Source organism: Massilia sp. Leaf139 (assembly GCF_001424165.1).
Classification (GTDB): Bacteria; Pseudomonadota; Gammaproteobacteria; order Burkholderiales; family Burkholderiaceae_D; genus Telluria.
This window is the reverse complement of the sequence record NZ_LMOJ01000024.1, coordinates 288,358-345,516: the sequence shown is the minus strand read 5'-3', so window position 1 is coordinate 345,516 and position 57,159 is coordinate 288,358. Positions and strand designations below refer to the sequence as shown.

General features: G+C 64.5%; 50 protein-coding genes and 1 tRNA gene (2 of these 51 cut by a window edge). 28 read left to right on the top strand and 23 right to left on the bottom strand.

Annotated features, from left to right (window positions below; translation table 11 throughout):
• The 4 genes from flhA to ASF77_RS17290 form a co-directional block, all read right to left on the bottom strand.
• Positions 1 to 643, bottom strand: the start of a protein-coding gene (gene flhA, locus ASF77_RS17305; protein ID WP_056341972.1) for a flagellar biosynthesis protein FlhA. It extends 1,466 nt beyond the left edge of the window; 643 of the gene's 2,109 nt are visible here — the first part of the coding sequence; the start codon lies at positions 641 to 643; its stop codon lies off the left edge, out of view.
• A 12-nt stretch (positions 644 to 655) separates the two neighbouring features.
• A complete protein-coding gene (gene flhB / locus ASF77_RS17300) occupies positions 656 to 1,831 on the bottom strand; it encodes a flagellar biosynthesis protein FlhB (RefSeq protein WP_056341970.1) in 1,176 nt (391 codons plus the stop codon).
• 99 nt (positions 1,832 to 1,930) lie between these two features.
• Positions 1,931 to 2,476 (bottom strand): dTDP-4-dehydrorhamnose 3,5-epimerase, encoded by a 546-nt coding sequence (gene rfbC / locus ASF77_RS17295; protein WP_056341967.1) that lies wholly within the window; start codon positions 2,474 to 2,476, stop codon positions 1,931 to 1,933.
• A gap of 25 nt (positions 2,477 to 2,501) precedes the next feature.
• Positions 2,502 to 3,650: a glycosyltransferase gene (locus ASF77_RS17290; RefSeq protein WP_082493850.1), complete on the bottom strand. Its 1,149-nt coding sequence runs from the start codon at positions 3,648 to 3,650 to the stop codon at positions 2,502 to 2,504.
• Between the two features lie 419 nt (positions 3,651 to 4,069).
• Here ASF77_RS17290 and ASF77_RS17285 point away from each other — a divergent pair, with 419 nt between their 5' ends.
• A complete protein-coding gene (locus ASF77_RS17285) occupies positions 4,070 to 5,158 on the top strand; it encodes a hypothetical protein (RefSeq protein WP_056341964.1) in 1,089 nt (362 codons plus the stop codon).
• Positions 5,159 to 5,241: 83 nt separating this feature from the next.
• On the opposite strand, the gene ASF77_RS17280 is transcribed toward ASF77_RS17285, so the two are convergent.
• From ASF77_RS17280 to ASF77_RS17270, 3 genes are all read right to left on the bottom strand, one after another.
• Positions 5,242 to 6,189: a fumarylacetoacetate hydrolase family protein gene (locus ASF77_RS17280; RefSeq protein WP_056341961.1), complete on the bottom strand. Its 948-nt coding sequence runs from the start codon at positions 6,187 to 6,189 to the stop codon at positions 5,242 to 5,244.
• Positions 6,190 to 6,232: 43 nt separating this feature from the next.
• Positions 6,233 to 7,309, bottom strand: coding sequence for a phospholipase A (locus ASF77_RS17275; protein ID WP_056341958.1), 1,077 nt, complete (start codon positions 7,307 to 7,309; stop codon positions 6,233 to 6,235).
• 165 nt (positions 7,310 to 7,474) lie between these two features.
• Positions 7,475 to 8,194 (bottom strand): pseudouridine synthase, encoded by a 720-nt coding sequence (locus tag ASF77_RS17270; protein WP_056341955.1) that lies wholly within the window; start codon positions 8,192 to 8,194, stop codon positions 7,475 to 7,477.
• Positions 8,195 to 8,435: 241 nt separating this feature from the next.
• Between ASF77_RS17270 and ASF77_RS17265 the strand changes: the two genes are divergently transcribed.
• Positions 8,436 to 8,726 (top strand): hypothetical protein, encoded by a 291-nt coding sequence (locus ASF77_RS17265; RefSeq protein ID WP_056341953.1) that lies wholly within the window; start codon positions 8,436 to 8,438, stop codon positions 8,724 to 8,726.
• A 457-nt stretch (positions 8,727 to 9,183) separates the two neighbouring features.
• Here the strand turns inward: ASF77_RS17265 and ASF77_RS17260 are convergent, their stop codons facing one another.
• The 4 genes from ASF77_RS17260 to ASF77_RS17245 form a co-directional block, all read right to left on the bottom strand.
• Positions 9,184 to 10,176, bottom strand: a complete 993-nt coding sequence (locus ASF77_RS17260) for a S49 family peptidase (RefSeq protein WP_056341948.1) — start codon at positions 10,174 to 10,176, stop codon at positions 9,184 to 9,186.
• Between the two features lie 40 nt (positions 10,177 to 10,216).
• Positions 10,217 to 10,621, bottom strand: a complete 405-nt coding sequence (locus tag ASF77_RS17255) for a Rieske (2Fe-2S) protein (protein WP_229445472.1) — start codon at positions 10,619 to 10,621, stop codon at positions 10,217 to 10,219.
• Entirely contained in the window at positions 10,618 to 11,277 is a 660-nt protein-coding gene (locus ASF77_RS17250; RefSeq protein ID WP_056341944.1) for an HAD-IIIA family hydrolase, read from the bottom strand. The genes ASF77_RS17255 and ASF77_RS17250 overlap by 4 nt, the downstream gene beginning before the upstream one ends.
• Positions 11,278 to 11,347: 70 nt before the next feature.
• Complete coding sequence (locus ASF77_RS17245; protein ID WP_056341942.1) at positions 11,348 to 12,328, bottom strand: RluA family pseudouridine synthase; 981 nt, start codon at positions 12,326 to 12,328, stop codon at positions 11,348 to 11,350.
• Positions 12,329 to 12,986: 658 nt separating this feature from the next.
• Here ASF77_RS17245 and ASF77_RS17240 point away from each other — a divergent pair.
• From ASF77_RS17240 to glp, 4 genes are all read left to right on the top strand, one after another.
• On the top strand, positions 12,987 to 16,106 hold the full coding sequence (locus ASF77_RS17240) for an Rne/Rng family ribonuclease (RefSeq protein WP_056341939.1): 3,120 nt from the start codon (positions 12,987 to 12,989) through the stop codon (positions 16,104 to 16,106).
• Between the two features lie 69 nt (positions 16,107 to 16,175).
• Positions 16,176 to 17,507 carry a chromate efflux transporter gene (gene chrA, locus ASF77_RS17235; protein ID WP_056341936.1) on the top strand — a complete coding sequence of 444 codons (1,332 nt, stop codon included), beginning with the start codon at positions 16,176 to 16,178 and terminating at the stop codon, positions 17,505 to 17,507.
• Positions 17,500 to 18,609 carry a GTP 3',8-cyclase MoaA gene (moaA, locus tag ASF77_RS17230; RefSeq protein WP_056341933.1) on the top strand — a complete coding sequence of 370 codons (1,110 nt, stop codon included), beginning with the start codon at positions 17,500 to 17,502 and terminating at the stop codon, positions 18,607 to 18,609. The genes chrA and moaA overlap by 8 nt, the downstream gene beginning before the upstream one ends.
• Before the next feature lie 33 nt (positions 18,610 to 18,642).
• On the top strand, positions 18,643 to 20,520 hold the full coding sequence (gene glp, locus ASF77_RS17225) for a gephyrin-like molybdotransferase Glp (RefSeq protein ID WP_056341930.1): 1,878 nt from the start codon (positions 18,643 to 18,645) through the stop codon (positions 20,518 to 20,520).
• A 36-nt stretch (positions 20,521 to 20,556) separates the two neighbouring features.
• Here the strand turns inward: glp and ASF77_RS17220 are convergent, their stop codons facing one another.
• The 5 genes from ASF77_RS17220 to ASF77_RS17200 all read right to left on the bottom strand — a co-directional run bounded on the left by ASF77_RS17220 (position 20,557) and on the right by ASF77_RS17200 (position 26,598).
• Positions 20,557 to 21,108, bottom strand: a complete 552-nt coding sequence (locus ASF77_RS17220; protein ID WP_229445471.1) for a transposase — start codon at positions 21,106 to 21,108, stop codon at positions 20,557 to 20,559.
• Positions 21,109 to 21,265: 157 nt separating this feature from the next.
• Entirely contained in the window at positions 21,266 to 22,585 is a 1,320-nt protein-coding gene (gene rmuC / locus ASF77_RS17215) for a DNA recombination protein RmuC (protein WP_056341918.1), read from the bottom strand.
• On the bottom strand, positions 22,585 to 22,974 hold the full coding sequence (locus tag ASF77_RS17210; RefSeq protein ID WP_056341916.1) for a group II truncated hemoglobin: 390 nt from the start codon (positions 22,972 to 22,974) through the stop codon (positions 22,585 to 22,587). Before ASF77_RS17210 ends, rmuC begins: the two co-directional genes overlap by 1 nt.
• Before the next feature lie 54 nt (positions 22,975 to 23,028).
• Positions 23,029 to 25,563, bottom strand: a complete 2,535-nt coding sequence (locus ASF77_RS17205; protein WP_056341913.1) for an ABC transporter permease — start codon at positions 25,561 to 25,563, stop codon at positions 23,029 to 23,031.
• A gap of 12 nt (positions 25,564 to 25,575) precedes the next feature.
• A complete protein-coding gene (locus ASF77_RS17200; protein WP_056341911.1) occupies positions 25,576 to 26,598 on the bottom strand; it encodes an adenosine deaminase in 1,023 nt (340 codons plus the stop codon).
• Positions 26,599 to 27,232: 634 nt separating this feature from the next.
• On the opposite strand from ASF77_RS17200, the gene ASF77_RS17195 reads away from it, so the two are divergent.
• From ASF77_RS17195 to ASF77_RS17115, 17 genes are all read left to right on the top strand, one after another.
• Positions 27,233 to 29,155: a PrkA family serine protein kinase gene (locus tag ASF77_RS17195; protein WP_056341908.1), complete on the top strand. Its 1,923-nt coding sequence runs from the start codon at positions 27,233 to 27,235 to the stop codon at positions 29,153 to 29,155.
• A 226-nt stretch (positions 29,156 to 29,381) separates the two neighbouring features.
• Positions 29,382 to 30,653 carry a YeaH/YhbH family protein gene (locus ASF77_RS17190; protein ID WP_056341906.1) on the top strand — a complete coding sequence of 424 codons (1,272 nt, stop codon included), beginning with the start codon at positions 29,382 to 29,384 and terminating at the stop codon, positions 30,651 to 30,653.
• A 28-nt stretch (positions 30,654 to 30,681) separates the two neighbouring features.
• Entirely contained in the window at positions 30,682 to 32,208 is a 1,527-nt protein-coding gene (locus tag ASF77_RS17185; protein ID WP_056341903.1) for a SpoVR family protein, read from the top strand.
• 558 nt (positions 32,209 to 32,766) lie between these two features.
• A complete protein-coding gene (locus ASF77_RS17180; protein ID WP_056341902.1) occupies positions 32,767 to 33,429 on the top strand; it encodes an energy transducer TonB in 663 nt (220 codons plus the stop codon).
• A gap of 84 nt (positions 33,430 to 33,513) precedes the next feature.
• Positions 33,514 to 34,449, top strand: a complete 936-nt coding sequence (locus ASF77_RS17175; protein WP_229445470.1) for a MotA/TolQ/ExbB proton channel family protein — start codon at positions 33,514 to 33,516, stop codon at positions 34,447 to 34,449.
• Positions 34,450 to 34,452: 3 nt separating this feature from the next.
• Positions 34,453 to 34,881 carry a biopolymer transporter ExbD gene (locus tag ASF77_RS17170; RefSeq protein WP_056341889.1) on the top strand — a complete coding sequence of 143 codons (429 nt, stop codon included), beginning with the start codon at positions 34,453 to 34,455 and terminating at the stop codon, positions 34,879 to 34,881.
• Between the two features lie 84 nt (positions 34,882 to 34,965).
• Positions 34,966 to 35,397, top strand: a complete 432-nt coding sequence (locus ASF77_RS17165; protein WP_200934194.1) for a biopolymer transporter ExbD — start codon at positions 34,966 to 34,968, stop codon at positions 35,395 to 35,397.
• 69 nt (positions 35,398 to 35,466) lie between these two features.
• Complete coding sequence (locus ASF77_RS17160; RefSeq protein WP_056341886.1) at positions 35,467 to 36,693, top strand: lipopolysaccharide assembly protein LapB; 1,227 nt, start codon at positions 35,467 to 35,469, stop codon at positions 36,691 to 36,693.
• Between the two features lie 276 nt (positions 36,694 to 36,969).
• A complete protein-coding gene (locus tag ASF77_RS17155; RefSeq protein ID WP_056341884.1) occupies positions 36,970 to 37,974 on the top strand; it encodes a bifunctional riboflavin kinase/FAD synthetase in 1,005 nt (334 codons plus the stop codon).
• A 77-nt stretch (positions 37,975 to 38,051) separates the two neighbouring features.
• Positions 38,052 to 40,961 carry an isoleucine--tRNA ligase gene (ileS, locus tag ASF77_RS17150; RefSeq protein WP_056341882.1) on the top strand — a complete coding sequence of 970 codons (2,910 nt, stop codon included), beginning with the start codon at positions 38,052 to 38,054 and terminating at the stop codon, positions 40,959 to 40,961.
• 68 nt (positions 40,962 to 41,029) lie between these two features.
• On the top strand, positions 41,030 to 41,551 hold the full coding sequence (lspA, locus tag ASF77_RS17145; RefSeq protein WP_056341879.1) for a signal peptidase II: 522 nt from the start codon (positions 41,030 to 41,032) through the stop codon (positions 41,549 to 41,551).
• A 37-nt stretch (positions 41,552 to 41,588) separates the two neighbouring features.
• Complete coding sequence (gene coaBC, locus ASF77_RS17140) at positions 41,589 to 42,809, top strand: bifunctional phosphopantothenoylcysteine decarboxylase/phosphopantothenate--cysteine ligase CoaBC (RefSeq protein ID WP_056341876.1); 1,221 nt, start codon at positions 41,589 to 41,591, stop codon at positions 42,807 to 42,809.
• Between the two features lie 54 nt (positions 42,810 to 42,863).
• A complete protein-coding gene (dut, locus tag ASF77_RS17135) occupies positions 42,864 to 43,313 on the top strand; it encodes a dUTP diphosphatase (protein WP_056341873.1) in 450 nt (149 codons plus the stop codon).
• Positions 43,314 to 43,330: 17 nt separating this feature from the next.
• Complete coding sequence (locus ASF77_RS17130) at positions 43,331 to 44,413, top strand: M48 family metallopeptidase (protein ID WP_056341870.1); 1,083 nt, start codon at positions 43,331 to 43,333, stop codon at positions 44,411 to 44,413.
• A gap of 108 nt (positions 44,414 to 44,521) precedes the next feature.
• Entirely contained in the window at positions 44,522 to 45,532 is a 1,011-nt protein-coding gene (locus ASF77_RS17125) for an XdhC family protein (RefSeq protein ID WP_056341867.1), read from the top strand.
• Between the two features lie 100 nt (positions 45,533 to 45,632).
• Positions 45,633 to 46,526, top strand: coding sequence for a DMT family transporter (locus ASF77_RS17120; RefSeq protein ID WP_056341865.1), 894 nt, complete (start codon positions 45,633 to 45,635; stop codon positions 46,524 to 46,526).
• Positions 46,523 to 47,413, top strand: coding sequence for a DNA-3-methyladenine glycosylase (locus ASF77_RS17115; protein WP_056341863.1), 891 nt, complete (start codon positions 46,523 to 46,525; stop codon positions 47,411 to 47,413). Before ASF77_RS17120 ends, ASF77_RS17115 begins: the two co-directional genes overlap by 4 nt.
• Before the next feature lie 71 nt (positions 47,414 to 47,484).
• Here the strand turns inward: ASF77_RS17115 and ASF77_RS17110 are convergent, their stop codons facing one another.
• Together ASF77_RS17110 and ASF77_RS17105 are read right to left on the bottom strand one after the other, a co-directional pair.
• Entirely contained in the window at positions 47,485 to 47,898 is a 414-nt protein-coding gene (locus tag ASF77_RS17110) for a T6SS immunity protein Tdi1 domain-containing protein (RefSeq protein WP_056341860.1), read from the bottom strand.
• Positions 47,899 to 48,113: 215 nt separating this feature from the next.
• Positions 48,114 to 48,190, bottom strand: a tRNA-Met gene (locus ASF77_RS17105).
• 173 nt (positions 48,191 to 48,363) lie between these two features.
• On the opposite strand from ASF77_RS17105, the gene ASF77_RS17100 reads away from it, so the two are divergent.
• The 5 genes from ASF77_RS17100 to ASF77_RS17080 all read left to right on the top strand — a co-directional run bounded on the left by ASF77_RS17100 (position 48,364) and on the right by ASF77_RS17080 (position 52,668).
• The gene (locus ASF77_RS17100) at positions 48,364 to 48,951 is read left to right on the top strand and encodes an NUDIX hydrolase (protein WP_056341857.1); all 588 of its coding nucleotides are present in this window, start codon (positions 48,364 to 48,366) and stop codon (positions 48,949 to 48,951) included.
• A gap of 12 nt (positions 48,952 to 48,963) precedes the next feature.
• Positions 48,964 to 49,680 (top strand): leucyl/phenylalanyl-tRNA--protein transferase, encoded by a 717-nt coding sequence (gene aat / locus ASF77_RS17095; protein WP_056341853.1) that lies wholly within the window; start codon positions 48,964 to 48,966, stop codon positions 49,678 to 49,680.
• A 115-nt stretch (positions 49,681 to 49,795) separates the two neighbouring features.
• Positions 49,796 to 50,524 carry an arginyltransferase gene (locus tag ASF77_RS17090; RefSeq protein ID WP_056341850.1) on the top strand — a complete coding sequence of 243 codons (729 nt, stop codon included), beginning with the start codon at positions 49,796 to 49,798 and terminating at the stop codon, positions 50,522 to 50,524.
• Positions 50,525 to 50,574: 50 nt separating this feature from the next.
• On the top strand, positions 50,575 to 51,612 hold the full coding sequence (locus ASF77_RS17085) for a quinone-dependent dihydroorotate dehydrogenase (protein ID WP_056341847.1): 1,038 nt from the start codon (positions 50,575 to 50,577) through the stop codon (positions 51,610 to 51,612).
• A gap of 9 nt (positions 51,613 to 51,621) precedes the next feature.
• A complete protein-coding gene (locus tag ASF77_RS17080) occupies positions 51,622 to 52,668 on the top strand; it encodes an aldo/keto reductase (protein WP_056341844.1) in 1,047 nt (348 codons plus the stop codon).
• A gap of 100 nt (positions 52,669 to 52,768) precedes the next feature.
• Here the strand turns inward: ASF77_RS17080 and ASF77_RS17075 are convergent, their stop codons facing one another.
• The 5 genes from ASF77_RS17075 to ASF77_RS17055 form a co-directional block, all read right to left on the bottom strand.
• The gene (locus tag ASF77_RS17075) at positions 52,769 to 53,707 is read right to left on the bottom strand and encodes a CysB family HTH-type transcriptional regulator (protein ID WP_056341842.1); all 939 of its coding nucleotides are present in this window, start codon (positions 53,705 to 53,707) and stop codon (positions 52,769 to 52,771) included.
• A complete protein-coding gene (locus tag ASF77_RS17070) occupies positions 53,704 to 54,777 on the bottom strand; it encodes a sulfate/molybdate ABC transporter ATP-binding protein (RefSeq protein WP_056341839.1) in 1,074 nt (357 codons plus the stop codon). The genes ASF77_RS17075 and ASF77_RS17070 overlap by 4 nt, the downstream gene beginning before the upstream one ends.
• A complete protein-coding gene (cysW, locus tag ASF77_RS17065) occupies positions 54,774 to 55,682 on the bottom strand; it encodes a sulfate ABC transporter permease subunit CysW (protein WP_056341837.1) in 909 nt (302 codons plus the stop codon). Before cysW ends, ASF77_RS17070 begins: the two co-directional genes overlap by 4 nt.
• Positions 55,679 to 56,512 (bottom strand): sulfate ABC transporter permease subunit CysT, encoded by an 834-nt coding sequence (gene cysT, locus ASF77_RS17060; protein ID WP_056341833.1) that lies wholly within the window; start codon positions 56,510 to 56,512, stop codon positions 55,679 to 55,681. The genes cysW and cysT overlap by 4 nt, the downstream gene beginning before the upstream one ends.
• A gap of 136 nt (positions 56,513 to 56,648) precedes the next feature.
• A protein-coding gene (locus ASF77_RS17055) for a sulfite exporter TauE/SafE family protein (RefSeq protein WP_056341831.1) crosses the window boundary here: on the bottom strand, positions 56,649 to 57,159 show its 3' portion. 263 nt of this gene lie beyond the right edge of the window; 511 of the gene's 774 nt are visible here — the last part of the coding sequence; its start codon lies off the right edge, out of view; its stop codon occupies positions 56,649 to 56,651.

Genomic DNA, 57,159 nt, shown 5'->3' with positions numbered 1-57,159 from the left:
GCGTGACCATGATGCCGGCCACGGCGTCGCCCTTGACGTATTTCGAGGCACCGTCCATGGCGCCGTAGAATTCGGCTTCCTGGGCAACCTCGGTACGGCGCTTGCGCGCTTCCGGCTCGGAAATCATGCCGGCGTTCAGGTCGGCGTCGATCGCCATCTGTTTACCGGGCATCGCATCCAGGGCGAAGCGCGCGCCGACTTCGGCGATACGGCCCGCACCCTTGGTGACGACGGTAAAGTTGATGATGGTGAGAATGACGAACACGACGATACCGACCGTGTAGTTGCCGCCGATCAGGAAGTGACCGAAGGCTTCGATGACCTTGCCGGCCGCCGCGCCGCCGGTGTGGCCTTCGGTCAGGACAATGCGAGTAGAAGCTACATTCAGCGACAGGCGCAACATCGTGGACACCAGCAGGATCGCCGGGAAAGCCATGAAGTCGAGCGGCTTGACCGTGTACAACGCGGTCAGCAGCACGATCACCGACAGCGCGATATTAAAGCTGAAGAACAGGTCGAGGATGAAGGCCGGCAGCGGCAGGATCATCATCGCCAGCAGCAGGATGATCAGGATCGGCGCCGCCAGGGCATTGCCCTTGGCACCGATCGCTCCCATCCAGCCCGGCAGTCTCAAACTATTCATTCAGGTGCTCCGTTATTCGTTGTTCGGCTTTGCAGCGGGTTTGACTTGTGAAGCTGGGTTGTGCGGATCCATCTCCGGCGGCACCGGCAGCTTGGTAGGACGATCCGGATAATGGCCGCCGACCTTGCTGTAGTTACGCAGCTGGAAGACGTAGGCCAGCACTTCCGCCACCGCCGAGTACAGCTTTTCCGGGATTTCGTCGTCGATTTCCGTGTGCTTCCAGAGCGCACGGGCCAGGGCCGGTGCTTCCAGCAGCGCGACCTTGTTTTCGCGCGCCAGTTCGCGGATCTTGGCCGCCACCTCGTCGGCGCCCTTGGCGACGACGCGCGGCGCGCCCGACTGGCCGTCGGTGTACTTCAGCGCCACCGCATAGTGGGTCGGGTTGGTCACCACGACGTCGGCAGTGGGCACATTCTGCATCATGCGGTTGCGCGCCATTTGCCGCTGCATCTGGCGAATCTTCCCTTTAATCTGAGGATTGCCGTCCGATTCCTTCGATTCCTGGATCATTTCCTGGCGCGTCATCTTCAGCTTGTTGTTGTAGTGCCAAAGCTGGTAAGGCGCGTCGATCAGGGCGACCACGCCCAGCGAACCGACGATGAAGAGAAAGGCGCGCGCCATCAGGTCAGCCACGTGGCCGGTGCCCGCGCCCAGCGGCTCGACGGCCAGGCCCAGCACGGCGTCCTTCTGGCTCATGATGACGACCCAGGCGACGGCCCCGACCAGTACGGTCTTGGCGATCGCCTTGAGGAGTTCGATCAGGGCATTGGTGGAAAACATGTTGCCGATCCCGCTGATCGGGTTCAGCTTCATGAAGTTCGGCATGAAGGCTTTGGAACTGAAATTGAAGCCGCCGATCAGCAGCGGCGCGGCCAGCGCGACGAGCATGATGGCGAAGGCCAGCGGCAGGCAGGCCAGCATCACGCCGCCGACGTCGTTGGCGATGCGTTCCAGGAGAACGTTCGGGTTGTAGATCTGGTCGCGGTTCAGGCTCAGGCCGGAAGCGAGCGCGCCCGACAGGCGGCCGGCGAGGCTGCCGCCGGTGATCCAGAGGCCGGCGCCGGCGGTCATCAGGACGGCGAAGGTGGCGAGCTCGCGCGACCGGGGAACGTCGCCGTCTTCGCGGGCCTTTTCCAGTCTTCTGGGGCTTGCGTCTTCTGTCTTCTCTGCGTCGCTGTCTTCCGCCATCTTCCGCTCCCCTGGTTACCGTTACACCATGCAAGGAGGGATTATCGCCGCTATTGCACTACGGCTATAGAAGGAACAAGGAGGAAAAGTACCGCCAAATCAGTCGAACAGGTCGGCGTTGCGAAAGGCGCTGCCGCCCAGGTCTTTGGCCGACAGGACAGGCGGCGCGGCCAGCGGCCAGGCGACCGCCAGCTGCGGATCGTCCCAGGCGATGCAGCGCTCGTGCTCCGGCGCCCAGTAGTCGGTGGCTTTGTACAGAAGCTCAGCCTCTTGCGAGAGCACCAGGAAGCCGTGCGCAAACCCTTCCGGAATCCACATCTGGCGGCAATTCTCCGCGCTCAGCTCGGCGCCGACCCATTTCCCGAAATGGGGCGATCGACGGCGCAGGTCGACCGCCACGTCGAACACGCTGCCGGCCACGGCGCGCACCAGCTTGCCTTGCGCTTGTTTTACCTGGTAATGCAGGCCGCGCAGCACGCCGGCGCCGGATTTCGAGTGGTTGTCCTGGACGAAGCGCACGGGGCGTCCGATGGCGGCGTCGAAGCGCTCCTGGTGAAAACTTTCGTAGAGAAAGCCGCGCCCGTCCCCGTGCACCTGGGGCGTGAGCAGCAATACATCGGGGATGGCGAGGGCTTGGACGAACATGATGTGGGCGCCGGGGCGCCCCGGATCAGGACTGCAGCGAGGCGGATTCGGATTCGAGGTCGGCCAGCGAGACGCGCGCCGGTTGCGGACGCATCGCGCGGCGGCGGCGCGCACGGGCCGCGGACGCCATGTACCAGTAGCAGCCCAGGTAGAGGCCGAAGCTGATCAGCGTGCCCTGCACCAGGGTGGTCGAATCCTGCGGGAAGCGCACCGCGAACCAGGCCGGCACGGCGGCCAGCAGCCAGGAGAACGGCGACACGCAGGCATTGCGCACCGGTGCGCGGAACTTGCGGAAATAGCGGCTGGCGACGGCGATCTTGACCAGGCTGTGCAGGTGGCAGCTGTCGGGCTGGCCGGGATGGCGGCGGCACCAGAGGCGGCGCGCGATCGTGAACACGGTTTCGAAGGTCGGGTAAGCGCAGGCCAGCAACGGTGCCCAGCTCGACACCTGCGGATTGCGGTAGACCAGGGTCACCGACAGCCAGGCAAGCAGGAAGCCCAGCAGGTAGGCGCCGCCATCGCCCAGGAACAATTTACCGTACGGGAAATTAACAAGGAAGAAACCGGCCGTCACGGCGCAGATGATGAAGCAGGTTTGCGCCAGTTCGGCGTCGCCGCACTCGAGGGCGATCATGCCGACCGCCACCAGGCCGATCACGACCGTGCCGCTGGCCAGGCCATTGAAACCGTCAATGATGTTGACCGCATTCGCCACGCCGCCCACGGCAAACGCGGTGAACAGCACCGACAGCGGCAGCCAGGTCAGCGCCACGTCGAGCAGGTCGATACCGGTGTGGGTAATGCTGACGCCCGTCAGCGCCCAGCAGGCCACGCCGCTGGCCATGGTCGCGATCAGGCGCGCGCCGATCGAGACGCGGCGCGTCATGTCTTCGGCGATGCCGAACAGGAAAGCGGGCGCGGCGGCGCAGAGCAACGGCGCGAGCAATTGCTGCTGCGATGGCGAGGACACCACGCAGGCGAACACCAGTCCCAGCATGATCGCCAGTCCGCCGATGCGGGGCGTCGGCACGCTGTGGAACTTCTGCACGCCGGCGGTGGCGTCGAGCGTGAACCGGCCATGCCAGCGCGTTGTCGCGACCAGCAGCAGGGAACACACCAGCGAAACTGCCAGGCCGAGTTCAAAAGCAACGATGTTGGTTTCTATTGGTTCCATAAATGGGACTTGATTAGCCGCCGAATTCTAACGCATTTCTCCACAGAAAGCATCAACCGGACGGCAATCGTGCCTTATTCACTTCCGGTTCATCCAGCGCGCATGGCAAAAGCCTAAGTCGCTGATTTTGTGTGGCGTTTTGGGGGTTCGATAACCGAATTGAGGAATGGCAATATTTATTGAAGCAGCTTTTTATAATATTTTCCGACATTTGGTGACAGGTTATGACGTATTTCTGCCACGTTTTAAGCGCCAATATTTACATCCCGTTACACCTTTATTCGGAGCCACGCTTGAAATTCTTTCTCAGTGTTCAATATGGTTGCCTAGCATTATTCATTTTCGTTTTTTCCGTTTCTCCAGGACATGCTCAATCCATTTCCAAAAGCGATCTCGATGCCGCGAAACAGGCGCTCGAATTGCGGATTCTGGAATCGAACGCCGATGCCATCATGGCCCAGCGCGAAGCCGAAACGCGCCAGGCTATGCGCGAGGCCGAGCGCGCGGCCCTGCTCGCCCAGTTGCCGCCGGCAATGAGCCGTCCCCTGGAAGGTAAGCTCGACATGCGCCAGTTCGGCGCTGCCGGCCTGGTGCGCGCGGTCGACCTGGCGCGCGAGCTCGCCGGCGAGGTCTGCACTGCCCTGCCGTCCGATGCGCGCAGCGTCGTCCACGACCCGGCCACCAGCGCCGGGATCGTCGCCGCGCGCGGTGTTAACGATGCACTCCTGCGTTTGGCTGACGAGCTGGCGCGCCGCAACAAGGACATGCAGGCCTATATCGACGCCCACACCCCGCCCGGCGCGCTCGGCGGCACGCTGGCAGTCGCGCTGACCGTGGTGCCAGGCGTCCTACGCGCCGCGGCGGATACCAGCTCCCTGTTCAAGACCGACGTGACCGCGTCCGGCATCGCCTATGGCGACGGCGCCCGCGCCCTGTTCGCGAGCGCCCTGGCGGAGCGCTGCCCCGAGCGCATCGCCGGCCTCGGCGGCGGCTACCTGGGCGAACTCGACGCGGCCCAGCACGAGCGCCTGCTCGGCAAGCTGCGCTCGCTCGCCAGCCACCGCGCCGACTATGCCAACCGCATCGCGATCCTGGACAAGCTGGCCGACGCGGCGAAAGGCGAGGAAAAACGCGACATGGGGGCGGTGGCCAGCGCGGCCGGCGCCGTCCTGAAAGCCATCGACGCCTTTATCGACTCGCTGCGCGCCGGCGAAACGGGCGATAGGAGTCCACTGACGAATGCCGCGCGCTATCTCGGCTATGCCCAGCGCACGGCCGGTGCGCCCGTGCTCGATTTCGACCTGCGCCTGGAAGGGATGAGCATCGTGGAGGACAAGTTATTTACGGGCCAACAGCTGCGCCTCTCGGCGATTGCCCTGCTCTGGTTTCGGGTGCATGCGCCGGATGGCACATTGCGGCTGGCGCGCACCGTCAGAAAAATGGCGCCGCCGGTGGAGGTGGATTTACGCGGGAAGGCGGTGGAGGGCAGTTTCTGGAATGGACGGTGATGCTGTACCGGGCTTCGTAGAGTGGAGTCCCGACTCCACGGCCGTTAAAAGCCGGCAATCGAAATCCCGATAAAACCGGCAACCTACGCCTTCGCGATTTTCTGTTCAATCGCCCCAAACACCGACTTCCCCCTTTCATCCAGCATCTCCACGCGAATCGTATCGCCGAAGCGCAAATACGGCGTACTCGCCTCCCCGTCGGCCAGGGTTTCGATGGCGCGCTGGTCGGCAATACTGGCATATCCCGGCGCCACCGCTCCGCGTTTGGTACTGGTTTTGTTCGCCACCGGCCCGGCGCCGACGATGCTGCCGGCACGCACCCGGCGCGTCTTGCAGAGGTGCGCCACCAGTTGCGGAAAATTGAAGGTCATGTCGACGCCGGCATCCGGCTGCCCCACCAGGTTGCCGTTCAGGGCCGCGCGCAGGCGCAGGTGCAGTTTGCCGCCGCGCCAGGCGTCGCCCAGTTCGTCGGGCGTGATCGCCACCGGCGCAAACCCCGTGGCCGGCTTCGATTGCAGGAGACCGCCGCCCCGAGCCAGCTCGTCCGGCATCAGGGCGCGCAGGCTGATCTCATTGACGAGGGTGAGCAGGCGGATGCGGCCATGGGCCTCGTCGGGCGTCGCGCCCATCGGTACGTCGTCGAGGATGGCCGCGATTCCGGCCCCGAAATCGATGCCCCATTCCTCGTGGGCAAGGACAATCTCCTCATGCGCACCAAGCGGCTCGCCGCCGCCCACCATCACCGGTTCTTCGGCCGTGGGCTGCTGCCAGGCTGCGCCCATCGTCCAGCTGGACGCGCGCGGCAGCGGCGCCATGCAGTGCGCGGGATCGAAATCGAAGGCGCGCCGTGCCTGGCCGCTATTGAGTTGCGCGTACAGGCCGTCGAGTTGGGGCGCCATGAAGGCCCAGTCGTCGAGCGCGGCCTGCAGGGTCGGCGCGATGGCGTCGGCCATGTGGGCAGTTTTCAGGTCGCGCGCGACGACGGCCAGCTGGCCGTCGCGGCTGCCATCCTTGATCGTTGCAAGTTTCATTGGCGGACAGACAAAATCATCGAGCCCGCCATTGTAGTGCAGGTCAGAAAGTGCCGAGCATGCCCAGGCCGATCGAGCGCTGGAAATAGTTGTAGTCGATCAGGCTCTGGCCATAGCCGGCGAAGGCCTGAGCGTAGCCCTTGAGGTTGCCGGCCAGCGGGAAGGCCCAGCCGGCCTGGATCGCGCCGCGGTTGGTGTGCAGGTTGTAGCGCAGCGTCGACGAATAGATGTGGCCGTCGCGGCGGTAGGCCAGCGCCAGGTCGCCGCGGCCCATGTAGTCGACCAGATCCGGGTTGTCGTCCTCGTTGGCGTTTTCGTTCAGGCGCTTCCAGACGCGGCCGGTGGCCGAAAAACCATCCTTCTCGATGCCGAACTGGGCATAGATCCGGTTCCAGCTGCGCGACAGCATGCCCGACTGGCCATTCGACTGGTGGTTCAGGCCGAGGCCGGCATGGGTGATCTTGACGCCACCCAGTTCCAGCTTGAGCGGCACGATCGCCATTACTTCCGGCTGGTAATTAGTCTCGCGGAAAGGGCTGGAAGCCTTGCTGTTGGCGGCCTGCCAGAAGCTATTCTGGGTATAGCCGAACCACAGGTCGACCGGTTTGCCGAAGGCGCCTTCCATCATCTTCAGCTTGAAGCTGAGCTGGTAGGCGAGTTCGCCCTTTGACAGGTTGATGTCCTCGCCGGCCAGTTCGCGGAAGACCTCGTAGGGCTTGTCGTTCGGACGGTAGGTACGGGTCGCGATCAGGTAATTCGCATGGTGCGGACGGAACTTGAAGACGCCGCGGCGATACGGTTGATCGAGTTCCCAATGGTCGAACTGGCTGAACTTGGCGCTGCTCTCGGCCGACGGCTGGGCGGTGACGACCGCGACCGTCGCGGTGGCAGGCGCGGCGCCGGCGGCCGGGTTGGCCGGATCGACCGCCGGGTTGACGACGACGGCGGCCTCGGTACGCGGCGCCGGCGTGGCGGCCAGCTTGTCGAAGCAGGCCAGGCGCAGGGTGTTGTCGCCGATGTTGGCGCAATCGGCCAGCACCTTCGGCGCATCTTGCGCGGCCGCGTTGAAGGAAAACAGCAGGGGCAGGGATAACAGGAGGGGGCGAGTGGAATACGGCATAGTGAACGGGGATCGGTTGCGAAAATACGCCGTCGCGTCCGACTGCACATGCGCGCCGACCACGATCTGACGCGAGTCAATACGTATTGTGACTAAAACCGCAATTTTCCGTCGCACGTATGCGGTCTGCATGCCTGAGGACGGCCCCAGGCATGCAGTACGGGTTCAGGTCGAGGGCACCAGCAGATCCAGCTGCGCCTGCTCCAGGAAGCACCACTCTCCTTCCTTGATCCCCAGCGATTCCAGCGTAAGCCCGCCGATCGCCGAGCGATGCAGGGCGCTGCAATGGTTGCCGGCGGCCGCCAGCATGCGCTTTACCTGATGGTATTTGCCCTGCTCCAGCACGATCTCGATGCCCTTGTCGCCGCGCGCGACGCAGGACACGGCGCGCAGCGGCGCCGGTTCGTCGTGCAGCTGCACGCCGTCCAGCAATTGCGCCACCAGCTCGGGGGTCACCGGCTCGGCGGTCGTGGCCTGGTAGACCTTGGGCACGTGGCGCTTGGGCGAGGACTGGGCGTGGATGAAGGGGCCGTCGTCCGACATCAGCAGCAGACCGGTGGTGTCGTGGTCGAGGCGGCCGACCGGCTGCACGTCGCGCCAGCCGAACTGTTCCGGCAACAGGGTCAGCACGCCCGGATGGTGGCTGGGTTTGCGCGAACACTCGAAATTGGCGGGCTTGTACAGGGCGATGTAGACGCGCTCGCGGTATACCCATTCCTCGTCGAAGACGGTGAGCACCAGGCCGTCGGTTTCGACGCTCAGTTTGTAGTTGTCGACGATGTCGCCGTTGACGGCAACGTCGCCGTCCTCGATCAGGGCGCGGCAGTACTTGCGGGTGCCGAAGCCCTGCGATTGCAGGATGCGATCCAGGGATAATTTACTCATGGGCGAGACTTTAACAGAAGGGGCGCGCCTTCCACAAAAGCGGCCAGCTTTACACAAGGGCCGGGCCAATGGCGGGAACGGACTGTTGCCCTGAGGATCGTAACCATGCGTCCGTTTGCGCTAGATCAATCGTAGCGGGAGATCCATTGATAGACTTCAACTCCATTAGGAATCGACCTACAGCGTGTCCGGAATCGATGAGGAAGCGCTAGGACTAATTACTCAACAAAAAGAGGACAACATGCAAGCATTGAAATTCACGCCACACGATGCCCCCCGCCCTGCCGTCGCTTCCGCGTCGCTCCGGTCGGCGCGTCTCGCGCTGGCGCGTTCGCAGTGCGCCCAGTTTCCCACCCGCCTGGCGCTGGCGCGCTGGACAAGCAGCGGCAACCTGCCGCACCTGAGCGGCCATGGCCGCCCGCCCCTGCGCGCCGCCTGGTTCGCCCGCGCCCAGCGCGACTTCCAGGCCTGGCTCGAGCAGGGGGGATTCGTGCAGCATGACGAAGAGACGACCGAGGATGAGGCGGCGTGAATGCGCGCGGCGGGTCGAGCTTAGGATAGCCGGCTTCACCCGAAACTATATGCTCACGCTGTCGATGCGCCGCCCACGCGTTCAATGCACAGACGCGTACCACAGAAGTTCAGAAGATCGTTGAACGCGTGGGCGGCGCGTCCGCAGCGTCAGCGCATCAGCCTGAGTGGAGCCGCCCACCCTACTTATGACCTTGGCTCATTAATTCGTGCCGATTCATCAATCCCACGCATAAATGAAAACGACGGCTTACGCCGTCGTTTTCGTTTCCCAGAAAGGACTGTTGCTATGAGGAATTGAATTCTCTCGAAAACCGCACGTATGCGGATGGCTGTGTCACCAAACTTTGAAGGATTGCGAACAGGTTGGCACGTGTTATTGATCGCCCCTCCTGGAAAGAACTACAAGCTTCACTATAGTGCATATTGCGGAACATTCAAGGACATATTGAGCATAATCAGTTAAGTTTAGGAAGTGTCGTGCGGGACATTGCCTTCATCGCACCCTCACCCACCGAAGCGCCGAATTTCTTCAGCACTCTTTCTGGCAAGCCTTCGTGCGCGGTGTAGTCGACGATGTCTTCGGCCTTGACGATGTCGCGCGCCACCGTGTCGACTGTGCCGAAGCCGTCAGCCAGGCCCATGTCGACGGCTTTCGCACCCGTCCAGTACAGGCCCGAGAACATGTCCGGCGTTTCCTTCAGCCGCGTGCCGCGGCCGGCGCGCACCACTGTGATGAATTGCTGGTGGATTTCGTTGAGCATTTCCTGGGCGTGGGCGCGGTGCTTGTCCGACTGCGGGCTGAACGGGTCGAGGAAGCCCTTGTTGGCGCCGGCCGTCAACAGGCGCCGTTCGACGCCCAGCTTTTCCATGGTGCCGGTGAAGCCGAAGCTGTCCATCAGCACGCCGACCGAGCCGACGATGCTAGCCTTGTTCACATAGATGCGGTCGGCTGCGGCGGCGATGTAATAGCCGCCCGAGGCGCAGATCTCGTCGACCACGACATACAGAGGCTTGTCGGGATAGCCGCGTTTCAGGCGCCGGATCTCGTCGACGATGATGCCCGCCTGCACCGGACTGCCGCCGGGGCTGTCGATGCGCAGCACCACCGCGGCCGAGCCGGCGTCGGCGAAGGCCTTGTTCAGCGACGGGATCACATTGTCGGCCGCGCCGCTGCCTTCTGCTTCGATTTCGCCGTTAATTTCGATTAACGCCGTGTGGCGGCCGAGGTTTTCGTCGTCGCCTCCCAGGCTGATGTCGAAATAAGTCCACAAGCCGGCGATGATGACGATGAGAAAAGCCAGCCTGAAGAAGATGCTCCAGCGCCGCGCCGCGCGCCGCTCCTTGATCGTGGCGAACACAAGTTTTTCGAGCGTCTCGCGCTCCCAGTTGCCCGCCGTGGGATCGGCGGCAAACCGGCCTTCGCCGTCGTTGTTGATGTTCTCGCTCATTACGGTTTCTCGAGGCCCCGTGAATTAAAAGAATGCTGTTTTAGTTGGTGGAAATCGGCGGGCTCATGCGCTCGTCCGGTTGCCAGTACACCTTGCCGCCCTCTTCGCGCACTGCGATCGGTCGCAGCTTGCCGCCACGGCAAGGGCCGCCGGCGCAGGCGCCCGTGTCGGGCCGGTAGACGGCGCCGTGCGTGGCGCACATCAGGTATTCCCCGCCCGACTCGAAAAACTGGCCTTGCACCCAGTCCAATTCCATCGGCACATGGACGCAGCGGTTCAGGTAGGCATAGGCCGTGCCCCGGAACCGTACCACGAAGCCGACCGCCTCCTCGCCAAACACGGCGACCGGAAAGCGCACGCCCGCTCCGCCGTCGACCAGCGCGGCGGAATCGCAGATCAATATCTCGGGCAGCGCAGCGGGCTTCGGGCTCACATGCGGGCTCACGCGTACTCGGCCAGCCAGGCGTGCAGCTCGACCGCGCTTTTCGCCGAATAGAGCGGACGGCAGGCTTGCAGCTGATCGACCGGATGGGCGCCATACTCCACCGCGATGGCGGCGGCGCCGGCGTTCTTGGCCATCAGCAGGTCGTGGGTGGTGTCGCCGATCATCACCGTGCGCCGCATGTCCTGGCCCAGTTCGCGCGTCAATTCCTGCAGCATGGCCGGATGCGGCTTGGAAAAGGTTTCGTCGGCGCAGCGCGTGGCGTCGAACATCGACAACAAGCCGGCCGCATTCAGCGCCCGGTTCAGGCCGACCCGGCTCTTGCCGGTAGCCACTGCCAGGAAATAGCCCTGCTGGCTAAGTTCGCTCAACATCTCGCGAACGCCCTTGAACAGCACTAGTTCATGGTCTTTGGTGAGGAAGTGATAGCGGTAGCGCTCGACCATGCGCGGGTACATTGCCGCCGGCATGTCGGGCACGGCCGCCTGCATCGCTTCCGGCAGCGCCAGTCCGATGACATGGGCGGCGGCCGCGTCGCTCGGCACCGGCAGGCCGACGTCGCGTGCGGCTGCCTGGATGCACTTGACGATGGCGACCGTGCTGTCCATCAGCGTGCCGTCCCAGTCGAATACGATCAGATCAAATTGCTTTCTTGGCATTTCATCCGGCGTTTTACCGGCTCCTCGTTATTGTGCGTAACGTGTGGACGGCAAGCCATCCACACGACATTTAATTCATTGCCTGCCCCAAGCTTAACAAGAAACGATCGCATTCCGCTGGCAAGGGTGCCTGCAGGGTCAGCGGTTTGCCCGTTTCCGGATGCGTGAAGGTGATCTTATAGGCGTGCAGGAACATGCGCCGCAGGGCGCCGCGCGTGGCATCGGCCTTTTGCAATTGCTTGTTCAGGGCGAAATCGCCATATTTTTCGTCGCCCAGGATCGGAAAACCGCTCGACGCCAGGTGCACGCGGATCTGGTGCGTCCGTCCGGTCTTGAGTTCGGCTTCCAGCAGGGCGAAACTTTCCCATTTGCGCAGCAGGTTGAAAATCGTGTGCGATTCCATACCGCCCGCCTGCACCACCACGCGGCGCTCGCCGTCCGGCGTCGAAAACTTGTGCAGCGGCAACTTGACGTGCTGGCGCTTGTTGATCCAGTCGCCGGCCACGGCCGCCAGGTAACGCTTGTCCGTGTGGCCGTCGCGCATCTGCTCGTGCAAATTGGTGAGCGCCGAACGCTTCTTTGCCAGCAGGAGCAGGCCCGAGGTTTCGCGGTCGAGGCGGTGCACCAGTTCCAGGAACTTGGCATCCGGCCGCGCCGCGCGCAATTGCTCGATCACACCATACGAGACGCCCGAGCCGCCATGCACGGCCACGCCGGCCGGCTTGTCGATGACCAGCAGGTGATTGTCCTCGTGGACGATCTTGAATTCGGCGCCCGGCACCGGCGCGGTGTGCGTCTTTTCAGCCAGGCGGATCGGCGGAATGCGCACCAGGTCGCCGGCGGCGAGACGGTATAACTGGTCGATGCGGCCCTTGTTGACCCGGACTTCGCCGGAACGCAGGATGCGGTAAATGTGGCTTTTCGGTACGCCCTTGCAGACGCGCAGCAGGTAATTATCGATGCGCTGTCCAGCTTCTTCTTCGGTGATCGTGACGAAAGTTGCTGCTAACGCCTGTGATGAAGGGGGAACAACATCGCTTTGCATCTTCATTTGGATTGTCTTCCCAGAAATTCTCTCTAAGTCCTTCATTTTGAATATATAATCGACAGGCGGCGGTCAAACCTCTGCAGGTGTAAGAATTAAAACGATATTTTACACAGGGGCACGCTCCATCGGCCCCGCAGGCTTGCAAATTCGATGGAAAAAACGTGTACGCACATTCCTGCGCAGTTCAAGGTTGCACCGCAGTTGTAATCGGATCGCGTGCAGGAGTGCCGGATTGGATTGTTTGGAACTGTAAGGATAAGTACCGGAAAGCTTCCCAACGAAGCTCGCCGGTTAGATGGTGTCGATAACGCTTGTCGTTTCGCCCGATTGTTGCAGGCCTCATCCCCAAGGCTCGCGCGGCAAGGCTGATTCCATCGCCTGTCGCCGCAGCCCAGGTTTGGTCGCTATAAACGGTCTGGCTGGTTTTGTGCGCATTGCCTCCACCTTGACGTGCCGCTCGGGATGAGCGGCCCAGGTAGGGCGTGCCCTCGGCATGACGATTGATTCCATGCGCCCTGTTGCGGCAGCGAGTTGTATGCATCGCTCTGCCGCACGCCCGGGCATACCCCCCTCCAGCTCTCCCCTCCCGCGTATGTCCCTGTAGTTGCGCCGCCCTGGCAAGGCGGCATGGAACGGCCCACGGGTCGCGGAGTTAATAAAAATGAAACGCATGTTGTTTAACGCTACGCAGCAAGAAGAGTTGCGCGTAGCAATCGTCGATGGCCAGAAACTGATCGACATCGATATTGAAACGGCCGGACGCGAACAGCGCAAGTCGAATATCTACAAGGGTGTCATCACCCGCATCGAACCCTCCCTCGAAGCTTGCTTCGTCAGCTACGGCGAAGACCGCCACGGCTTCCTCCCCTTCAAAGAAGTTGCCCGTACTTACTTCCGCGAGGGCGTCGACGTTCGCAATGCCTCCATCAAGGAAGCCCTGCGCGAAGGCCAGGAAATCATGGTGCAGGTCGAGAAGGAAGAGCGCGGCAACAAGGGCGCGGCCCTGACCTCGTTCATCTCGCTGGCCGGCCGCTACCTGGTGCTGATGCCGAATAACCCGCGCGGCGGCGGCGTGTCGCGCCGTGTCGAAGGCGAAGAGCGCCAGGAACTGCGCGAGACGATGGACAAGCTGGACTTGCCGCAAGGTATGTCGGTGATTGCCCGCACCGCCGGCATCGGCCGCAACGTCGAAGAACTGCAGTGGGATCTGAACTACCTGATGCAACTCTGGCGCGCCATCGAAGGCGCCGGCAAGTCGGCATCGGGCGCCTTCCTGATCTACCAGGAAAGCTCGCTGGTCATCCGCGCCATCCGCGATTATTTCCAGCCTGACATCGGCGAAGTCCTGATCGACACCGACGAGATCTACGACCAGGCCCAGCAGTTCATGAGCCACGTGATGCCCGACATGGCGCACCGCGTGAAGCGCTACAGCGACGACGTGCCGCTGTTCTCGCGTTTCCAGATCGAACACCAGATCGAAACCGCCTACGCACGTACTGTGCCCCTGCCATCGGGCGGCGCGATCGTCATCGACCACACCGAAGCGCTGGTCTCCATCGACGTCAACTCGGCGCGCGCCACGCGCGGCTCGGACATCGAGACCACCGCCTTCAACACCAACTGCGAAGCGGCCGACGAAGTGGCGCGCCAGCTGCGCCTGCGCGACCTTGGCGGCCTGATCGTCATCGACTTCATCGACATGGAAGTCGCCAAGAACCAGCGCGAAGTCGAAACCCGCCTGAAGGACGCCCTGCACCACGACCGTGCACGCGTGCAGATGGGCAAGATCTCGCGCTTCGGCCTGATGGAACTGTCGCGCCAGCGCCTGCGTCCGTCGCTGTCCGAAGGCTCGCACGTGACCTGCCCGCGCTGCTCGGGTACCGGCCACATCCGCGACACCGAATCCTCGGCCCTGCAAGTCCTGCGCATCATCCAGGAAGAGGCGATGAAGGAAAACTCGGCCACGATCCACGTGCAAGTGCCGGTCGACGTCGCCGCCTTCCTGTTGAACGAAAAGCGCGGCGAAGTCCTGAAGATCGAGAACCGCCACCGCATCACCGTGATCCTGGTGCCGAACAAGCACCTCGACACCCCGCACTACAAGCTCGAGCGCATCAAGCACGACGATCCGCGCCTGGAAGAAGCGCCGTCGAGCTACACGCTGGCCGAGACCGCCGAAACCGACATGGCTTACAGCAAGCGCCAGAAGGAAGAAGCCAAGCCGCGCCAGGAAGCCATGGTCAAGACCATCACCCCGGCCCAGCCGGCGCCGGTGGTCGACCGCAGCGAAGCGGCGAAACCGGCCAAGCCGGTCGAGGTGCCGGTCGCCCCGGTGCAGATTGCGCCTGCTCCGACCGGCTTCTTCGGCAAACTGAAGAGCTTCTTCTTCGGTGCACCGGAACCACTTGCTCCGGCGCCGGTCGTGGCCGAGCCGGTCAAGCCGGCAGCCCCGGCGCCGGCCGAGCGCGGCGAGCGCAATGGCCGTGGCCAGCGTACCCGGAATGGCCGCAATGAGGGCCGCAACGAGGGCCGCAACGGCAAGTCCGAGCGCAGCCGCGAAGACCGCGAAGGTCAACGCGAAGGCGTGAAACCCGGCGTCGACGAGACCGTCAAGGCAGCCGAGCAGGAAGGCAAGCCGGCACGCGCACCGCGTCCGCCGCGCGAGCCGCGCGCACCGCGTGAAGCCCGCGAAGGCGCCGAGGCCGCCGTGCAGGCGCCACGCGCCGAACGTGGCGAACGCGCCGAACGTCCGGAGCGTGCCGAGCGTCCGGAACGCGCACCGCGCCAGCCGCGCGAACGCGCCGAGCGCCAGCAGCCGCTCGAGACCAAGCTCGACGAAGTCAACGTGACGGCCATCCCGACGCCTGAATCGGACCTGTCGACCACGACGCCGCACGGCGACCAGCTCGAGCACGCCGTCAAGGCCGTGACGAGCACCGGCCCGCAGGGTGAAGAGATCGACGGCGAAGGCGGCGACGAGCCGCGCCGCCGCCGCCGCCGCGGTGGCCGCAACCGTAACCGCCGCGACCGCGACGGCAGCGAGATCGAGGCAGGCGAACACGGCGAGAACGAAGGCACGCCGGCATTCATGCCGGTCGCCGACGAGGAAGCCGCCAAGGTCGCCGCCGCCGAGAAGAGCAGCCGTGGCCGCGGCCGCGGCGAAGGCCGCCAGCAAGCCGCCAAGCAGGCGCCATGGCCGTTCCCGACCGCCGCCTCAGTGGCAGCTGCCTCGGCCGCGGCGCAAGCCAAGGCAGCCGCTGCGGCTGCACCGGCCGCTGCCCCGGCGCCTGTAGCACAGCCGGTGCCGTCGTTCGGCGTGCCGGCAGCGACCAGCCAGACCTGGTTCTTCCCGACCGCCGCCTCGATCGCCGCGGCCCAGCCGAAACCGGCCGCCAAGCCGGTGCAGGCTGCCCCGGCGGTTGCTGAAGCACCGGCCCCTGAAGCACCGGCCGCTCAGGCACCAGTTGCTGAAGCACCAGCAGCCGAGGCGCCAGCTGTCCAGGCTGTGGCGCCTGTCGCTGCGCCAGCTCCTGCACCTGCGCCAGTCGCCGCGGCACCTGCGCCTGCTCCGGCAGCGCCGGCAGCGCCGGCCACGGCCGACCTCGCCGAAGCCCTCGGCGCCGCCGGCCTGACCCTGGCCTCGACCGATCCGGAAAAGCTGCGCGCAGCCCAGGAAGCGGCCGCCCAGGCAACCGCACCGGTACGCGTCGGCCGTGCCCGCAAGCCGGCGCCGAAGCTGGTCGACGAGCCGCTGATCCAGGTCGATACGCGCCAGTGATCGATTCTGTCTGTTGACTGAAAAGGGAAGCCGCGCGCTTCCCTTTTTTTATCGCCGAGTTCTCCACCCATGACCGATCAACCCGCCCCCGTCAGTCTGCGCACCGCCTTCCTCTACTGGCTGAAACTCGGCTTCATCAGCTTCGGCGGCCCGGCCGGGCAGATCGCCCTGATGCATAGCGAATTGGTCGAACGGCGGCGCTGGATTTCCGAAGGCCGCTTCCTGCATGCGCTGAACTACTGCATGCTGCTGCCCGGCCCGGAGGCGACGCAACTGGCCGTTTACATCGGCTGGCTGCTGCACCGCACGCGCGGCGGCATCGTCGCCGGCCTGCTGTTCATCCTGCCCTCGCTGCTGCTCCTGACCGGCCTGGCCTGGATCTATCTCGCCTACGGCCACCTGACGCTCGTCAGCGGGATCATGAACGGCATCAAGCCGGCGGTGGTGGCGATCGTGCTGGCCGCCGCCTGGCGCATCGGCAGCCGCACGCTGAGGAACGGCATCCTGATCGGCATCGCGCTCGCCGCCTTTGTCGCCATCGCTTTCCTCGGCCTGTCCTTTCCGCTGATCGTGCTGGCCGCGGCCCTCTGTGGCGTGCTGGGCGCGCGCCTGCGTCCGCAAGCCTTCCAGCCCGGCGGCGTGCAAGCACATCACACGCAAGCCGCTGCGCTCCGGCCGCGCGCGCTCATCGACGACGACACCCCGACGCCCGTCCACGCCCGCTTTTCGCGCACGCGGCTGCTCGCCGTGGTGTCCGTCGGCGTCGGCCTGATGCTGGCCTGCTGGCTGCTGCTGGCCGGCTGGGGCGGCAGCCAGGGCACGCTCGCGCAGATGGGCTGGTTCTTCAGCAAGGCGGCCCTGCTGACCTTCGGCGGCGCCTATGCCGTGCTGCCGTACGTGGTGCAGGGCGCGGTCGAGCATTACGGCTGGCTCACGGCGCCGCAGATGATCGACGGCCTGGCCCTGGGCGAAACCACGCCCGGCCCCTTGATCATGATCGTCGCCTTCGTCGGCTTCGTCGGCGGCTGGACGCATGCCGTGTTCGGCGCCGCCCTGCCCTGGCTGGGCGGCATCGCCGGCGCATTCGTGGCCGCCCTGTTCACCTTCATTCCATCCTTCGTGTTCATCCTGGCCGGCGGCCCGCTGGTCGAGTCCACGCGCGGCAACCTGCGCCTGACGGCACCGCTGACCGCGATCTCGGCGGCCGTGGTCGGCGTGATCGCCAGCCTGGCGCTCTACTTCGGGCGCGAGGTATTCTTCGCCGGCGGCGCAGCCCAGCCGCAGGCGATCGTGATCGGCGTACTCGCCGCGGCGGCCCTGCTGCGCTTCAAGGTCGGCACGATCGCCTTGCTGGGCGCCTGTGCGTGCGCTGGCCTCGTGCTATCGTATTGGCATGTCTGAAAAAATCATCAAGCTGCACGACCTGCGCGCGCCCGCGCTGGCCGTCCCGGCAGCACCCGTGGCGCCCGCCGGCCTGCTGACCGATGCCCTGTCGCGTCCCTTGCACGACCTGCGCATCTCCGTCACCGACCGCTGCAATTTCCGCTGCGTGTACTGCATGCCGAAGGAAGTGTTCGGCAAGGATTATCCCTACCTGCCGCACGGCGACCTGCTCTCCTTCGAGGAAATCACGCGCGTGGCGCGCATCTTCATCGCCCATGGCGTCGAGAAGATCCGCCTGACCGGTGGCGAGCCGCTGCTGCGCAAGAACCTGGAACACCTGGTGGCGATGCTGCGCGCCCTGCCGACGCCATCGGGCCGCCCGCTCGACCTGACCCTGACCACCAACGGCTCGCTGCTGGCAAGGAAAGCGCGCGCGCTGAAGGAGGCAGGCCTGGATCGTGTCACGGTCTCGCTCGACGCGCTCGACGACGCCGTCTTCAAGCGCATGAACGACGTCGACTTCGCGGTGGCCGACGTGCTGGCCGGGATCGAGGCCGCGCATGCCGCCGGGCTGGGACCGGTGAAGGTCAACATGGTCGTCAAGCGCGGCACCAACGACGACCAGATCGTGCCGATGGCGCGCCATTTCAAAGGCTCGCCCACCATCCTGCGCTTCATCGAATACATGGACGTGGGCGCTTCGAACGGCTGGAACATGGACGAGGTCGTGCCCTCGGGCGAAGTGGTGCGGCGCATCGGCGCCGAGCTGCCGCTGGTGCCGGTCGGCGCCAACTACAAGGGCGAAACAGCCGCGCGCTGGCGCTATCTCGACGGCGGCGGCGAAGTCGGCGTGATCTCGAGCGTCACCGGGGCCTTCTGCAAGGATTGCAGCCGCATGCGCCTGTCGACCGAGGGCAAGCTGTACACCTGTCTGTTCGCCACCCGCGGCCACGACCTGCGCACCCTGCTGCGCGCCGGCCACGACGACCTGGCCATCGGCGGGGCGATCGCCAACCTGTGGCGCGGCCGCACGGATCGCTATTCCGAGACGCGCACGGCCGATACGGCGGGCCTGCCCCAGGGCGCGCGCAAAGTTGAAATGTCCTATATAGGCGGATAACCCAGTGGCGGTTAAGCTAAACACGCAAAGACAATGACAGAACAAGCATCGATCAGCGGGTTGATCCTCGCCGGCGGACGCGGCACGCGCATGGGGCAAGTCGACAAGGGGCTGCAGCCCTTCCGCGGCAAGACCATGGCGGCGCACGTGCTGGAACGGCTGGCGCCGCAAGTGGCAAGCGTGGCCGTTAACGCCAACCAGAACCTGGACACCTATGCCGCACTCGGCGTGCCCGTGTGGCCCGACGATCTATCAGGCTTCGCAGGGCCGCTGGCCGGCATGGAGACCGGGATGCGGCGCTGCCAGACCGAGTTCCTGCTCACCGCGCCCTGCGATTCGCCCTTCCTGCCGCCCGACCTGGCAGCGCGCCTGCTGGCGGCGCTGCGCGAACAGGATGCCGACCTCGCCTTTGCCGTGACCCAGGAGCCGGGACAGCGGCCGCAGCCGCATCCGGTGTTCTGCCTGGTAAAAGCTTCGCTGCTGCCGATCCTGTCGAGCTACCTACGCGAAGGCGGCCGGCGCATGGACGGCTGGTACAAGGATGTGAAGGCGGTCGAGGTGCCCTTCGAGGATGCCGATGCCTTCCGCAACATCAACACCCTCGACGAGCTGCACAGCCTCGATACCGCGCGCGCGCCACGGCTGGCCGACGTCACGAGCTGCTTGTCAAGCTACGACCCGGACGCGCTGCCCGTAAAAGACGCGCAGCGCATCATCCGCGACTTCGTGCAGCCCGTGCAGGCCGTCGAGCAGGTGGCACTGCGCGCCGCCTTGGGGCGCGTGCTGGCGCGCGACATCGTCTCGCCCATCAACGTACCGGCCCACGACAACTCGGCGATGGACGGCTACGCCTTGCGCGGCGCCGACCTGCCCCAGGACGGCCAGGTGCGCCTGCGCGTGATCGGCACCGTGTATGCGGGCAAACCGACGGGGCTGGTGCCGCAGGCCGGCGAATGCGTGCGCATCATGACGGGCGGCGTCATGCCCGAGGGCTGCGACAGCGTGATCCCGCAGGAATTCGTGGCCGAGGAAGGCGAGGAATCGATCGTCATCGCGGCCGGCGTGCTGAAACCGGGCGACAACCGCCGCTTCGCCGGTGAAGATCTCAAGGCCGGCAGCGCGGCCCTTGCCGCCGGCAAGATCATCCGTCCCGCGGATCTCGGCCTGGTCGCTTCGCTCGGCATCGCCGAAGTGCCGGTGCGGCGCCGCCTGCGCGTGGCCTTCTTCTCGACCGGCGACGAGCTGCGCTCGATCGGCCAGGCGCTCGACGAGGGCAGCGTCTACGACAGCAACCGCTACACGATCTACGGCATGCTGCAGCGCCTCGGCTGCGACATCATCGACATGGGCATCGTGCGCGACGACCCGGCCGCGCTCGAAGAAGCGCTGCGCAGCGCCTGCGAGAACGCAGACGCCATCGTGACCTCGGGCGGCGTCTCGGTCGGCGCGGCGGACTACACCAAGCAGATCATGGCGCGGCTCGGCGACGTCACGTTCTGGAAGATCGGCATGCGCCCCGGCCGCCCCCTTGCCTTTGGCCGCATCGCCTCGAACGGCCACAACGCCTTCCTGTTCGGCCTGCCGGGCAACCCGGTGGCGGTGATGGTCTCCTTCTACTTCTTCGCCCGCGACGCCCTGCTGCGCATGATGGGCGCCGACGCGCCCCTGCCCCTGCTGCGCGCCCGCTCGGTCGGCGCCATCCGCAAGAAATCCGGCCGCACCGAATACCAGCGCGGCATCCTGGCGCAGGGCGAGGATGGCGTGCCGCAGGTACGCATCACCGGCTCGCAAGGCTCGGGCATCCTGCACTCGATGTCGGAGGCGAATTGCATGGTGGTGCTGCATGATGGGCAGGGGAATGTCGCGGCCGGCGACATGGTCGATGTATTAATGTTCGAAGGGCTGGTGTAGGGTGGGCGCCCTGTGCCCACCATTATGAGCGTCTACTTATTCCATCCACATCGACCGCGCCAGCTGCGACCCACCCCAATCCGGCGCATAGACTCCTTCCCGCACATACCGATCAAATGTCGAAAACGGCCAGCTCGCCGCACTTTCGGCATGCCCATGCCGCACGGGATTGAAATGGACGTAATCCATGTGCGTTTCGAAATCGCGCTCGTCGCGTATCTGATGTTCGTAAAACCGGCGCTGCCAGATGGCGGCGTCGCGGTGCTTGATGCGTGAGGTAGTGGCCGTTCCGGCCAAGGGCGTTGCAACGCCGGCAAAGCGCGATACCGAATTCTTGATGAGTGCCCAGCGGGTCGAGTAATCCACGTCACCGTCCGGCAGGGTCCAGATGCAGTGCATGTGGTCGGGCATTAATACCCAGGCGTCGATCCGGAATGGTCTTGTGGTGCGCACGTTTTCCAGCGCCCGGCGCAGTGCAGAGCGCATCGGCGGCAGGCACAGGATCGGCTGCCGACGGAAGGTCACCAGCGTAAAGAAATAGGTGGAGCCGGTACGAGCGCGACGGTATTGGGGCATGGTGGCGCGCATTGTAGAGTGCGCGCGCAGCGGTCAGGTACGGAGCAGGAAGAACGATGAGGCACGTCAACGCGTCGTTTCTGGTGGGCACGGGGCGCCCACCCTACAGCTGGTGTGATCGTCGGATGATCGCCCCCGCGGCACCAAGGCACAATCCATCGCAGACGCGTTATTCGTCGCGTTCGATTTCGGGGCCAAGCATCAGCTGCGCCGCCTCGCTCGGCAAGGCCTCCACCGATTTGAGTTTCCTCGCCATTTGCCGGCTGCGCACTTCGGCGTTCTCGATGTTCTTGGCGGCCTTTTCCAGGGTCAGCTTGGTCGCAGCGAGCACGTCGCCGAACTTGCCGAACTCGGTCTTGACGGCGCCCAGCACCTGCCAGACTTCCGAGGAACGCTTTTCCAGTGCCAGCGTGCGGAAGCCCATCTGCAGGCTGTTGAGCAGCGCCGACAGGGTCGAGGGGCCGGCGATCGTGACGCGCAGACTGCGCTGCAGGTCGTCGGCCAGGCCGGGGCGGCGCATGACTTCGGCATACAGGCCTTCGGTCGGCAGGAACAGGATGGCGAAATCGGTCGTCTGCGGCGGCGAGACGTATTTTTCGCAGATCGTCTTGGCCTCCAGGCGCACCGCGCGCTCCAGTTCGGTGCCGTAGCGGGCCACGCCCTCGGCGTCGGCGCGGTCTTGCGATTCGATCAGGCGCTCGTACTGCTCCTTCGGGAACTTGGCGTCGATCGGCAGCCACAGCGGCGCACCGCCGTCGACCACGCCCGGCAGCTTGATCGCGAACTCGACGCGCGCGTTCGTCCCCGCCACGGTCTCGACGTTCTTGGCGTACTGGTCGACGGTGAGCACCTGCTCGAGCAGCATCTCGAGCTGGACTTCGCCCCAGGTGCCGCGCGTTTTCACGTTGGTCAGCACGCGTTTCAGATCGCCCACGCCGATGGCCAGCTGCTGCATTTCGCCCAGGCCCTGGTGCACCTTTTCCAGCCGCTCGGAGACCTGGCGGAAGGATTCGGTCAGGCGCGTTTCCAGCGTCGTGTGCAGCTTCTCGTCGACCGTCTGCCGCATCTCTTCCAGGCGCTTGGCGTTGTCGACCTGCAGGTCGCGGATCTTGTGTTCGAGCGTGGCGCGCACTTCCAGCATGCGCTGCGCGTTCGATTCGGTCAGGTTGGCGAGCGTCTGCTGCAGCGTGTCGGCGAAGCGTTTCAGCGAACGCGCCTGCTCTTCGCGCCCGCCGGCCGCGTGCAGCTGCATCTGCTGGCGCATGCTGTCGAGTTGCTGGGCGGTGGCGCCCTGGTGCTGGGCCATGTGGCCGGCCAGTTCCTGGCGCGTGGCCTGGGCGCTGTGCTGGAGTTCCTGGCGCAGTTCGCGTTCCAGGCGTTCGAAGGCAAGCGCGCTGCCGTCGCTGCGTCCGCGAAGTAACAGCAGCACCTGCAGGGCGATCACGGTCAGCACCGCGGCCAATAACAATGCAAATTGGAGAGTGGACATCAGTCGGCCTTGTTGCGCATCCAGTCGGCGGTCTGGTAGAAGGACTGCATCAGGCGCATGCGCAGATCCTCGTCCATGCCGATGTCTTCCATCGCCCAGGCCATCGCGCGCAGCCATTGATCGCGCTCGCTCGTGCCGATGCCGAAGGGCAGATGGCGCGCGCGCAGGCGCGGGTGGCCGTGGCGCTCGACGAAGAGGTCGGGCCCGCCCATCCAGCCGGACAGGAACATGAAGAGTTTTTCGCGCGAACTGTCGTTCGGCTTGGGGTGCAGGGCGTGGATGCCGGCGAATTCGGGCTCCAGCTCCATCAGGTCGTAAAAGCGGTCGACCAGTTCGCGCAGGCGCGCTTCGCCGCCGATGATTTCGTACAGGGTTTGGTTCTCGGACATGGCAGCATCATACCGTAGGGTGGGCACTCCGTGCCTACCCTACGCTGAGGATCCTTAGCCTGCTTCGCGCAGCGTCTGCAGCGGCGGCTGGCGCAGCACGCTGCGCAGCCCCAGCCAGCCGCCGATCAGCGCGCAGACGGCGCCGACCACGATCCCGGCCAGCCATACGCCCGGCTCGAAGATCCACGGGAACTTGAACTGGTAGGTCGCCAGCGCCCAGCCCAGCAGCGCCGCGCCGCTCGCCGCCAGCAGGCCGGCCAGGCCGCCCACGAGCACGAACTCGATGCGCTGCGCCTGGGCCAGCTGCTTGCGCGTCGCGCCCAGTGCGCGCAGCAGGCCCGCTTCGCGCGTGCGCTCCGACTGCGATCCCATCAGGGCCGCGTACAGCACCAGCACGCCCGAAGCCAGCGTGAACAGGAACAGGAATTCGACGGCGACCACGACCTGGTCGACCACGTCCTGCACCTGGCGGATGATGCCGCTGACGTCGATCACGGTCAGGTTCGGGTAGGTTCGCGCCAGCGAATTGGCCAGGCTCGCGCCCTGCTGCGCCAGGTGGAAGGCCGTCATGTAGGTCGCCGGGGCATTGGCCATCGCGGCCGGATTGATGATGACGAAGAAGTTGGCGCGCATCGAGCCCCATTCGAGCTTGCGCAGGCTCGTCACCTTCGCATCGACCACGTTGCCGGCCATGTCGAAGCGCATCACGTCGCCGAGCTTCAGTCCCAGGGTCTTGGCGATGCCCTGCTCCACCGAGGCTTCGGACACGCCCGGCGCATCGGCATACCACTTGCCGGCGACGATGTCGTTGCCCTCCGGTGCCTGGGTTGTGGTGGAGAGGTTGAACTCGCGGTTCGCCAGGCGCCGCGCGTCGTCGCTGGCATAGGTGTCGCGCGTGACGGGCTTGCCGTTGACGGCGGTCAGGCGGCCGCGGATCATCGGATACAGCACCGGGCTGTCGACGCCGGCGGCGGCAATGCGTTTTGCCACATCGTCCTTCTGCTCGGGCAGCACGTTGATGACGAAGCGGTTCGGCGCGTTTTCCGGCGTGGCGCGCTGCCAGGCCGCGACCAGGTCGCCGCGCACCACGGTCAGGAGCAGCAGCGCCATCAGGCCGAGCGCCAGCGACACCACCTGCACGATGGTGGCGCCGGGCCGGCGCTGCAGCGAGGTGACGGCAAAGCGCCAGCCCTGGTGCGTCGAGATGCCGCGCAGGCGGCGCAGCAGTTTCAGGCCCAGCCAGGCGACCAGTGCGAACACCGCGAAGCCGCCGAGGAAGCCGCCCGCCGTCAGCAGCGCCAGCTTCGGATCGCCCGCCTGCCACAGCAGCAGCGCGAGGAAGACGCCGATGCCGAGGCCATAGGTGGCCAGCGCCATCGGCTGCGGCGCGGCCTGCTCGCGGCGGATGACGCGGTTGTGCGGCACGTTCCGTAATTGCAGAACCGGCGGCAGCGCGAAGCCGACCAGGAGCAGCATGCCGGTGGCGATGCCCTGCAGCGCCGGCAGCATAGACACCGGCGGCAGATCCGGCGGCAACAGCGTGCCGATCAGCTGCAGCAGCACGAAGTGCGCGCCGAAACCGACCAGCACGCCGATGATGCTGCCGGCCAGGCCGACCAGTGCGAATTCGATCAGGTACATGGCGCCGACGGCATTTTGCGTCATGCCGAGGCAGCGCAGCATGGCGCAGGCGTCGAGGTGGCGCTGCATGAAGCGGCGCGCGGCCATGGCGACGGCGACCGCTGCCAGCATGGCCGACAGCAGGCCGACCAGCGAGAGGAAGCGGTCGGCGCGGTCGAGCGTGGCCTGCATCTCGGGGCGGCCGTTCTCGATCGACTCGATGCGCACGCCCTTGACATTGTCCTGGGCGATGCGCGCGCGCAGCCAGGTTTCGAAATCGCGCACGCGCGCCAGGTCGTTGTTCGACGGCGCCGATACCAGCAGCTTGTAGGTGACGCGTGCAAAATCGTCGACCAGGCCGGTGGACTTCAGGTCGGGCAGCGCCAGCATCACGCGCGGCGCGAAGTTGGCGAAGGAAGCGCCGCGGTCCGGTTCGGCCGCCACCAGCTGGGCGATGGTGAACTTGCGCTCGCCCACCTGCAGCGCGTCGCCGACCTTGACGTTCAGCGCCGGCAGCAGGTTGGCGTCGACCCAGACCGTGCCTGGCGCCGGGATCGCATTCGCCGCCGTGCCGCGCGCGGCGCTGGCCTGATCCGGGTCGGTGGTGATGCGCAGCTCGCCGCGCAGCGGATAGCCGTTCGAGACGGCCTTGATCGAGGCCAGCTGCGCCTGCGAGTTCTCGCCTTCTCCGCCCTGCGCCATGCTGGGGAAGGTGACCGTGTCGGCCAGCAGCAGGCCGCGCCGCGCGGCTTCCTCGCGCCAGGCCGGACGCACCGGATTGTCGCTGTTGACCAGCAGGTCGGCGCCTAGCAATTGGTTGGCGTCGCGCGCTAGTCCCGCGCGCATGCGGTCGATGAAGAAGCCGACCGAGGACAGGGCCGACACGGCCACGATCAGGGCCACCAGCAGGAAGCGCAGTTCGCCCGCGCGCCAGTCGCGCGCAGTCATGCGAAGGGACTGCATCAGCATCGTCTGCTCTCTTTAGTTGGTGACGGGGACGGGCGCGGCGAAGAAGGCGTCGACTTCGGCGAGGAAGGCGCGCTTCTGCTCGGGGCCGAGGAAGGCCGCGCTGAAGCTGTTGCGGGCCAGCTGCTGCGCATGCGAGGCGTCCAGCGGCAGCGCCTCGAACGCGGCGACGAAATTATCGTTCATGTAGCCGCCGAAATAAGCCGGATCGTCCGAATTGACGGTGGCCGCCAGTCCCTGGTCGAGCAGGGTGCGCAGGTTATGGCTGCCCATCACGTCGAACACGCGCAGCTTGATGTTCGAGAGCGGGCAGACGGTCAGCGCCATCTGTTCGCGCACCAGGCGCTCGACCAGTTCCGGGCTTTCCAGGCAGCGCACGCCATGGTCGATGCGCTCGACCTGGAGCACGTCGAGCGCGCTCTCGATATAGTTAGGCGGCCCCTCCTCGCCCGCGTGCGCGACCAGGCGCAGGCCGAGCTGGCGCGCGCGTTCGAACACGCGTGCGAATTTTTCCGGCGGATGGCCCACCTCCGAGGAATCGAGGCCGACGCCGATGAACTTGTCGCGATGCGGCAGCGCTTCGTCGAGCGTGGCCAGGGCTTCGTCTTCCGACAGATGGCGCAGGAAGCACATGATCAGGGTGGCGCTGATCGGGCCTTCCTGGCAGGCGCGCCAGATGCCGTTGATGACGGTCTCGAAACGCACGCCGCGCGCGGTGTGGGTCTGCGGATCGAAGAAGATCTCGGCATGGCGCACATTGTCGGCGGCGGCACGGGCCAGGTAGGCGGCCGTCATGTCGTAGAAGTCCTGCTCGGTCAGGAGCACGCTGGCGCCGGCATAATAAATATCGAGGAAGGATTGCAAATCCGAGAAAGCGTAGGCCTGGCGCAACGCTTCGACCGATGGATAAGGGAGTGAGACGCCGTTCCTTTGCGCTAGCGCAAAGATCAGTTCCGGCTCGAGCGAGCCCTCGATATGGATGTGCAATTCGGCCTTCGGCATCTGTTCAATGGTCTGGCGCAGCTGCTCGTTCAGCATGGATGTTCTCCGTCAAAGGCGGTTTTTCAAGGCAGGGCCGATAAGTGTACCGCATGCCGCCACGGCTCAGTTTTCATTGGATAATGCGGCGAAAAACGCCCCCTTTCGCGTGCGCCGCCGGCCCGCCGGATCGTGCACTATCGATTCAGTGCTTTTGTCATCCCAACAGTACAGGCGTGTTGCAATATCCATACAGCACGCATAAAGCATTCTTCTCTCTCAGCCGTTCTAGTACTGCGGAAAGAGCGAATAGAATATTGATTATCGTGAATAATCAACGGCTTACACGCTTACACGCAAACGCGTGAACCTGCTTTGACTTCGGGAACTAATAGGCACATAATAAATTTCAGAAACATAAAAAGACCCTGCATCCACGGGACAGCCGGCCACAAGCCGGTTCAAAAAACATTCCGCCTGAGCCGACGCGCGCGTCGCGGCGCTACCAGGACGACCCGCCTAACGGGTGGAGCTTCGCGATACCATCGCGAGCGGCCGTGGCCAGCGTGGCCGCAGCCGGCGCGCCAGGTCGACGAAGTATCCGTATAAACGTCAAGAAAATCGGGCCTTGGGCAGTCGATGCATATCGCCTGTCGTGACAGTGATCGTTGTTAGCAAACTAAAGGACACGCACATGACCATTTTTGACAACTACGCAGCCCGTTACGAGCGCACCCGTGAAGAGGAATATTCCCTGTCCGAGTATCTTGCCCTGTGCAAGAAGGATCCGCTGACCTATGCCAGCGCGCCGGAGCGCATGCTGGCCGCCATCGGCGAGCCGCAGCTCGTCGATACCCGGCTCGATCCGCGCCTCTCGCGCATCTTTGCCAACAAGGTCATCAAGATCTACCCTGCCTTCCGCGAGTTCTACGGCATGGAGGAAGTGATCGAGCAGGTCGTCTCCTACTTCCGCCACGCGGCGCAAGGGCTGGAAGAGCGCAAGCAGATCCTGTATCTGCTGGGGCCGGTCGGCGGCGGCAAGTCGTCGATCGCGGAAAAGCTGAAACACCTGATGGAACAGGTGCCCTTCTACGCGATCAAGGGTTCGCCCGTGAACGAGTCGCCGCTGGGCCTGTTCAACGAGGACGAGGATGGTGTCATCCTCGAGGAAGACTACGGCATCCCGCGCCGCTACCTGCGCTCGATTCCGAGCCCGTGGGCCGTCAAGCGCCTGCACGAGTTCGGCGGCGACATCAACAGGTTCCGGGTCGTCAAGCGCTACCCCTCGATCCTGAAGCAGGTCGCCATCTCGAAGACCGAACCGGGCGACGAAAACAACCAGGACATTTCCTCGCTGGTCGGCAAGGTCGACATCCGCAAGCTCGAGGAATATTCGCAGGACGATCCGGACGCCTACAGCTATTCCGGCGGCCTGTGCCTGGCGAACCAGGGTCTGATGGAATTCGTCGAGATGTTCAAGGCGCCGATCAAGGTGCTGCACCCGCTGCTGACGGCCACCCAGGAAGGCAATTACAAGGGTACCGAGGGCTTCGGCGCGATTCCCTTCGAGGGCATCATCCTGGCGCACTCGAACGAGTCGGAATGGAAGACCTTCCGCAACAACCGCAACAACGAGGCTTTCCTCGACCGGATCTATATCGTCAAGGTGCCGTATTGCCTGCGCATCTCCGACGAGATCAAGATCTACGATAAATTGATCCGCAATTCGTCGCTGGAAAAGGCGCCCTGCGCGCCGGGCACGCTGCGCATGATGGCGCAGTTCGCGATCCTGTCGCGCCTGAAGGATCCGGAAAATTCCAGCGTGTATTCGAAGATGCTGGTCTACGACGGCGAGAACCTGAAGGACACCGATCCCAAGGCCAAATCGCTGCACGAATACGTCGACTATGCCGGGGTGGACGAAGGCATGAACGGCCTATCGACGCGCTTCGCCTTCAAGATCCTGTCGAAGGTGTTCAACTTCGACAATACCGAAGTGGCCGCCAATCCGGTGCACCTGCTGTATGTGCTGGAGCAACAGATCGAGCGCGAGCAGTTCCCGCCCGAACTCGAACAGCGCTACCACTCCTACATCAAGGAGCACCTGGCGCAGCGCTATGTCGATTTCATCGGCAAGGAAATCCAGACCGCCTACCTGGAAAGCTATTCGGAATACGGCCAGAACATTTTCGACCGCTACGTCACCTTCGCCGACTTCTGGATCCAGGATCAGGAATTCCGCGATCCCGACACGGGCGAGAGTTTCGACCGCGAATCGCTCAACGCCGAACTGGAGAAGATCGAGAAGCCGGCCGGGATTTCGAATCCGAAGGATTTCCGCAACGAGATCGTCAACTTCGGCCTGCGCGCCCGGGCGACCAACGGCGGCAAGAACCCGGCCTGGACCAGCTACGAAAAATTCCGCACCGTCATCGAGAAGAAGATGTTTTCGAATACGGAGGAACTTCTGCCGGTTATTTCGTTCAATGCCAAGGCGAGCGCCGAGGATGCGACGAAGCACGCCGACTTCGTCAACCGCATGGTCGAGAAGGGATATACCGCCAAGCAGGTACGGCTGCTGTGCGAATGGTATCTGCGCGTGCGGAAGTCGTCGTAAGGAGAGTGGAAGCGGGCGGCGCAGGCGTGCCGCCCATTCAGCTCCATCCAATGCTTGCCCGCATCGAAAGCGTCGCCTCGCGGCGCATCAGCCATCGATTCGCGCGTTTTTGACCACCCTGCCAGCCGTGCGCCCCCCCGCTTATGCACGCTGCGTATTAAGATAGGGGGATCGCGCGGCGCGTTTTTCCGCAGCGATCCGCAGCGGTTTTAACAGGAGGCATGTTTTGACTTACCTCATCGACCGACGCTTGCAGGGCAAGAACAAGTCCGCGGTGAACCGCGAACGCTTCCTGCGCCGCTACAAGGCGCAAATCAAGGACGCGGTCGGCCGCGCAATCAAGGGCCGCTCGATCACCGACATCGAGAACGGCGAAAAAGTCTCGATCCCCGTCAAGGACGTCAACGAACCGCACTTCGGCCATGCCCATGGCGGCGTGTGGGAAACGGTCAATCCCGGCAATACCGAATACCAGAAAGGCGACCAGTTCAACCGGCCGCGCAGCGGCGGCGGCGGTTCCGGCCGCGGCCGCGCCGGCAACAGCGAGCAAACGGTCGAGGACGACTTCATCTTCGAACTCTCGCGCGAAGAGTTCATGAATTACTTCTTCGAAGACCTCGAGCTGCCGAACATGGTGAAAACCCAGCTCACGCAGACGATCGACTTCAAGACCCAGCGCGCCGGCTACAACGTCTCCGGCACCCCGTCGAACATCCACGTGCTGCGTTCGCTGCGCGGCGCGCTCGGACGGCGCATCGCCGTGGGCGGCCCGAGCCGGCGCGCGGTGGGCGAATTGCAGCAGGAACTGCAGGCGCTGTACGATGCCGAGGTTCCCGAGGACGATCCGCGCGTCGTCGAACTGAGAAAGAAGATTCACCACCTGCACACGCGCATCAACGCGATCCCCTTCATCGACCCGTTCGACCTGCGCTACAGCAACCGCATCAAGGTGCCGAAGCCGAGCACCCAGGCGGTAATGTTTTGCATCATGGACGTGTCCGGGTCGATGGACGAAACGCGCAAGGACACCGCCAAGCGCTTCTTCATCCTGCTCTACCTCTTCCTGAAACGCGTCTACGAGCGCATCGACGTCGTCTTCATCCGCCACCACACGGCCGCGGCCGAAGTCGATGAGGACGAATTCTTCCACTCGCGCGAGTCGGGCGGCACCGTCGTCTCGTCCGCCCTGCATCTGCTGCAGAAGGTGATCGGCGAGCGCTATTCGAGTTCCGACTGGAACGCCTATGTGGCCCAGGCCTCCGACGGCGACAATTGGGACAACGATTCGGTGCTGTGCAAGCAGCTGCTGGATCACGGCATCATGCCGAAAGTGCAGTACTACACCTATGTCGAGATCACCGACGGCCCCCCGCAGAACCTGTGGGAACAGTACACCGAGGTCGCTGCCCACCATGCCAACTTCGCGATGCAGAAAATCGTGACGCCGGCCGACATCTACCCGGTCTTCCGCGAACTGTTCAAGAAGCAGCCCAAGTAAATAGAGGGCACGCATTGAGAGACCTACCATGCCAGACGACCTCATCAAAAATCCGCGTGCCCTGCCCGAACAGTCGGAATGGACTTTCGACCTGATCGAGCAGGCGCACGAGGAAATCCGCCGCGTGGCCAGGAAATTCGGCCTCGACACCTACCCCAACCAGCTCGAGATCATCACCGCCGAGCAGATGATGGACGCCTATACCTCGGTCGGCATGCCGGTGTCCTACAACCACTGGTCGTTCGGCAAGCACTTCCTGTCGACCGAGAAGAGCTACAAGCGCGGCCAGATGGGCCTGGCCTACGAGATCGTCATCAATTCGAATCCCTGCATCGCCTATTTAATGGAGGAGAACAGCCTGACGATGCAGGCGCTGGTGATCGCGCATGCCGCCTACGGCCATAACTCCTTCTTCAAGGGTAATTACCTGTTCCGCACCTGGACGGATGCCGAAGCGATCGTCGATTACATGGTGTTCGCCAAGAATTACATCGCCGAATGCGAGCAGCGCTACGGCATCGACGCCGTCGAAGACTTGCTTGACTCCTGCCATGCGATCCAGAACTACGGCGTCGACCGCTACAAACGTCCGGCCAAGCTGTCGGTGGCCCAGGAAGCGGCGCGCCAGAAGGAACGCGAGGAGTATGCGCAATCCCAGGTGAACGCCCTCTGGCGCACGGTGCCGCGGCGTGAAGAGGAAGAGCGCGACACCCCGCCGCCGCGCTTTCCGCTCGAGCCCGAGGAAAACCTGCTCTACTTCATCGAGAAGTACGCGCCCCTGCTCGAACCCTGGCAGCGCGAACTGGTGCGCATCACGCGCAAGATCTCGCAATACTTCTATCCGCAGCGCCAGACCCAGGTCATGAACGAGGGCTGGGCGACCTTCTGGCACTACACGATCTTGCAAGAACTATATAAAGAGGGCATCGTCGGCGACGGCTTCATGCTCGAATTCCTGCAAAGCCATACCAACGTGGTCTATCAGCCGCCGGCGACCAGCCCGTATTACAGCGGCATCAATCCCTACGCGCTGGGCTTCGCCATGATGACCGACATCCGGCGCATCTGCGAAAACCCGACCGACGAGGACAGGGCCTGGTTCCCCGACATGGCCGGCAGCGACTGGATCAAGACGCTCGACTTTGCCATGCGCAATTTCAAGGACGAGAGCTTCATCGCCCAGTACCTGTCGCCCAAGCTGATCCGCGACTTCCACTTTTTCGCCGTGCTCGACGACGACCGCAGCGACAAGCTCACCATCTCGGCGATCCACGACGAAGCCGGCTACCGCTACGTGCGCCAGCAGCTGGCCGAGCAGTACAACATCGGCAACCGCGAGCCGAACATCCAGGTCTGGCAGGTCAATACCCGCGACGACCGGGCGCTGACCCTGCGTCACACCCAGTTCCAGCGCCGCCCGCTCAATGCCCAGGCCCAGGAAGTGCTCAAGCACGTGGCCCGGCTGTGGGGCTTCGACGTGCGCCTGGAAACCGTCGATACGAGCGGCCACGTCGTCAGCTTCCTCGACTGCCGCCGCGAGAAGCGCCACCGCTAGTCAAACTACAGCGACTTCGCTGCTCACTTGCCTCTCGCATGCATCCAATCCAGATCATGTCGTAGAGGCAAGCTCATCACTGATGCATGTCAATATATAACGACTCGGCGACATGCCATCACTTCGGGTCATACGCCACGCCCCGCATTCCCTCTCCTTCTGTTAGCTGGCGAACGCTCGGCTTTTCCGAAACTGGCTATAGTTTGCGAAAAGCTCAGCATTGCACTATATGATATTTGCCATTAGGCAAATTCGGCGTGCAAAATTTGGCAAACAGGCTATTCTTTCCTGATCTTCTACAGTGCGTAAGTATCAAGCTGCAATGTTGTAATTTTATATATGAACGGCCTGCGTTTTTTTGCACAGCGGGGAGCCGTCCGGATGAGCAGGATCGCCTGTTTTTACAGGCATTTACGCCCGTTTTGATGCCTCAAAAATACCTGTGCAAAAAAGAATTCGTAGGTATAATTCGCCGATGTCCCGGATGCGGCCTTGTCATTTCGTCGTGTTTTGTGGGTTTAGTAGCAACAAAAAGAGTTGGTATTGGAGAAAGCAGGCATGAATTTTTCACATGAGAAGGAACCGGGGAAGAATCTCACTGGTATCACCATTGTGGTCCTGTTGCACGTTCTCGTCGGCTGGGCAGTCCTCAACGGGCTCGGCACGAAGGTGATCACGAAGGTGCAGGAAGCAGTGGAAACGAAGTTGATCGAAGAGGTTAAGCCACCGCCACCACCGGAGACTCCTCCACCACCGCCGCCACCGGAAATGAAGGCCCCGCCGCCTCCATTCATTCCGCCGGTCGAGATCCAGACGCAGCAGCCTCCGCCGCCGCAGAACACGATCGCCGCCGCGACCACGACGCCGCCGCCGACGACGAGCCTGGCTCCTCCGGCACCGCCGGCGCCACCGGCTCCTGCGGCAGCGCCTGCCGGCCCGAGCCGTACCGCCGCAGTGGCTGATTTCAGCACCTGTGCAAAACCGGAATACCCGAAGGCCTCGGCTCGTAACGAAGAAGAAGGCACGACGACGATCTCCTTCCTGATCGGCGTCGATGGTCGGATGGTTGATTCCAAGATCACGAAATCGAGCGGTTCGCGTGATCTTGACCGTGCAGCACAGACTGCAATCGGCAAGTGCCGCTTCAAACCGGCAATGGTCAATGGTCAGCCTGAACAGGCATGGGTCCCAGTACAGTACGTCTGGTCGCTGGAACAATAACCGAGACAGAAGATCGTCTCACAACTATGATTTTCGTTGTCTTTAGATCAGCGAACTGTCTATTTTTATATTTCTGGAGGAAGCATGTTTAAGAATACCCGTTTGTCCGCTGTACTGGCGGCAGTCCTGTTCTCGGTTACGGCAGCATCGGCCCTGGTCTCGGCACCAGCCTTCGCTGACGCACCGGCAGCAGCCGCTCCGGCAGCCGCAGCACCGGCAGACGCAGCAGCAGCTCCGGCAGCTGACGCAGCCGCCGCGGCACCTGCCGCCGAAGGCGCAGCGCCTGCTGCAGCCGCTGGCGAAGCCAAGGAAGAAGTCCACAACCCATACGGCTTCCAGGCCATGTGGGAAGAAGGCGACTTCGTCAACAAGGGCACCATCATCATCCTGTCGCTGATGTCGATGGGTTCGTGGTACATCATCATCACCAAGCTGATCGACCAGTCGAAGATCATGCGCCAGTCGAAGGAAGTGTCGGCCAAGTTCTGGAAAGCCAATTCGATCGCTGCCGGTTCGGCTCAGCTGAAAGAAGGTTCGCCATTCCGCTTCATCGCTGAAACCGGCACCAAGGCAACCCAGCACCACGACGGCGCCCTGCTCGAGCAGATCGACCTGTCGACCTGGGTGACCATGCAGATCCAGCGCGCCGTGGACCGCGTCCAGTCGCGCCTGCAAGATGGCCTGTCGTTCCTGGCAACCGTCGGTTCGACCTCGCCGTTCATCGGTCTGTTCGGTACCGTCTGGGGCATCTACAACGCACTGACCAACATCGGTATGTCGGGTAACGCATCGATCGACAAGGTCGCCGGTCCAGTCGGTGAAGCGCTGATCATGACCGCCTTCGGTCTGTTCGTCGCAGTTCCTGCCGTTCTGGGTTACAACTGGCTGGTTCGCCGCAACAAGGCAGCAATGGAAGATGTCCGTTCGTTCAGCGCCGACGTTCACTCGGTTCTGGTTTCGGGCGCCATGTCGACCTCGGAAGCTGCCCGTGCTGCTGCCGGCGCTAAAAAGATTGGATAAATCATGTCAATGAGTGTCGGCTCCGAAAGCGGAGATGATGATGCCGTGATGTCAGAGATCAACACGACGCCGCTCGTCGACATCATGTTGGTTCTCCTGATCATCTTCCTGATCACCAGCCCAGTGGTTCTGCAGCTGCAAAAGGTGAATCTGCCGGCGGAAACGAACGAAGTTACCAAGCCAGCGCCGGAAGACATCAACATCACCATCAACAAAGACGGTGAAATGTACTGGAACCAGACCCGCATCGCGAACACGGACGAGCTGTTCAAGTTCTTCGCGGAGCAGTCGGTAAAAGTGCCGCAGCCTGCAGTCAAAGTGCGTGGCGACCAAGCCTCGCGCTACGAAGCAGTCGGTCGGGTGCTTTATACGGCACAACGTGCTGGTGTGCAGAAGGTCGGTTTCGTTATCGAACCACCTGACAAGGGCTAATCACCAACCAAGGTGAAACCCGCGGAGGCACTGGACTCGCGTCCGGTGCCTCGATCGCACCCCAGTCATTTGAAAGGAAACACCATGGGTATGAATGTAGGTTCAGGCTCCGCCAAGGCAGCCGACCCGGAACCGATGATGGAAATGAACATGACGCCCCTGATCGACGTTCTGTTGGTCTTGATCATCATGTTGATTATCACGATTCCGAAGCAAGATCACTCGGTCAATCTGAACATGCCGGTCGGTACCCCACCACCGCAGACGGAGAAGCCACAAGTGGTCACGATCGACGTCGACTTCGACGGCACCATCCTCTGGGATGGCGTTGCGATCCCTGACCGTCCTTCGCTGGAAGCCAAGATGAATGAAGTGGCTGGCCAGGCGAACCAGCCGGAAGTGCACCTGCGTCCGAACAAGCTGGTCGAGTACAAGGTGGTTGCCGGTGTCATGGCAACTGCACAGCGTCTCGGCGTCACGAAGATCGGCATGGTCGGTAACGAGCAGTTCCAGTAATCGCATTAGATTTGAACAACACGGCAGGGTTTCCCTGCCGTGTCCATTTTCAAAGAGGATTTATCCACGATGAGCAAATTCCGTCTCGCACACCTCGGCCTCGCACTGGCCGCCCTCGGCTTCACCGCAGCTGCTCCGATCGTCGGCCTGGCCCCTGCCCATGCGCAGACCGTGAGCGCCCAGGTTGGCAAACCGCTGCAGGCAGCCCAGGCATTGATGAAACAGGGCAAGCACAAGGACGCCCTGGCGAAACTGCGCGAAGCGGACGCCGTGTCCGGCAAGTCGGCCCATGAGAGCTACCTGATCGAGCGCGTGCGCGCCTCGGCCGCCTCCTCGGCCGGCGACTACGGCACCGCAGCCAAGGCATTCGAAGCCCTGATCGCCTCCGGCAAGCTGTCGGCTGCCGAACGCGGCCAGTTCTCGGAAGGCCTGATCGGCATCTACATGCGCGGCGGCGACCTGAACAAGGCGAACGAAGCCATCCAGCGTCAACTGAAGAACGGCGACGATGCGAAGCTGCGCGGTTACCTGATGCAGAACTATTACAAGCAAGGTAACATCGCTGCCCTGGAAACCGAGCTGCGCAACGCCGAGAAATCGGGCCGCATGAGCGAAGACATGCTCGGCATGCTGGCCAACATCCAGCTCAAGAAGAACGACAAGGCCGGCTACGTCAACACCATCGAAAAGCTGGCGGCCAACTATCCGAAAGCCCAGTACTGGAACGACCTGCTCAACCGCGTGCAGGGCAAGCCTGGTTTCTCGGGCCGCCTGGCGGTCGACGTCTACCGCCTGAAGCTGGCCAACGGCCTGCTGAAGAAGCCGAGCGAGTTCATGGAAATGGCCCAGCTCGTCATGCAGGCGAAGGCGCCTGCTGAAGCGCTGAAGATCATCGACAAGGGCTACAAGGCCGGCGCACTGGGCACCGGCCCGGACGCCGAGCGTCACGGCCGCCTGAAGGCCCTGGCCGAGAAGAACCTGGCCGAGCAGAACAAGACCATCGCCGCCCTGGAAGCCGAGTACACGGCCGCCAAGGACAACGACGGCCTGGTCGCTGTCGGCTACAGCATGGTGCAGTCGGGCCAGGCCGACCGCGGCCTGAAGCTGATGGAATCGGCGATCAAGGCCGGCAACCTGCGCTATCCGGACGAAGCCAAGCTGCGCCTGGGCGAAGCCTACGCCGCGGCCGGCAAGAAGCAGCAGGCGATCAGCACCCTGCGCGGCGTCGCCGGCAAGGAAGGCACCGCCGAACTGGCACGCTACTGGATCATGGCGATCAACAAGCCGCTGGCTTGATGGCCGCTTTGCTCCGCTAAAGACGCCGCCTGTTCGCAGGCGGCGTTTTTTTTGACCCGCCGCCGTGATGCACACGTCACGCGTGGGCGGCGCACGGGCCGCGCGAACGCCGCCAGCACTGGTAGAGCCGCCCGGTGAAACCGGCATCGCGGCCATTGGCCACAATGCCCTCATACGCCATTGCAACAAGCCTTTACCGTATAATCAAGGTTTCGCCCCGAGGCATGGCCGAGCACAGACGTACAGCTCGACCCGCCGGGCACTCTGGAACCACCAATGAAGGTATTTCGCGGACTTCCCAACGACGCGGCGCGCGCACCGTGCGCCCTCACCATCGGCAATTTCGATGGTGTCCATCGCGGCCACCAGGCCTTGCTGGCGCGCGTCCGGGCGGCGAGCCAGGCGCTGGGACTGGAAGCGGCGGTGATGACCTTCGAGCCGCATCCGCGCGAATACTTCGCCCGCCGCAGCGGCGACCTCAGCCGCGCTCCGGCGCGCATCGCCAACCTGCGCGACAAGCTCGAAGACCTGGCCCAGGCCGGCATCGACCGCGTCATCGTCGAACACTTCAACGAACAATTCGCCTCCATCTCCCCCCAGGACTTCATCGAGCGCGTGCTGGTCGACGGCCTGCACGTCAAATGGCTGATGGTGGGCGACGATTTCTGCTTCGGCGCCAAGCGCGCCGGCACGGTCGCCATGCTGATGGAGGCGGGCCGCGAATACGGCTTCCACGTCGAAACCCTGCCCACCGTGCGCGAAGGCGAGCAGCGCATCTCCTCGTCCGCCGTGCGCGCGGCGCTGGCGGCCGGCGACCTGCAGGCTACCAATGCCCTGCTCGGCCATCCGTATGCGATGTCGGGCCATGTGATCCACGGCGCCAAGCTCGGCCGCACGCTGGGCTTTCCGACCCTGAACCTGCGCGTCGCGCACCGCCCCGCCCTGCAAGGCATCTTCGTGGTGCAGGTGCATGGCCTGGCCGAGCAGCCGCTGCCGGCCGTCGCCAGCCTGGGCGTGCGCCCGACCGTCGAGGACGCCGGCCACATGCTGCTGGAAGTGCACATCTTCGACTACGACCGTCCCTGCTACGGCAAGCTGGTGCGCGTCGAGTTTCTGGAAAAACTGCGCGACGAGGAAAAGTATGTCGACCTCGACACACTCACCGCCGCCATCCACCGCGATGCCGAACAGGCGCGCGCCTGGTTCGCCACGCATACGCCGCGCCACGATCCCAGGAGCCCGGCCCGTGCCGGCGCCTTGACCGCCACCGACCGAATTTGACGCGGGCGTCCCGACCCGCGCGGGCTGCACGGCTTATGCCGCACAGCCGATCCTGAATTCCCTTACCGAAGAAATATATGTCCGAAAACAGCAAACCCGTCCAGAACGCGCCTGCCCAGAAGGGCGCGAAGAAATCCGAGAGCAAGCCAGTGAGTAAATATCCGGTCAACATGACCGATACCCCGTTCCCGATGCGCGGCGACCTCGCCAAGCGCGAGCCGTGCTGGGTCAAGGGATGGCAGGACAAGCAGATCTATCACCGCATCCGCAAGGCAGCCAAGGGCCGTCCGAGCTTCGTGCTGCACGACGGGCCGCCGTATGCGAACGGCGACATCCACCTCGGCCACGCCGTGAACAAGATCCTCAAAGACATGGTCGTCAAATCGCGCACCATGGCCGGCTTCGACGCGCCTTACGTGCCGGGCTGGGATTGCCACGGCATGCCGATCGAGATCCAGATCGAAAAACTCTACGGCAAGAACCTGCCGACCGCCGAAGTGTTGCAGAAAGCCCGCGCCTACGCGCTCGAGCAGATCGACCGCCAGCGCGCCGGTTTCATCCGCCTGGGCGTGCTCGGCGAATGGGAAAACCCGTACATGACCATGGCCTATGGTAACGAGGCCGACGAACTGCGCGCGCTGGGCAAGCTGCTCGACAAGGGTTATGTCTACCGCGGCCTGAAGCCGGTGAATTGGTGCTTCGATTGCGGCTCGGCGCTGGCCGAAGCGGAAGTCGAATACCAGGACAAGCGCGATCCGGCGATCGACGTCGGTTTCAAATTCGCCGAGGAAGAGAAGCTGGCGGCAGCCTTCGGCCTTCCGTCGCTGCCGACCATGAACGGTTTCATCGTGATCTGGACGACGACGCCATGGACGATCCCGTCGAACCAGGCCCTGAACGTGAACGCGGAAGTGACCTACGCCCTGGTGCAGGCCGAGCGCGACGGCGAGCCGCTGCTGCTGATCCTGGCGCAAGACCTGGTCGAATCCTGCCTGGCGCGCTATAAGCTCGAAGGCAAGACCATCGCCACGGCCCTCGGCGCCAAGCTCGAAGGCATGCGCTTCAAGCACCCGCTGCACGCGGCCGATCCGTTCTACGACCGCAGCTCGCCAGTTTACCTGGCCGACTACGTCACCACCGAGAGCGGCACCGGCGTCGTCCACTCGGCCCCGGCCTACGGCCTGGAAGACTTCGTGTCCTGCAAGGCGCACGGCATGAAGGACGACGAGATCCTGAAACCCGTGATGGGCGACGGCCGCTTCGCGTCGACCTTGCCGCTGTTCGGCGGCCTGACGATTTGGGAAGCCAGTAAACCGATTTGCGCGGCCTTGACCGCCGCCGGCGCGCTGTTCGAACTCAAAATGTTCGACCACAGCTACATGCACTGCTGGCGCCACAAGACCCCGATCGTCTACCGCGCAACCAGCCAGTGGTTCGCCGGCATGGATGTCACGCCGAAGGATGGCGGCCCGACCCTGCGCGAGACCGCGCTGGCCGGCATCGAGAAGACCCAGTTCTTCCCGGACTGGGGCCAGGCGCGCCTGCACGGCATGATCGAGAACCGTCCGGACTGGACCCTGTCGCGCCAGCGCCAGTGGGGCGTGCCAATGGCCTTCTTCATCCACAAGGAGACGGGCGAGCTGCACCCGCGCACTCCGGAACTGCTGGAGCAGGTCGCGAAACTGATCGAGCAGAACGGCATCGACGCCTGGCAGGCGCTCGACCCGCGCGAACTGCTGGGCGACGACGCGGAAGTCTACGAGAAGAACAAGGACACGCTCGACGTCTGGTTCGATTCCGGCGCGACGCACCAGACCGTGCTGCGCGGCTCGCACGCGCAGCAGTCGACCTTCCCGGCCGACCTGTACCTGGAAGGCTCGGACCAGCACCGCGGCTGGTTCCACTCCTCGCTGTTGACCTCCTCGATGCTGAACGGGACGCCGCCCTATAAGGCGCTGCTGACCCACGGCTTCACCGTCGACGAGCACGGCAAGAAGATGTCCAAGTCCCTGGGCAACACGATGGCGCCGCAGAAGATCTCGGACACCCTGGGCGCCGACATCCTGCGCCTTTGGGTGGCCTCGACCGATTACACGGGCGAGCTGGCGATCAGCGAAGAGATCCTCAAGCGCGTCACGGAGTCGTACCGCCGCATCCGCAACACGCTGCGCTTCCTGCTGGCGAACACCTCGGACTTCGACCCGAGCAAGCACGCCGTGCCCGTCGCCGAGCTGTTCGAGATCGACCGCTACGCGATCGCCTCGATGGCCCAGCTGCAGCAGGACATCGGCGCGCACTTCGAGCGCTACGAATTCCACCCGGTGGTCTCGCGCCTGCAGTACTACTGCTCGGAAGACCTGGGCGGCTTCTACCTCGACATCCTCAAGGATCGCCTGTACACGACGGGCGTGGACTCGATGGCGCGCCGCTCGGCCCAGACCGCGCTGTGGCACATCGCCCATGCCCTGCTGCGCATGATGGCGCCGATCCTCTCGTTCACGGCCGAAGAAGCCTGGGCCGTGTTCGCGGGCGAGCAAGCGTATGCGGAGAGTGACGAGACCATCTTCACGCAAACGCTGTGGGCCTTCCCGGAACTGCCGGATGCCGAGCTTCTCCTGGCCAAGTACAGCGCGCTGCGCGAAGTGCGTGCCGACGTGACCAAGCAGCTCGAAGAGGTGCGCGCCTCGGGTGCGATCGGCTCCTCGCTGCAGGCCGAGCTGACGATCAAGGCCGCGGGCGCCAAGCACGATCTGCTGGCGAGCCTGGAGGACGATTTGAAATTCGTCTTCATCACCTCGCAGGCGACGGTCGAGCAGGCCGCCGATGAAGCAGAGGAAGCGGTTGTCGTCACGCCGTCGGAAGCGCCGAAGTGCGAGCGCTGCTGGCACTACCGCCGCGACGTCGGCCACAACCACGAGCACAGCGGCCTGTGCGGCCGTTGCGTGAGCAACCTGTTCGGCGCCGGCGAAGCACGCCGCTTCGCGTAAGCCCGTTCACACCGACCGCCATGCCGTCTTCAACGGCATGGCGGTTTCCACATCTGACTCCGATTCCCATGGCAACCAAGAAAAAACCGAGCATTACGACCATCCACAAAAAAGCCGGCGGCAGCATGACACCGTGGCTGGGCATCGCCTTCATCATCGTATTGATCGACCAGCTGACCAAGATCACCGTCTCGAAACTGTTCACCTATGGCGAGACGCTGCCGGTGACGGGCTTCTTCAACCTGGTGCTCGTGTATAACCCGGGCGCGGCATTCTCCTTCCTGGGCGACCAGGGCGGCTGGCAGCGCTGGTTCTTCACCGCGATCGCGGTCGGCGCCATCGGCTTCATCCTCTACCTGCTCAAGCGCCACGCCGGCCAGCGCCTGTTCTGCTGGGCCCTGGCCCTGATCCTGGGCGGGGCCATCGGCAACGTGATCGACCGCGTCGCCTACGGCCACGTGATCGACTTCCTCGACTTTTACTGGCGCGGCTGGGGGCACTTCCCGGCCTTTAACGTCGCCGACATCGGCATTTCGATCGGCGCCTTCCTGTTCATCGCCGATGAACTGCGGCGCGTGAATAAAAACTGAGCAAGAACTAAGCTCCGACCTTTGACGGGAGTCCGACATGGATCTGCAAGGTAAAAAAATCGTTCTCGGCCTGTCCGGCGGCGTCGCCTGCTACAAGGCGGCGGAACTGTGCCGCGCGCTGATCAAGCAGGGCGCACAAGTCCACGTCGTCATGACCGAGGCCGCGACCCATTTCATCGGCGCGGTCACGATGCAGGCGCTGTCGGGCAATCCGGTCTGGCTCGACCAGTGGGATGCGCGCATGGCCAACAACATGGCGCACATCGACCTCACGCGCGGCGCCGATGCGATCCTGATCGCGCCCTGCTCGGCCGACTTCATGCGCAAGCTCGCGCACGGCGCCTGCGACGATTTGCTCTCGACCCTGTGCGTGGCGCGCCCGCACGGCGTGCCGCTGCTGGTGGCGCCGGCGATGAATGTCGAGATGTGGCAGAACGCCGCCACGCAGCGCAACGCCGCCACCCTGCGCGCCGACGGCATCCAGCTGTTCGGCCCCGGCGCCGGCGAGCAGGCCTGCGGCGAAACGGGCCTCGGGCGCATGCTCGAACCCGAGCAGATCCTCGACGAACTGGTCGCCTCCTTCCAGCACAAGATCCTGGCCGGCAAGCGCGTGCTGATCACGGCCGGGCCTACTTTTGAAGCGATCGATCCCGTGCGCGGCATCACCAATCTTTCCTCGGGCAAGATGGGCTATGCGATCGCGCGCGCGGCACGCGAAGCCGGCGCCGAGGTGACGCTGGTCTCGGGCCCGACCGCCCTGCCGACGCCTTTCGGCGTGCGCCGCATCGACGTGCTCTCGGCCCAGCAGATGATGGACGCCGTGATGGCCGGCGTCGAGGGACAACACGTCTTCATCGGCGTGGCGGCGGTGGCCGACTGGCGCGTCGCCAATGCCAGCGAACAGAAGCTGAAAAAGCAGGAAGGCGGCGCCGCGCCGGCGCTGGAATTCGTGCAGAACCCGGACATCCTGGCCACGGTGGCGGCCACCACCTCGCTCTCGGGCTGGCCCTACTGCGTCGGCTTTGCCGCCGAGTCGGAGAACCTGGTCGAATACGGCGCCGCCAAGCGCGAACGCAAGGGCATCCCTCTCCTGGTCGGCAACATCGGCCACCATACTTTCGGCCAGGACGAGAATTCGATCGTCCTGTTCGACGAGAGCGGCCACACCGTGCTGCCGCGCGCCGACAAGCTGACCCTGGCGCGCCAGCTCGTGTCCGAGATCGGCAAGCGCCTCGAGGCGCGTTCGCTGCTCACCTGATTCGATGCATATGATTCAAATTTTTATACTATCCAAAGAAAACCGTATCACCCCATGAAGACCATCGACATCAAGATCCTCGACCCGCGCATGAAGGAACTGCTGCCGGCCTATGCCACCCCCGGCAGCGCCGGCCTCGACCTGCGCGCCTGCATCGAGGCGCCGCTTACCCTCGAGCCGGGCCAGACCGTGCTGGTGCCGACCGGTCTCGCCATCCACGTGGCCGATCCCGGCTATGCGGCGATGATCCTGCCGCGCAGTGGGCTCGGCCATAAGAACGGCATCGTGCTCGGCAATCTGGTAGGCTTGATCGACTCCGATTACCAGGGCCAGTTGATGGTCTCGACCTGGAACCGCGGCCATGCCGCCTTCACGCTGCAGCCGCTGGATCGCCTGGCGCAGCTGGTGATCGTGCCCGTCCTGCAGGTGGGCTTCAATGTCGTCGACGAATTTGCATCGAGCGAACGGGGTGCCGGAGGGTTCGGCAGCACCGGAAAACAATAAAGAACGAAGGAGAAAAAGTGATTCGCATTGACCGTCTGCGCCCCGCCGCGCTGGGCGTCGCCCTGTCCGTACTGCTCGCCGCCTGCGGCACGCAAGCTCCGCTGCGCCAGCCCGGCGTCCCTGGGCCGATCACGGAAACGCCGCAAGGCACGCCGCTGACGCCGCAGATGGCGGCCGCCGCTGACACCCTGACCAGGATGGCCGCACTGCAGGATCGCCTGTACCGCGTGGCGGCGCCGCTGCTGATCGACAATGCCGAATTGTGCACGAAGCACGCGCGCAACCTGCTCGGCTTCACGGCCAAGAACCGTCACTCCTATCCCGGCCTCTACAACGAGGCCGCCCACGTCGCCTTCGGCATGGACGAGCGGCTGCAGGTGACGGGCGTCCTGGTCGGCAGCGGCGCGGCGAAGGCCGGGCTGCGCCTGGGCGACGCCCTGGTCGCGGCCGGCGGCAAGCCGCTGCCGACCGGCCCGAACGCCCCCTCGACGGTTGGCGCCGTGTTCGGCGGCCTGATGGCTTCCCAGTCGATCCTGCCGTTCTCGATCGAACGCGACGGCCGCCCGCGCGACCTGAGCATTCCGGTGACCCGCGCCTGCGGCTACGGCATCGAACTGGGCAACGGCGACAACGTCAACGCGTATGCCGACGGCACCCGCGTGATGGTCACGCGCGGCATGCTGAACGTGGCCCGCAGCGACGACGAGCTGGCCTATGTCCTGGCGCGCACGATGGCGCACAACATGCTTGACCACCCGCGCCAGCAGCGCAACCAGGCGACGCTCAACAGCGTGATCGAGAACCTGAGGAACATCACGCCGGACATGGCGATGGTCAACGGCAGCGCCGGCATCAAGCCGATGCCGTCGAACCTCGATGCGGCCGCCGACCGGCTCGCCATCTTCCTGCTGGCGCGCGCCGACTACAACATCGAAGGCGCCCCCGCCTTCTGGAAGCGCTTCGCCGCCTCCTATCCGGCCAGCGTGGCCAACGGCTTCACCGCCAACCACCCGTCGACGGCCGCACGGCTGACGGCGATGGAGCTGGCGATCGAGGACGTGAAGGCGAAGAAGGGGTCGAAGAAGCCGCTGACGCCGTAAGCTCGGCCAAGGTGGACGGGGAACCCGTCACCCTACAATGTTTCCCCGCCGGCGGTTCGCCGGCTTTTTTTGTATCATTGACACCCCTCACCAGCCGCGCCGCACACCATGGACAGCCTCGACCTCGACGTACTCAAGACCGCAGCCGCCTGGCTCGATGCCGGCCACCGCTGCGAGCTGGTCACGGTCGTCAAGACCTGGGGCTCGAGTCCGCGTCCGATCGGGGCCACGCTCGCCGTGCGCGACGATGGGCGCGTCATCGGCTCCGTCTCCGGCGGCTGCATCGAGGACGACCTGATCGAGAACGTGCGCGCAAAGGGGATTTCGGCGGATGCGCGGCCGCACATCGTCAGCTACGGCATCAGCGCCGACGATGCACACCGCTTCGGCCTGCCCTGCGGCGGCACCATCGAGCTCGCCATCGAACCGCTGGGCCAGCACAGCGGCCTGCGCGAACTGCTGCAGCGCCTCGAAGGCGGCGAATTGCTGGAGCGCCGGCTGGATCTGGCCAGCGGCGCCGTCAGCCTGGCGCGCGCCGACGCAGGCGCCCTGCTTCGCGTCGAAGGCGAAGCCCTGTATACCGTGCACGGCCCGCGCTGGCGCCTGTTCATCATCGGCGCCGGCCCGCTGTCGCGCTTCCTGGCCCAGGTGGCGGGCGCGATGGATTACCGCGTGATCGTCTGCGATCCGCGCGAGGAATACCGCGCCGACTGGGATGTCCCCGGCGTCGAACTCGTGCACACCATGCCGGACGACCTCATGGTCGAAGCCCGGCTCGACGCGCGCAGCGCCGTCGTCGCGCTGACCCACGATCCGAAGCTCGACGACCTGGCCCTGATGGAAGCGCTGAAGTCGGAGGCCTTTTATGTCGGCGCCATCGGCTCGCGCCTGAACAATGCGCGCCGTCGCGAACGCCTGAAGCTGTTCGACCTGTCCGACGCCGAACTGAACCGCCTGCACGGCCCGATCGGCCTCTATATCGGCAGCAAGACGCCGTCCGAAATCGGCATTGCGATCCTGGCCGAGATGACGGCCATTAAAAACGGCGTGCCGGCGGCGATGCTGGTGCCGCACGCGGCCGCGCCGCAGCCGGCCACGAGCGACGTCTGCGCACTTTGATGCGCGCCGAGCGCATCGAGCGAGGGAGCAGCCGAGCAAAAAACAGGAGGCGCGGCTGCGCGGCGCATGCCACCATGCGCCTCCGCCCTCTCTATCGACCATGAACACAGCCAATTTCCTTCGTCTCTTGCTGCTGGCAGCCATCTGGGGCGGCTCCTTCCTCTTCATGCGCATCGGCGCGCCCGTGCTCGGGCCGGCCGTGCTGATCGAATACCGGGTACTGTTCGCCGCCCTGTTCCTGGCCGCCGTCGGCCTGGTGCTGCGCAAGCGCCTCGACGTGCGCGCGCACTGGAAGCATTACCTGATGCTGGGCTTTTTCAATTCTGCCTTGCCCTTCCTGCTGTTCGCCTACGGCGCGCGCACCCTGACGGCCTCGGTGCTGTCGGTGCTGAACGCGACGGCGCCGATGTGGGGCGCGCTGATCGGCGCGCTCTGGGCGCGCCAGCCGATCACGCTGAAGAGCGGTCTCGGCCTGGTGCTGGGCACGAGCGGCGTGGCCTTGCTGGTCGGTTTCGACGACGTCTCGCGCCTGCCCGGCGCCGGCGTGGCGATCGCCGCCGCCCTGGCCGCGGCCGTGTGCTACAGCATCGCCAGCCTGTACGCGAAGTCGGCCAAGTCGGTGGAGCCCTTCGCCAATGCCCACGGCACGATGTGGGCGGCGACGCTGTTCGTGCTGCCGGCCCTGCCCTTCTTCCCCTCGCCCGGCACACCGACGCCGGGCGTGTGGGCGGCCGTGCTGGCCCTCGGGGTCGTCTGCAGCGGCATTGCCTACCTGATTTATTTCCGCCTGATCGCCGAGGTCGGGCCGACCTCGGCCCTCACGGTGACGTTCCTCAATCCCGTCTTCGGCATCCTGTGGGGCGCGCTGTTCCTGGGCGAGGCGGTCGGCTGGCATACGCTGGCGGGCGCGGCGATCGTGCTGGTGGGGACGGCCCTGGTCACGGGCTTCGTGCCGCGCTTCGGAAAGCCGGCGGTGGCGGCCGGCAAGCCATGACGAGCGAGGCGCTGGAAGTTGCGCTGCCTGCGGGCTACCGCAGCGCCGACGTCCTGTCGTTTCATTCCCGCGATGCCGAGGGGCTGGCGGAGCACGTCATCGGCCAGCGTATCCGCAAGGCGGTGCTGCTGAACGGCGTGCCGCTGCTGCTGGACGTGAGGCTGGGCGAGGAGACGGCGCAATGCCGGATCGAGGCCGACGGCGCGCTGGACGCGGTCACGCTGGGCCTGGTGCAGGATGCCCTGCGCAGCATCCTGGCGCTGCGCATCGATCCGGCGCCCTTCGCCGCCTTCGTGCAGGGCGATCCCGTCTTCGGGCCGCTGGTGGCGCGCCAGCCGGGCCTACCCATCGTGCAGTCGGCCAGCGTCTTCGAGGCACTGACCTGGGCCATCATCGGCCAGCAGATCAACCTGCCTTTCGCGATCAGCCTGCGCCGCACCTTCATTCAACAGGCCGGACGCGCGCACAGCAGCGGCTTGTGGTGCTATCCGGAAGCGCCGGATGTGGCGCGACTCGATCTGGAGGCGCTCACCAGCCGCAAGTTCTCGCGCGCCAAGGCCGAGACCCTGCTGCGCGTGGCGCGCATGGCGGCCGATGGCGAACTTTCGCTGGCGCGTGACGATGACCCGGCGCAGACGGCGGCGCGCCTGCTGGCGGTCAAGGGCATCGGGCCGTGGACGGTCAACTACACCCTGCTGCGCGGCTATGGGTATGCCGACTGTTCGCTGGAGGGCGACGTCGCCGTACGCGGTGCGCTCGGGCGGCTGCTGGGGGAGGCGGAGAAACCGACCTTGGCGCATACGCAGGCCTGGCTGGCGCGCTATCAGCCGCACCGGACGATGGCGGCGGCGTATTTGTGGGCGAGTCTCAGTCAGCCGGCGGGATAGGCGGTAACGAGACGCAGCGTTCACGCGTGGGCACCGCTCGCATCAAGACGAAGCCAACCGAAGCCATCAACTCACCCCCACCTCGGCAACCCATCCAATTGCTGCGCCCCCTCCCCCGAAAACCGGATCAGTTCCGACAACGGCACCGTCGCCAGATTCTCGCTGCCGTAATGCCCGCCCAGCGCGCTGGGGATTTTCAGGCAGTAGGTGCGGTCGTCGGTCAGGGGCCCGAGCGTGGACTCGGCCAGGTCGACCAGTTCCGGCATGTACCAGTCATTGAGAAAATCCTGGTTGTACGAGAGCGCGTCGAGTTCGGCGCGGTTGTCGGCGACCGGCTCGCAGCACAGGTCTTGCGGACGCAGGCGCCAGTAGCTGCCGTCGGCGTCGCGCAGGATCAGGTTGCCGAAGGCATTGGCGCCCAATATTTCGACAGCGTGCAAGCCCATCCAGCCCCAGGCATCGTTGATGTCTTTAACAGTAATCATGGTGAATCCGCTCGTGAAAGCCGCTAATGAAGCGTTGGACGTGTGGGCGCGCCACGCATATCGATCGCACGGCTGCGCCTGCTTACTCGTTGGACAAGGCCGGGTTCGGCAAGTGCGGCGGATTCGACATCCGCTTGATGCAGGTCGAGTCCGCCAGGAAGGCTGGAATGGAAAAAGCCGCTGCGTCCTCGAAGGAAACAGCGGCTTTTAGAATCTGGTTGCGGGGACAGGATTTGAACCTGTGACCTTCGGGTTATGAGCCCGACGAGCTGCCAGACTGCTCCACCCCGCGTCTGATGAAATGAATTATACGCCTCTTCGACCGTTTAGGCAAATCCAATGCCAGGGACATGGCCGATTGAAGGCCGCAATGGTTTCCGAACTACACTACTGCCGAGCCGGTGTGGCGGCACAGCCGAAGCAATCGGGTGTAAAGTAGCCGGAACTTCATTCTCGTCATTTTTTATGAACTTTTGTTCCGAGTGCGGCCACGCGGTCGCGCTAAGCATTCCCGAAGGCGACAACCGGCCGCGCCATGTGTGCGCGCAGTGCGGCACGATTCATTACCAGAACCCGAAAATGGTGATCGGCTCGATCCCGGTCTGGGAGGGGGACGGCAGGCTGCAGGTGCTGCTGTGCCGGCGCGCGATCGAGCCGCGCCATGGCTACTGGACGCTGCCGGCCGGCTTCATGGAAAACGGCGAAACCACGAGCGAAGCGGCCGTGCGCGAGACCGAAGAGGAAGCCGGCGCCAACATCGAGATCGGCCCGCTGTTTTCCTTGCTGAACGTCGCCCACGTGCATCAGGTGCACATGTTCTATCTCGCGCGCCTGCTCGACCTCGATTTCGCGCCGGGCATCGAAAGCCTGGAAGTGCAACTGTTCGCCGAACAGGACATCCCCTGGGACGAGCTCGCTTTCCCGACGATTCGCACGACGCTGGAACTGTTCTTTGCCGACCGCGTCAAAATGCGCGAGGGCGTGTCGAGTTCCTATGGCGTGCACGGCCATGACATCCGGCGTCCGATGATTGCTCCCCGCGAACCCGATTGAACCGAGAGCGGCATGATTCCCTGGCTTGATGCGCATACGCCGTTTCCAGACGTATCCGAAGCGCTGACCATCGACGCTCCCGGCCTGCTCGCGGCCGGCGCCGACCTCTCGCCGCGGCGCCTGCTGCTCGCCTACCAGAACGGCATCTTCCCCTGGTTCTCGGAAGGCCAGCCCATTCTCTGGTGGAGCACCGATCCGCGCATGGTGCTCTATACGAGCGACTTCAAGGTCAGCGACAGCCTGAAAAAAACCCTGCGCCGCGTCGAGCGCAGCCGCACCGAAGGCGGGCGCTGGCAGGTGCGCTTCGACAGCGATTTCGAAGCCGTGATGCGCGCCTGCGCCGCGCCCCGCAAGGACGGGCCGGGCACCTGGATTTCCGAGGACATCATCGACGGCTACACCGGCCTGCACGCGCTCGGCTATGCCCACTCGTCCGAAGTCTGGCTGGACGGCGAACTGGTCGGCGGCGCCTACGGCGTCTGCATCGGCCGCATGTTCTACGGCGAATCGATGTTCGCGCGCGTGTCGGACGCCTCCAAGGTGGCGCTGGCCTACCTGGTTGCCTTCCTGCGCTCGCAGGGCGTGCGCATGGTCGACTGCCAGCAGGAAACAGGACACCTGGCCTCGCTGGGCGCGGCGCCGATTTCGCGCAGCGTCTTCCTGCAGCACCTGCGCGCTGCGATCAAGGAACCGGCGATCCAGACATGGGAACCCGTCGCACCGATTTGATAACGCCGAACCGTGAGCGGCTGGGAAAGCCGCCATGGCGGTTTTGCCAGCCGCGAACCGTGCGCGCCTGCGCATTCGTTAGAATAGGGCCAACACCTCGTCCCGAGAGTCATGCATGACGCACCTTAATGACCTGCCCTTCTCCACGCTGCAGTTCTACACGACCGCCCCGTATCCGTGCAGCTACCTCGACGCACGCCAGGCGCGCTCGCAGGTCGCCACGCCTTCGCACCTGATCAATGCGGACGTGTATTCCGAACTGGTGAAGAACGGCTTCCGCCGCAGCGGCATCTTTACTTACCGTCCGTATTGCGACGGCTGCCAGGCCTGCATCCCGGTGCGCGTGCGCTGCGCCGAGTTCGCGCCGAATCGCACCCAGCGCCGCGCCTGGAAGCGCCATGCCGACCTCACGGCCATGGTCGCCAACCTGTCGTTTTCGGACGAGCACTACGCTCTCTACCTGCGCTACCAGACCACGCGCCACGTCGGCGGCGGCATGGATCAGGACAGCCGCGACCAGTACGCCCAGTTCCTGCTGCAAAGCCGCGTCAACACGCGCCTGGTGGAGTTTCGCGAGCCCGACGGCCTGCTGCGCATGGTGTCGATCATCGACGTCCTGTCGGACGGTCTGTCCTCGGTCTACACCTTCTTCGACCCGGACGTGCCCGGCGCCTCCTTCGGCACCTACAACGTGATGTGGCAGGTGGAGCAGGCGCGCGAACTGGGCCTGCCCTTCGTCTACCTCGGCTACTGGATCGAGCAGAGCCCGAAGATGGCTTATAAAATCAACTTCCGGCCGCTGGAGGCGCGCATCGGCGGGCACTGGGGCATCCTCGACCGCTAGTCCTTCCCGGCGCACGGTACAATTGGCGCGAATTCCTCTACGAGCGCTCCATGTCCGACAAAATCCTGTACACCCTCGCCCGTCCCCTGCTCTTCACGCTGCCCGCGGAAACCGCCCACAACCTCACCCTGCCGGCCCTGCGCAGCGCGGCCCAGCGTGGCGCGACCGGCATCTTCAAGAAACCGGTGCCGGATCCGCGCACTGTCATGGGCATCACCTTCCCGAACCCGGTCGGGCTGGCCGCCGGCCTGGACAAGGATGGGGCGTACATCGACGGCCTGGCGGCCCTCGGGTTCGGCTCGATCGAGATCGGCACCGTCACCCCGCGCGCGCAGGCGGGCAACCCGAAGCCGCGCATGTTCCGCGTGCCGGCCGCGCGCGGCATCATCAACCGCATGGGCTTCAACAACGGCGGCGTCGACGCCTTCGTCGCCAACGTCCAGGCCTCGCGCTTCTACCAGGAACAGAAGGGCGTGCTCGGCCTGAACATCGGCAAGAACGCCGACACCCCGATCGAACGCGCCGCCGACGACTACCTGGAATGCCTGCGCAAGGTCTACCCTTACGCCAGCTACGTCACGGTCAACATCTCCTCGCCGAATACCAAGAACCTGCGCCAGCTGCAGGGCGCCTCGGAACTCGACGCCCTGCTGTCGCAGCTGAAGGCCGAGCAGACGCGCCTGGCCGACGACTACGGCCGCTACGTGCCGCTGGCCCTGAAGATCGCCCCCGACATCGACGCCGAACAGATCCACGACATCGCCGGCGCCCTGCTGCGCCACCGGATCGACGGCGTGATCGCCACCAATACCACGCTCAACCGGCGCGACGTCGAACGCCATCGCCACGGCATGGAAACGGGCGGGGTCTCGGGCGCGCCCGTGTTCGACCTGTCGAACATTGTCATCCGCGCGATGAAGAAGGAACTGGGCGACGCGATCCCGATCATCGGCGTCGGCGGCATCCTGTCGGGGAAGGATGCGCAGGAAAAGATCGCCGCCGGCGCCCAGCTGGTGCAGCTCTACAGCGGCCTGATCTACCGCGGCCCCTCGCTGGTGCGCGAGTGCGCCGACGCATTGAAGGCCTGAGGAGAAGCCATGCAGCGCAAACAGCTCGGACGCAGCGACCTGATGGTGTCGACCGTCTGCCTCGGCACCATGACTTTCGGCGAACAGAACACGGAGCTTGATGCCCACCGCCAGCTCGACTATGCGCTCGAGCGCGGCATCAACTTCATCGATACGGCCGAGATGTACCCGGTCATGGGCCGCGCCGAGACGCAAGGCGCGACCGAACGCTTCATCGGCAGCTGGCTGCACAAGCGCGGCCGCCGCGACGACGTCATCATCGCCTCCAAGATCGCCGGCCCGAATGCCAGCATGGGCTGGATCCGCGGCCCGGCGCACGACCTCGACGCGGCCAACGTGCGCGCCGCCGTCGAGACGAGTTTGCAGCGCCTGCAGACCGACTACATCGACCTGTACCAGATCCATTGGCCGAGCCGCAACCTGCCCATCTTCGGCGCCAACAGTTTCAATCCGAAGCGGGAACGGTCGAGCGTGCCGATCGAGGAGACGCTGGGCGCGCTGGACGAGCTGGTCAAGGCGGGCAAGATCCGCGCGATCGGCGTCTCGAACGAAAGCAGCTGGGGCGTGTGCGAATACGTGAAGCTGGCCGAGACGCGCGGCCTGCCGCGCATCGCCACCATCCAGAATTTATACAACCTGACGGCGCGCGCCTTCGAGACCTCGCTGCTGGACGAGACCTGCTTCCGTTCGGATGTCAGTCTGCTCGCCTACAGCCCCCTCGCCTTCGGGCAACTCACGGCGAAATATCTCGACAACCCGAAGGCGCATGGTCGCCTGACGCTCTTCCCGCCGAACTGGAGCCCGCGCTACGTGCGGCCCGAGGTGCTGGCCGCAACCGCCGAGTATGCGGCGCTGGCGCGCGCCAACGGAATGACGCCGGCGCAGATGGCGCTGGCCTGGTGTTATTCGCGCTGGTTCGTGGGCTCGACCATCATCGGGGCGACGACACTGGAGCAGCTGAAGGAGAACATCGATGCGGCATCGATCGTGCTGTCCGCGGAAGTGATCGCGGCGATCGATGCGATTCATGCGCGGATCACCAACCCGGGGCAGTGAACATCGCGCGATGTGCCAGTACCTGTTGAACGCGTGGGCGGGAGACCCGCCCACGCGGTGATAGTTAGCGGCAAGTCAGCCGCGCTCGCACCAACACCCGTTAAATCCCCACCGCCTCATCCGCTTGTAGCGACTTCTCGATATCCGCTCGCGTAAACCCCGGCGCGAAGCGTTCGATGAAGTGGTAGGCATACGCCCGCAGATAGGCCCCGCGCCGCACTGCCAGGCGCGTCACGTTCGGCGCGAACAGGTGCGAGGATTCGATCGCGCGCAGACCGCGGTCGCGGCCGTGGTCGAAGGCCATCGAGGCGATGATGCCGACCCCCATCCCCAGCGAGACATACTGCTTGATGACGTCCGAATCCATGGCGGTCAGCACCATGTCCGGCGCCAGCCCGGCCGTGCTGAAGGCGTCGTCGATGTGGCGCCGGCCGGTGTAGCCGACGTCGTAGGTAATCAGGGGATACTCGGCCAGGTCTTCCAGGCGCAGCGGCGTCTTGCTCAGCAGCGGGTGGCCGTCGGGCGCCACCACCACGTGGCTCCAGCGGTAGCACGGGAAGGAGACCAGGTCGGGAAAGGTCGACAAACCCTCGGTGGCGATGCCGATGTCGGCGCGGCCGGACAGCACGTATTCGGCGATGTGTTCCGGCGCGCTCTGCTGCAGGGCGACGCGCACGTTCGGGAAGGCGTTACGGAAGGACTGCACCACCTGCGGCAGCGCGTAGCGCGCCTGCGTGTGGGTGACGGCGATGGTCAGCGTGCCGCTGTCCTGGGCCGAGTATTCCTGGCTGGCCTGGGCCAGGTTTTCCGCTTCCACCAGCAGGCGTTCGACGATTTTCAGGATGCCCTTGCCGGGCGCGGTGAGCCCGGTCAGGCGCTTGCCGTTGCGCTCGAAGATGACGACGCCGAGTTCGTCCTCGAGTTCGCGGATCTGGCGCGACACCCCGGGCTGCGAGGTGAACAGCGCCGCAGCGACGTCGGTGAGATTGAAATTGCGGCGCGCCGCTTCGCGCACCGAACGCAGCTGCTGGAAGTTCATATGCCGCCTCCCTCGTCGACGAAGACCTGGATCTGGCGCGGCCGCACGACCAGGGTCTCGCCCTCTTTCAGGCCCAGGCCGGCGAAGCGCTCGTTCGGAATCACGGCTTCGATCAGCTGTGCATTGTCGGCGCGCTCGAGGTCGAGCTGGGCCAGCGGGCCGATCGCGTGGGCGCGGCGCAGCTTCACCACGATGCCGGCCTGGCCCGGCGTGTAGCGCTCGACATCGAGGTCGTGCGGACGCACGTAGCCAATGCCGTCGGCGTTCTGGACGCCGCCGTGACCCGGCGCGTCGAACAGGGCGTCGCCGCTGGCCAGCACGCCGTCGTGCACGCGGCCGTGGAACAGGTTGACGTTGCCGAGGAAGCTGTAGACGAAAGGCGATGCCGGCGCGTTGTACACGCTCGCCGGGGTGCCGAGCTGCTCGACGCGGCCCTTGTTCATGACGACGACCTGATCCGCCACTTCCAGCGCTTCTTCCTGATCGTGCGTCACGAAGATCGAGGTCACGTGCAGGTCGTCGTGCAGGCGGCGCAGCCAGCGGCGCAGTTCCTTCCTCACCTTGGCGTCGAGCGCGCCGAAAGGTTCGTCCAGCAGCAGCACGCGCGGCTCCACGGCCAGGGCGCGCGCCAGGGCGATGCGCTGGCGCTGGCCGCCGGAGAGCTGCGGCGGGTAGCGGTCGGCGATCCAGTCGAGCTGCACCAGTTCCAGCAGCTGTTTGACCTTGTCGCGGATCTGCTGCTCGGATGGACGCTCCTTGCGCGGCCGCACGCGCAGGCCGAAGGCCACGTTTTCGAACACCGTCATGTGCTTGAAGAGCGCGTAATGCTGGAACACGAAGCCAACCTGGCGCTCGCGCACGTGGCTGGTCGAGGCGTCCTGGCCGTCGAGCAGCACCGCGCCGCTGTCAGGATGCTCGAGGCCGGCGATGATGCGCAGCAGCGTGGTCTTGCCGCAGCCCGAAGGGCCGAGCAAAGCGGTCAGCTGGCCGTCCGGGAACTGCAGCGAGACGTCGTCGAGCGCGGTGAACTGGCCGAACTGCTTGCGGATGTGTTGGACTTCGATCGTCATTCTGTGCGCTCCGTGGTGCCGGTGTCCGCCCGCATGGATTGGTGCAGACGCCATTCGATAAAGGACTTGATGGCCAGCGTCACCAGCGCGAGCAGCGCCAGCAGGGATGCGATCGCGAACGCGGCCGTGAAGTTGTATTCGTTGTAGAGGATTTCAACCTGCAGCGGCATGGTGTTGGTCTCGCCGCGGATATGGCCCGACACCACCGACACCGCGCCGAATTCGCCCATCGCCCGCGCATTGCACAGGATGACGCCATACAGCAGGCCCCATTTGATGTTTGGGAGCGTCACGCGCCAGAAGGTCTGCCAGCCCGACGCGCCCAGCACCAGCGCCGCCTCTTCTTCCTCGGTGCCCTGCTGCTGCATCAGCGGAATCAGCTCGCGCGCGACAAACGGGAAGGTGATGAACACGGTCGCCAGCACGATGCCCGGCACCGCGAACAGGATCTTGATGTCGTGCTCCATCAGCCATTCGCCGAACCAGCCCTGGGCGCCGAACAGCAGCACGTAGATCAGGCCGGCGATCACCGGCGAGACCGAGAACGGCAGGTCGATCAGGGTCAGCAGCACGCTCTTGCCCTTGAAGTCGAACTTGGCGATGGCCCAGGCCGCGGACACGCCGAAGACCAGGTTCAGCGGCACCGAGATGCCGGCGGCGATCAGGGTCAGCTTGATGGCCGAGATCGCGTCCGGATCCATGATTGATTCGACATAGGTGTCCCAGCCGCGCTTCAGTGCTTCGGTGAAGACGGCAACCAGGGGCACGAACAGGAACAGGGTCAGGAAGGCGAGCGCGACGGCGATCAGCGTCCAGCGCACCCAGTTCGGCTCGAAGGCATTGGTCTTGATGGGGCGTACCGCGCGCGGCGCGGCGACCAGGGGTTTATCCAAGACTGCGCTCATTTCTTGCCTGCCCTTCTGCGGGTCCAGGCCTGCAACAGGTTGATCGTCAGGAGCAGGATGAAGGACACGATCAGCATCACGACCGCGATCGCGGTGGCGCCGGCATAGTCGTACTGCTCCAGTTTGGTGATGATGAAGAGCGGCGTGATCTCGGACACCATCGGCAGGTTGCCGGCGATGAAGATGACCGAACCGTATTCGCCGGTGGCGCGCGCAAAGGCCAGCGCGAAGCCGGTCAGCAGGGCCGGCACGATCGACGGCAGGATCACGCGGAAGAAAGTCTGCAGCGGACTCGCGCCCAGGCTGGCCGCCGCTTCTTCGAGTTCGCGCTCGGCCTCTTCCAGCACGGGCTGCACGGTACGCACGACGAAAGGCAGGCCGATGAAGGTCAGCGCCACGACGACGCCCAGTGGCGTAAAAGCGACCTTGATGCCGAACTGTTCGAGGTATTTGCCGATCCAGCCGTTGTTCGAATACAGGGCGGTCAGCGTGATGCCGGCCACCGCGGTCGGCAGCGCGAACGGCAGGTCGACCAGGGCGTCCACAAAACGCTTGCCGGGAAACTTGTAGCGCACCAGCACCCAGGCGACGATGCCGCCGAAGACGACGTTCAGGGCGGCTGCGATCAGCGAGGCGCCGAAGCTGAGCTTGTACGAGGCGACGACGCGTTCGGAGGAGACGGCCGTCCAGAACGCTTCCCAGCTCATGGTAAAGGTCTTCAGGAAGACCGCCGACAGCGGGATCAGCACGATCAGTGCGAGATAAAAGATCGTGAACCCGAGCGACAGTCCGAAACCGGGAATGACCCGGCCAGGCGCACGTGTTTGCATAGCGTCCTTATTACAAATTCTTCTAATGGATTGTAATAATCTCACTTACAGCTCATAAACCAAACGAAGGAATCTTCATTTGCATAGATGAATTCTGCTATTAGCGTCGTGCAGCTTACTGGTGAGCCCGCTTCAATCAGTAGATGAGTTTGGCAGCGACGCCGGTCAAGGTCAGGGCCAGCAAGGCGCGCAGGAAGCGTTCCGGCACCTTGCGCGCCAGCATCGAACCGAGGGTGATGCCAGGCAGCGAGCCGATCAGCAGCGTGACCAGCAGCGTCCAGTCGATCGAGCCCAGCCACCAGTGTCCGAGCGCGGCGATCGCGGTCAGGGGCACAGCGTAGGCGATGTCGGTGCCGGCCACTTCGGCCGGGGTCAGCTTCGGATACAGCATCACCAGCAGGGTCGCGCCGATGGCGCCGGCGCCGATCGAGGAGATCGTGACCAGCACGCCCAGGACGGCGCCCGAGACGACGGTCGCCGTGGCCAGGCGCCTGCCCTGCAGCTGGCGCCGCGGCTTGGCCTGCACCCAGGCCAGCATGCGCTTGCGGAACAGCAGCGCGACGACGGTCAGCATGACCGAGCCGGCGATCGAATAACGGATGAGCTGGCCGATCTCGGCGTCGAGCGCGCCGAAGTGGCGCAGGCCG

What these genes read in the sequence shown, in the direction of transcription:
- ASF77_RS17125 (WP_056341867.1), top strand. Translation starts at nt 44,522, where the DNA reads ATGGACAGCCTCGACCTCGACGTACTCAAGACCGCAGCCGCCTGGCTC.
- ASF77_RS17080 (WP_056341844.1), top strand. Translation starts at nt 51,622, where the DNA reads ATGCAGCGCAAACAGCTCGGACGCAGCGACCTGATGGTGTCGACCGTC.
- ASF77_RS17210 (WP_056341916.1), bottom strand. Translation starts at nt 22,974, where the DNA reads ATGTCCGAGAACCAAACCCTGTACGAAATCATCGGCGGCGAAGCGCGC.
- ASF77_RS17160 (WP_056341886.1), top strand. Translation starts at nt 35,467, where the DNA reads ATGAGCAAATTCCGTCTCGCACACCTCGGCCTCGCACTGGCCGCCCTC.
- ASF77_RS17110 (WP_056341860.1), bottom strand. Translation starts at nt 47,898, where the DNA reads ATGATTACTGTTAAAGACATCAACGATGCCTGGGGCTGGATGGGCTTG.
- ASF77_RS17185 (WP_056341903.1), top strand. Translation starts at nt 30,682, where the DNA reads ATGCCAGACGACCTCATCAAAAATCCGCGTGCCCTGCCCGAACAGTCG.
- ASF77_RS17250 (WP_056341944.1), bottom strand. Translation starts at nt 11,277, where the DNA reads ATGCCAAGAAAGCAATTTGATCTGATCGTATTCGACTGGGACGGCACG.
- ASF77_RS17180 (WP_056341902.1), top strand. Translation starts at nt 32,767, where the DNA reads ATGAATTTTTCACATGAGAAGGAACCGGGGAAGAATCTCACTGGTATC.
- ASF77_RS17085 (WP_056341847.1), top strand. Translation starts at nt 50,575, where the DNA reads ATGTCCGACAAAATCCTGTACACCCTCGCCCGTCCCCTGCTCTTCACG.
- ASF77_RS17290 (WP_082493850.1), bottom strand. Translation starts at nt 3,650, where the DNA reads ATGGAACCAATAGAAACCAACATCGTTGCTTTTGAACTCGGCCTGGCA.
- ASF77_RS17155 (WP_056341884.1), top strand. Translation starts at nt 36,970, where the DNA reads ATGAAGGTATTTCGCGGACTTCCCAACGACGCGGCGCGCGCACCGTGC.
- ASF77_RS17195 (WP_056341908.1), top strand. Translation starts at nt 27,233, where the DNA reads ATGACCATTTTTGACAACTACGCAGCCCGTTACGAGCGCACCCGTGAA.
- ASF77_RS17280 (WP_056341961.1), bottom strand. Translation starts at nt 6,189, where the DNA reads ATGAAACTTGCAACGATCAAGGATGGCAGCCGCGACGGCCAGCTGGCC.
- chrA (WP_056341936.1), top strand. Translation starts at nt 16,176, where the DNA reads ATGACCGATCAACCCGCCCCCGTCAGTCTGCGCACCGCCTTCCTCTAC.
- ASF77_RS17245 (WP_056341942.1), bottom strand. Translation starts at nt 12,328, where the DNA reads ATGAAGATGCAAAGCGATGTTGTTCCCCCTTCATCACAGGCGTTAGCA.
- ASF77_RS17170 (WP_056341889.1), top strand. Translation starts at nt 34,453, where the DNA reads ATGTCAATGAGTGTCGGCTCCGAAAGCGGAGATGATGATGCCGTGATG.
- glp (WP_056341930.1), top strand. Translation starts at nt 18,643, where the DNA reads ATGACAGAACAAGCATCGATCAGCGGGTTGATCCTCGCCGGCGGACGC.
- ASF77_RS17220 (WP_229445471.1), bottom strand. Translation starts at nt 21,108, where the DNA reads ATGCGCGCCACCATGCCCCAATACCGTCGCGCTCGTACCGGCTCCACC.
- rmuC (WP_056341918.1), bottom strand. Translation starts at nt 22,585, where the DNA reads ATGTCCACTCTCCAATTTGCATTGTTATTGGCCGCGGTGCTGACCGTG.
- ASF77_RS17200 (WP_056341911.1), bottom strand. Translation starts at nt 26,598, where the DNA reads ATGCTGAACGAGCAGCTGCGCCAGACCATTGAACAGATGCCGAAGGCC.
- ASF77_RS17265 (WP_056341953.1), top strand. Translation starts at nt 8,436, where the DNA reads ATGCAAGCATTGAAATTCACGCCACACGATGCCCCCCGCCCTGCCGTC.
- ASF77_RS17115 (WP_056341863.1), top strand. Translation starts at nt 46,523, where the DNA reads ATGACGAGCGAGGCGCTGGAAGTTGCGCTGCCTGCGGGCTACCGCAGC.
- flhB (WP_056341970.1), bottom strand. Translation starts at nt 1,831, where the DNA reads ATGGCGGAAGACAGCGACGCAGAGAAGACAGAAGACGCAAGCCCCAGA.
- ASF77_RS17260 (WP_056341948.1), bottom strand. Translation starts at nt 10,176, where the DNA reads ATGAGCGAGAACATCAACAACGACGGCGAAGGCCGGTTTGCCGCCGAT.
- ileS (WP_056341882.1), top strand. Translation starts at nt 38,052, where the DNA reads ATGTCCGAAAACAGCAAACCCGTCCAGAACGCGCCTGCCCAGAAGGGC.
- ASF77_RS17075 (WP_056341842.1), bottom strand. Translation starts at nt 53,707, where the DNA reads ATGAACTTCCAGCAGCTGCGTTCGGTGCGCGAAGCGGCGCGCCGCAAT.
- coaBC (WP_056341876.1), top strand. Translation starts at nt 41,589, where the DNA reads ATGGATCTGCAAGGTAAAAAAATCGTTCTCGGCCTGTCCGGCGGCGTC.
- moaA (WP_056341933.1), top strand. Translation starts at nt 17,500, where the DNA reads ATGTCTGAAAAAATCATCAAGCTGCACGACCTGCGCGCGCCCGCGCTG.
- ASF77_RS17205 (WP_056341913.1), bottom strand. Translation starts at nt 25,563, where the DNA reads ATGCTGATGCAGTCCCTTCGCATGACTGCGCGCGACTGGCGCGCGGGC.
- lspA (WP_056341879.1), top strand. Translation starts at nt 41,030, where the DNA reads ATGGCAACCAAGAAAAAACCGAGCATTACGACCATCCACAAAAAAGCC.
- ASF77_RS17175 (WP_229445470.1), top strand. Translation starts at nt 33,514, where the DNA reads ATGTTTAAGAATACCCGTTTGTCCGCTGTACTGGCGGCAGTCCTGTTC.
- ASF77_RS17165 (WP_200934194.1), top strand. Translation starts at nt 34,966, where the DNA reads ATGGGTATGAATGTAGGTTCAGGCTCCGCCAAGGCAGCCGACCCGGAA.
- ASF77_RS17100 (WP_056341857.1), top strand. Translation starts at nt 48,364, where the DNA reads ATGAACTTTTGTTCCGAGTGCGGCCACGCGGTCGCGCTAAGCATTCCC.
- ASF77_RS17120 (WP_056341865.1), top strand. Translation starts at nt 45,633, where the DNA reads ATGAACACAGCCAATTTCCTTCGTCTCTTGCTGCTGGCAGCCATCTGG.
- aat (WP_056341853.1), top strand. Translation starts at nt 48,964, where the DNA reads ATGATTCCCTGGCTTGATGCGCATACGCCGTTTCCAGACGTATCCGAA.
- ASF77_RS17090 (WP_056341850.1), top strand. Translation starts at nt 49,796, where the DNA reads ATGACGCACCTTAATGACCTGCCCTTCTCCACGCTGCAGTTCTACACG.
- cysT (WP_056341833.1), bottom strand. Translation starts at nt 56,512, where the DNA reads ATGCAAACACGTGCGCCTGGCCGGGTCATTCCCGGTTTCGGACTGTCG.
- rfbC (WP_056341967.1), bottom strand. Translation starts at nt 2,476, where the DNA reads ATGTTCGTCCAAGCCCTCGCCATCCCCGATGTATTGCTGCTCACGCCC.
- ASF77_RS17275 (WP_056341958.1), bottom strand. Translation starts at nt 7,309, where the DNA reads ATGCCGTATTCCACTCGCCCCCTCCTGTTATCCCTGCCCCTGCTGTTT.
- cysW (WP_056341837.1), bottom strand. Translation starts at nt 55,682, where the DNA reads ATGAGCGCAGTCTTGGATAAACCCCTGGTCGCCGCGCCGCGCGCGGTA.
- ASF77_RS17240 (WP_056341939.1), top strand. Translation starts at nt 12,987, where the DNA reads ATGAAACGCATGTTGTTTAACGCTACGCAGCAAGAAGAGTTGCGCGTA.
- dut (WP_056341873.1), top strand. Translation starts at nt 42,864, where the DNA reads ATGAAGACCATCGACATCAAGATCCTCGACCCGCGCATGAAGGAACTG.
- ASF77_RS17070 (WP_056341839.1), bottom strand. Translation starts at nt 54,777, where the DNA reads ATGACGATCGAAGTCCAACACATCCGCAAGCAGTTCGGCCAGTTCACC.
- ASF77_RS17270 (WP_056341955.1), bottom strand. Translation starts at nt 8,194, where the DNA reads ATGAGTAAATTATCCCTGGATCGCATCCTGCAATCGCAGGGCTTCGGC.